The organism is Calditrichota bacterium (assembly GCA_020637445.1).
GTDB lineage: Bacteria > Electryoneota > RPQS01 > RPQS01 > RPQS01 > JABWCQ01.
Genome location: JACJVZ010000001.1, coordinates 173,015 through 230,685 on the forward strand (window position 1 = coordinate 173,015; position 57,671 = coordinate 230,685).

Here is a 57,671-nt window from a genome sequence, read left to right on the forward strand (position 1 = left end):
CGAATCCGTCATCGCCCACGAGAAAGAACATAGTTAGGATTTTAGCCGGGGTCGTAGTTCAGTTGGTTAGAACGCTGGCCTGTCACGCCGGAGGTCGCGGGTTCGAGTCCCGTCGGCCCCGCTAAAGATGAAGGGTTTACCAGAGATGGTAAACCCTTTTGATTTTCTGTGAAGGCAGTGTTCTGTTGGCAAAGTGTGGATCAGCGCATCAAATGACCTGTCAAAGATTCCTTAATGAAAAGCTGCGACATTGGCAGCCCGGAGATTGGGCTGCGCATGAGAAATGAAGTAGGGTTCTCTCCCGAAGTTTGTAAGTTCTGCGAAAACATAAAGACGAAGTAGTTGGAACCCGTTCAAGGTGCTTGCGCGTTTCATGGTCATAGTACCATTCTAAGTTGACACTTCCGGCTATGGACAACCAATACTTGGTGGACGGTGATTTTTTGTTCGAAGATGCAATCACTCGATATGTTCAAAGCAAGAAAGCTCAGTAGGCTGCGTCGCAATTGCAAATAGAAGGGAAGTCGGCAAACCATGCGTCCTTCAAAACAAGATGAATATCGGGGTCGTGAGCTCACGGACCAACAGGTCGTGCGGATCTACGATTCATGGAGCAAGTGGTTTTTCATAATCGAGTTGTTGCAGGGAAGGCGGCGCAAGGAAGGCGTAGCACTGGCTCGCGTGCAGCCAGATGAAAAGCTGCTCGAAATCGGCGTCGGTGTGGGTTCATCTTTTCTCCAATTCATGCGACTGATCGGTACAAAAACGATTGTACACGGCATCGACGTCTCGCCGGAAATGCTGAAAAAGACAAGTAATCTTCTGGTCAAGAACGGCCTCACGAATTTCGATCTAAGAAATGCCGACGCGCGGTCCCTGCCTTACGAAAGCGACTATTTCGATGTTGCGTTCAGCAGTTATGTGATCGACCTCATGCCTTCCGCGGGCCGCGCCAAAGTCGCCGCCGAGTTGTTTCGAGTATTGAATGTCGGCGGCAGGGTAGTACTAGTAAATCTTAGCAAGCGCAAGCAACGGCAAAGCATCTACGACTACCTTTATCGAATCAGTCCCACGCTTGCCGGTGGATGCAGACCGATCCATCTTAAGGAAACTCTGGAACAAGTGGGATTCGTTGACGTTGTACGCGAGTACCGGGCAGATCTTCTACCTGTAGAAATTATCACCGCTTCAAAGCCCGCTGCACGGCCCTTAGCTTAGCAGTCACCGCGGCACGCGTAAGTTCGCACGAAGTTTGACCCGTGCAAATAGAATCCGTATATTGCACTCAATCATGTCACTTGAATGGAGAAAATCTCTTATGGCTCGATGGAAAGCTATTAGATCGTTCATCTCGATAACTTGTTTGGCGACAGGCTCGTTTTTGTATCTGCTTTTTCGTTCCAAATCGTTGCTCATGTTTCGTTGGGCTGATTCGATTGGACTGAACTCGCAGATTGAGGCGGCGCGCATGTGGATTCACGACGTTAATGTGCAATTGCCGATATGGGCGATCTACTCAATGCCCTATGCTCTTTGGGTACTGGCATACATGATTGCAATCGACGTTATCTGGGATGGCGCGCGGATCTTTGCCCGGCATGTGTGGTTTTGGAGCGTTCCGGTGGCTGCCGTTTTGTCGGAGCTTGCTCAAGGTCTTCATATGATCCCCGGCCGTTTTGATTTGACGGACCTTGCCTCAATAGCTCTTGCATCACTGCTCGGATTTGGAGTGTCAAACGTGACCAGACAGCGCGAAGGAATAGCTGCGTTATGAACAACAGCAATCATGTTCGCAAGCACGTCGGATCATTGCTTATATTGATAGTATTCGTCATCCTCGCAACAGGGAGCATCCTCGCGAATGGAAATGTCCCGCAAGTCACTTCAACCTCCTCAAGTCAAACCAATCCGCATAGCACGACCGCACCCGCGCGGAACTGAATCGCGGTTGCCGCGAAGGCATTGAGTGGAGTGGGGAAGAGTTCTATTAGTCGCTTGATGTGAACGTTTCATTGGACTAATTTTGCAAGATCCATTTACAAAAAGAGGGTTTACCATATTGGTAAACCCTCTTGAATTTTTATTTGCAGGACGGCTTAGCTTGCCTGATGCATATGCACGTCTCGCTGCGGGTAGGGGATGGAAATGCCGTTCTTGTCAAACTCGGGCTTAATGTTGCGGTGGAAGTGCCAGTAAATGTCCCAGTAGTCTTCTTTTTTGCACCAAAGACGCAGTGTAAAATTCACGGAGCTGTCCGCGAGTTCGGAAAGCAAAACCGCCGGAACCGGTTCCTTCAAGATACGCGAGTCGGCATCGACCATCGACTGCAAAAGTGATTCAACTTTTTGCAGGTCGTCGTCATATCCGCAGCCAAAAATCATGTCCACGCGCCGCAAATCCTCAGTCGAGTAATTGACGATGCTGCCGCCTGCCATCGGGCCGTTGGGAATGATGATTGTCTTGTTGTCCGGCGATTTGAGCACCGTATTGAAAATTTGAATCGAGTGCACGGTTCCGGCATGACCCTGCGCGTCGATCCAGTCGCCAACCTTGTAAGGTTTGAAAATCAGAATCAGCACGCCGCCGGCGAAATTCGCGAGACTGCCCTGAAGTGCCAACCCCACAGCAAGCCCCGCGGCACCGATCAACGCGACGAACGAAGTCGTTTGAATTCCAACCATGCCGGCGACTGAAATCAGTACAAGAGTTTTCAGCGTGATTGAAATCAATCCTTTCAAGAATCCTTGAAGACTCTCGTCAACCCCACGTTTCTTCATGATCTTGTTAACCGATCTCGAAACAAGTCCGACAACCCAGAATCCGATGACAAGAACTACAATTGCAGTCAGAAATTTCGGCGACCAATACAACACTTGGTTGCTAAGCCATTCCATAAAGCCCTGTGCGTTGTCCATAGGTATTACCTCCTTCATGGCGTGTAGTCTGTGAATATAGAGTTAGTACAGATATTTGACATCATTCGGGAATGTTGCAAGTTAGCGATCTTGAAACATAATAGTCAAGTTTGCACGCTTGTGAACAGCAGTGAAGCCTTTGCGAAAAAATGCACAAGCAGATTCTTTGCAGTCAAGATTCATAGCATGGCAAAACTTGGAGACTGCAGGCAGAATGGTCGCGGTGCTGAAATCATGCAGAGCGCACTTGCCATACACGAGGAGTCTGGAGGCAACATGGAACTCAAGAGGATATGCTTTGACATTACAGAGAGGCGCGTACCACAGACTTCTGGCGAGTTGGAGCGCAGTCTTGCCGAGAACCGTACCTAAAGTTCAGATGCAGTGACTCACTTTATTCAACTCATCAGTTTTAAGAAAGCACCGTGTTTCGGGCGCAACCTAAAGTGACCCCAAGCATTGAGCGAGGAAGCAAGCACTGCTGTAAAATTCAAACATGAATTTTTAATTATAAAATAAACAACATATTACAAGTGATTCTGAGATTGACTGAGCCGAGACTGACGGACACCGAATGGTATAGGTTTCAATTGCCAGCACTCGCCATTTGCTATTGGCAAGTCGGGAGTGTGCGAAATCACTGTCCTGATCTCAGCTAAATGTCGAACTCTAATCCCACTAATTCACGCTGTCCTTTTAAAACATGACTTCAATTGGGTTAAAACTACATTTGCAAAATCCCATTTCGAATCTATGTCGTTGCGGTTTGAACCGCGCGGAACCGTCGGCTGTTTACTCTTCGCAACAGAGAATCTTGACTTTATAAGTTGATAAAAACAATCTGATTTTCCAATGCAATATACTCAATTTCGCGGCATTATTTTTGTTTTTGTTGATTCGCACGCTTGCATGTATTCTAAAGGATTCGCTAACTTTCTATATCAATTGCTTTATCGTATTTGAATGAGCTTCCACCGCTTCTCCCTCATTTTGCTCTACACCGCGACTGTACTGGTCACGGTTTATTTGTCTTTTTCAGGTTGGGGCTACTACGCGCAGGACAAGCAAGAACGACCGCATCACGAACTGCATCAAGACTGGAAGCCAAGCGGATTCATCGGACACGGAGCCGGCATAGTAGGCAGTGCCTTGATGATGATTCTTTTGCTTTATTCGCTGCGCAAACGCTGGACGCGGATGCACAATTGGGGGAATATCAGATACTGGCTGAACTATCACATCTGGATGGGAATTACGGGTCCCGTGCTGGTGATTTTTCACACGACGTTCAAACTCGGCGGAATCGTCGCAGTTTCATTCTGGTCGATGATTGCCGTTGCCGTCAGCGGGGTGCTCGGCCGCTATCTCTACGTGCAAATTCCGCGCAGCCTTTCAGGCGACGAGCTGTCCGCGGCGCAGATTCGCGAACTTGAAGAAGATCTTCAGGAGCAAATCAAAGAAGAGGTGATGGGGGACAGCAAACTGTATCAGATCGTCGAGGAGTTCTTTGAGTCGGAAGAGACTTCCGCTGAAAAGGCCGGCTTATGGAGTTGGTTCAAGCGGGATTTAGGTGAGCCGTTTCGTTACCACAACTTGCGGTCCAGACTAAGCGGGCTCGGAGCCTCCGGTCACACGATGAGAACACTAATGAAACTTGCGCGCAAGCGGGCCAAACTTGGCCGCCGAGTGCGTTTCCTGAACACCGCTCAGAAACTATTGCACCATTGGCACGTGTTTCACAAGCCGTTCGCCGTGATCATGATCATCATCATGATCGTCCACGTCGGAGTGGCGGTTGCACTCGGATATACTTGGATATTTTAAGACATGAGTCTTGAAACCCTGATCTACGTGGTTACGGGCATTCTCGTTGTCGGATTTCCGGTGTACTATGTTTGGAATGCGAAACGGAGCAGCGCTCGTGCGGCGACGACACTGGCCAAGTCACTCGAGGCAGGGCTGGATCAACCGGTTTCATTGCATCCCGTGATTGATCCGAATCTTTGTATCGGTTCCGGTTCATGCACGAAGGCATGCCCGGAAAAGGGCATATTGCAGATCATCGACAGTAAGGCGGCGCTCGTGAATCCGGCGCGCTGCATCGGTCATGGCCAATGTCAGGCTGCTTGCCCGGTCGATGCTATTACTCTCGTATTTGGAACCGAAAAACGCGGCGTCGATATCCCGCATGTAAAAGGAAACTTCGAGACCAATGTACCGGGCATCTTCATCGCCGGTGAATTGGGGGGCATGGGGTTGATACGTAACGCGGTTGAGCAAGGAAAGCAAGCCGTTGAATCCTTGACTAAGCAAGTTGCGTCCGACAAAGCGGGTGAAATGTACGACCTCCTAATCGTCGGCGCGGGACCAGCGGGCATTTCGGCCTCACTTCAGGCGAAAAAAGAAGGGCTTCGATTTGTTACGGTTGATCAGGAAGACTTGGGCGGAACGATATACACGTATCCTCGTCAGAAGCTGGTCATGACTCAGCCAATGGAGTTGCCGCTTCACGGAAAAGTCAAAGCTCGCGAAATCGAGAAGGAACCACTGCTCGAACTGCTCACGTCAGTTGTCAAGCAGCACGAACTCGACATCAGGAGTGGCGAGAAGGTAAGCGCGATCGAGCAGCTTGACAAGCACTACAAAGTCACGACCAGCAAAGCACAATACGAGGCTCGCAAAGTACTCTTGGCCATCGGTCGCCGGGGAACACCGAGGAAGATAGGCTGTCCCGGCGAAAAGAGCGAGAAGGTCGCTTATCGACTTCTCGAACCCGAAAAATACCACCACAAGAAGATTTTGGTCGTCGGCGGCGGAGACAGCGCTGTCGAAGCGGCCGTCGCCTTGAGCGGTCAACCGGAAAACAAGGTCTATCTTTCATACCGCGGAGACAAGATTTTCAGAATTAAGGAAGGTAATCGCACCCGGTTGGACTCCGCTGTTGAAGCGGGGCGAGTGAACTTGATTTTGAACTCCAATGTGACGGAGATCACTCCCAAGGACGTCAAGTTGAATCAATCAGGCACGGAAATAACCTTGGAAAACGATCAAGTGTTTGTCTTGATCGGCGGCGAATTGCCGACAGAGTTTTTGAAGTCCATCGGAATCGCATTTGAAAGAAAACACGGAGAAGCATAGCCAGTGAGTGGTTCGCCCAAGACGCCCGCCAAACGTAAACCTGCGCTCATCGTGTTCATGATCGCCTTGCTCGCCGTTCCCGCGCTTTTACTCTGGACGTACTTCGCTCCGCAGGAAGAAGGCAAACCGACTTTCGAAAAATTACAATCGCAGACTGAAAGCAGCGACAAGACTCCGCTTGAAGCGATGGAAGATATGTGGGAACACCACACCGGCCACGGTCCCATCGCCCTTGAACTCGCAAATCTCTATTTTGAAGACGGCCAATATAAAAAAGCGATCGAGTTTTACAACAACTTTCTCGAAAGCGACACGTCGCAAACCGGCTGGCACGTCAGATTGGACATGAGCCGCGCGTATTCAGCGTTGATGATGAAAGACAGCGCAGTCTCACAGCTTAGGTTAATGCTGGAAAAAGACCCCACACATCCCGGCGCGCTCTACAACTTGGGCGCGATTGAGGCAAACTCCGGAGACTTTACGTCGGCGCGCGAGGCTTGGCAGAAGTTGATTGAATCGCACCCGCAAGACACGCTCGCGGTTTTTGCCAAAGCATCACTTCCCAAACTGAATAAGCCGGACGGGCATCCGTGAGTCACGTGCAAGTTAGCGTATTGTGGTTTTGTCTCTTGCTCTTGAGCTCTCAGGCCGTCGCGCAGCTTTCGCCCGGCGACTTGTCCAAGTACCATGCGAATCTCGAAGGGCTAAACAATTGTACGCAATGCCATGAACTGCGCAAGGACGTCAGCGAAGCACTATGCTTAACCTGTCATACTGCAATTGAGAACCGAGTTAAGGCGGGAACGGGTTTTCATAGCTCGACGGAAGTTAAGACCAGCACCTGTGCGAAATGCCATCCCGAGCATATTGGCCGCGACTTCGAATTGGTTCATTGGAAAGACGGCAAGGACAATTTTCAGCACTCGAGTACCGGCTGGGAATTGGTAGGTGCACATTCGCGCGCCGGGTGCCGCCAGTGCCACGCGCAGGAGCTGATCGTCGCGCAAGACGTGCTCGAAAGCAAAAACCTGTCGCTCAAGACTACGTACTTGGGCCTGGGCAAGGAGTGTCTCGACTGTCACGTCGACGAGCACCGCGGACAGTTGGGGACAAATTGCGCGCAATGTCACTCGCAGGACGCGTGGAAGCCCGCTCAAGGTTTCTCGCACGACAGCACAAAGTACCCCCTGACAGGCAAGCATGTTGACTTGGAGTGTGCAAAATGCCACGCGGGCGAGATGGTTCCTGAGACCTACCCTGCAGGCAAGATCGTCAAACGTGACAACACGGGGATCTTCACCAAGTTCAATGGGTTAGAGTATTCCAATTGCACGCCTTGCCATCGTGACGTCCACGAAAACCGCTTTGGCTCGGATTGTGCCAGTTGTCATAACACTTCAGGATTTAGTCAGGTTGCGGATCTCAACTTCGATCACAGCAAGACCGACTACCCGCTGCTCGGAAAACACGTCAACGTCGCATGCGCAAAATGCCACAAGTCCGGCAAGACAACTGATCCGGTTGCGCACGCTGCGTGCACGAACTGTCATCAAGATACGCACCGCGGACAATTCGCCGACCGCAAGGGCGGTAATGCCTGCGAGAATTGTCATTCTGTTGAAGGGTTCCTTCCCGCGAACTTTTCAATCGCCGACCACGAACAAAGCAAATATCCCCTTACGGGAAGTCATCTGGCTGTACCATGTTTTGCCTGTCACGCGCAAACGGTCGACGACAAAGGCAACAAGTACGCGCAGTTTGACTTCGCGGATCAAACTTGCAAGAGTTGCCACGAGGACGTGCATCGCGGTCAGCTTAGCAAGTTCGTTGATGAAAGCGGCTGCGAGTTTTGTCACAACACCGAAACGTGGCACAAAGTGTCCTTCGATCACAGCAAGACCAGATTTCCGCTGATTGGCAAACACGAATCCACTGAGTGCATGGGTTGCCATATCATAGAGAATCCCGGAACGGATTTGGAGTTGATGCGCATGTCTCCGCTTGCACAAGAGTGCGGCCTGTGTCACGCCGACCCACACGAAGGGCAGTTTACGCGCGAAAAGCAGGACTCGACGTCGTGCAAGAAATGTCACTCGCCGGTCGATTGGAAGCAGCTTCTCTTTGATCACAACCGCGACGCAAGCTGGGCGCTCGACGGCGCGCATGCCAATGTCGCCTGTACTCTTTGCCATCTTTCTGAGACGGGAGCAGATGGCGCAGCCTTTATTCGATATAAGCCTGTTAGTTCGGCGTGTGCGAATTGCCATGCCGGGGATACGCGTATTAATAGATGATACCCGCAACTCATAGCATCATCCGGAAACCCCGCAGATACATCATGCTCTGCGGGCTTTTGGCACTCCTGATAGCTCAGTGGGCATTTGCCCAACAAAGCCCTCACGGGCAATTGTCTATTGATTGTCAAGTTTGTCATACGACTACGGGTTGGAAAGAGCTGCGCCAAGAGAGTTCGTTCGACCACGATGCTCAGACGAAATACCCGCTTGTCGGCCAGCACAAAAGCGTCGGCTGTATTGAATGTCATTCGTCTTTAGAATTCGCCAATGCCGGAGTGCAGTGTCTTGATTGTCACACAGACGTGCATCGCGGACAGTTTGACAATGACTGTTCAAAGTGTCACACACCTAAAGAGTGGATTGACCGCGGTGCTTTCGAACAGATGCACGAAGCGACGCGCTTTCCGTTGGTCGGCTTGCACCGTGATTTGGACTGCCAGGCCTGCCACGCCAACGGCCAATATGTCAATTTGCCGATAAACTGCAGCGGATGCCATTTTGAGCAATATGAAGCGACGACCGATCCGAACCACCAGCAAGCCGGATTCCCTCTCAACTGTCAGCAGTGTCACGCCGTAACTAAGGCGGAGTGGAAAGAGCCGGTTTTTGAACATACACAGACCTTTCCTCTGACGGGAGGACATGCGGTCAACGATTGCCGCGCTTGCCACTCGAGCGGATTCACGTCAACGTCGTCCGAATGCGTCGAGTGCCACCGCGCAGACTATAACGCGACTGAAAATCCGCGGCATGAAGGCGAAGCATTCCCGACGACCTGCCAGGAATGCCATACTACAGACTCTTGGGCGCCTGCGACATTCGCGCGGCACGATGAAACGGCCTTCCCGTTGACCGGCGCGCACGTCGCACTGGATTGCCAACAATGTCACGTTGGCGGGCAATACACCGGAACGCCAACCGCGTGTGTGGAATGCCACGAAGAGGATTATCAAAACGCGTCCGACCCCGTGCACTCGCCCGATCTCTTCCCTTCGACTTGCGAAGTGTGTCACACTACGTCAGAGTGGGCAAATGCAACTTTTGATGTTCACGACCAAACAGCATTTCCATTGACGGGCAGACACGTTGAAGTCAACTGCCTCGAATGTCACTCCGCAGGTTTTACGGGCACTCCGGTTGATTGCTGGTCTTGCCACGAACAGCAGTACAACGAAACAGAAAATCACCTTGAGCAAGGCTATCCGCAAGACTGCGCGCAGTGCCACAACACGACGGATTGGCAGCAAGCGAGTTTCGATCATGACGCCACTGCGTTTCCGCTCACCGGAGCGCACGTTCAGACAAATTGCATAGACTGTCACGCTGGCGGAGTTTTTCAAGGGACCCCGACGGATTGCTGGTCCTGTCACGAACAGGATTACGTGGCAGTCGCAGACCCGAATCATGTCGAGCAGCAATATCCGCAAAACTGCACCGTTTGCCATTCGACCGCTAATTGGACAGAGACGTCGTTTGATCACGATGCAACCAACTTCCCGCTAACCGGTGCACACGTTCAAACGAACTGTCTCGAGTGTCACGCAAATGGTTACACTGGCACGCCCACCGATTGCTGGTCTTGCCACGAAGCGGATTACAATGGCGCGGACAACCACGCCGAGCAGCAGTATCCGCACAATTGCGAAATGTGTCACAATACATCTGCGTGGGACGATGCGAATTTTAATCACGACGAAACGCAATTCCCGCTGACGGGTGCACATATTCAGACAAACTGCTTAGAGTGCCACGTAGGCGGAGTCTTTGAAGGAACGTCCACGGAGTGCTTCACGTGTCACCAAGCAGACTTCGAAGGTGCTGAGGATCCGAATCACGTGGAGCAGAGTTTCCCGCATGATTGCGCACTCTGTCACAGTACTTCCGAATGGGGCGAGGCGACGTTTGACCACAACAACACGGATTTCCCGCTGACGGGTGCGCACGTTCAAACAAATTGTCTCGAATGTCACGCCAACGGTTACACCGGCACGCCGACGGATTGCTGGTCATGTCACGAAGCAGACTACAACGATGCCGACAATCACGTCGAGCAGCAGTATCCGCATAATTGCGAGATGTGCCACAACACGTCAGCTTGGGACGATGCGACTTTCAATCACAATGACACGCAGTTCCCCTTGACTGGCGCGCACGTTCAAACGAACTGTTTGGAGTGTCACGTCGGCGGAGTGTTTGAAGGCACACCGACGGATTGTTGGTCATGCCATCAAGCGGACTACAACGATGCCGACAACCACGTCGAGCAGCAGTATCCGCAAAATTGTGAGATGTGCCATAGCACGTCGAATTGGGATGAAACTACTTTCAATCACAGCGACACACAATTCCCGCTGACCGGTGCGCATATCCAAACGAACTGCCTGGAGTGTCACGTCGGTGGAGTCTTTGAAGGCACACCGACGGATTGCTGGTCTTGTCACGAAGCGGATTACAATGACGCAGAGGACCATCTCCAAGACAGTTACCCGCATAACTGCGAGATGTGTCACAATACGTCGAATTGGGGTGACAGTGAATTCAATCACAACAATACTGCGTTCCCGTTGACCGGCAGGCACGTTCAGCAAGGTTGCGCCGAATGCCACGTCAACGGTCAATTTGAAGGTACACCGACAGATTGCTGGTCATGCCATCAGGAAGATTATAACGACGCAGAGCGGCACGTTTCACAAAACTATCCGCACGACTGCACGGAATGTCACAACACCAATGGCTGGGAAGACGACCGCTTCACTCACGATCACACACACTTCCCGCTGCTCGGAGCACACGCGACGTTAGAGTGCCTTGCCTGCCATGTCAACGGTGACTATGAGCCGCTTCCGATGGAATGCAGTTCCTGTCATCAAGAAGACTTCGACAATTCAGAAGATCCCGATCATGAAGCGGCCGGATTTGCGGCTTCATGTACCGACTGCCATGGCTTCAATTCGTGGGATGACGGAGTGTTTGATCATTCGCAAACGGCATTTCCGCTGATTGGCGCACACGTTGGCCCGGCGTGTATTTCTTGCCACACGACTTCTCCATATAGTGAAACGTCAACTTTCTGCGCCGACTGCCACCAAGAGGATCTGGCTGCGGCTGAGGATCCTGATCACACCTCAACGACCTTCCAACAGGATTGTGCCGAATGCCACACGGCGACACAGTGGGAAGACGCCACGTTTGATCACACACTCGCAACGTTCCAATTGACCGGTGCGCATGTCAGCATCGAGTGCGCCCAATGTCACACGCAAGGATTTACGGGTACGCCGGACAATTGCGTGGACTGCCATTTGGCCGATTTTAACAGCGTTGAAAATCCGGATCACGTCGGCAGCAACTTCTCGCAAGCCTGCGGACAATGCCACAATACGACGGTTTGGAGTGAAGCGACTTTTGATCACGACCTCAGCGAGTTCCCGCTCACTGGTGCGCATCTCGCGGTAGCTTGTCTCGAGTGTCACGTTGACGGAGCTTACACCGGAACTCCGCAAGAGTGTATCGCTTGTCACGAAGAAGATTTCACCTCGACGACAAACCCGAACCACAGTGATGCAGGGTTCTCGCAGAATTGCGCAGAGTGTCACGGTACGTCGGAGTGGAGTGGCGCGGTATTTGACCACAGTCAAACCGGATTTGTCTTGGTTGGCGCCCACCTCGAACCGTCTTGTATTCAGTGCCACACGTCAGGTCCATATGAGAATGCGACGTCTGAATGTGTCAGTTGCCACTCGGCAGACTACGACAATGCAAGCAATCCTAATCACGCATCGTCCGGTTATCCGACCAACTGCGAGATGTGTCACATTGCGACCGAATGGACGGATGCCGTTTTCGACCACAGTTTGAGTGATTTCCCCCTGACGGGTGCGCACATCGGAGCAAATTGCGTGAGCTGCCACTCCGGCGGTGTGTTTGACGGACTGGCAATCGCTTGCGCGTCGTGCCACTTGTCTGACTACCAACAAACGGTCAATCCGAATCACAGTGCGGCGTACTTCGGAACGAATTGCGTTGACTGCCACAATACCGTCGATTGGCAGACGGAGTTTGACCATTCAACCACAGGTTTCCCGTTGACGGGTGCGCACATCGGGCCATCTTGCTCGCAATGCCATACGCAGGCAACCTACGAAGAAACCTCGAATGAGTGTTTGGCATGCCACGAAGAAGACTATGACAACGCCGATGACCCGCCGCACGCCGGACAATATCCGACGACTTGTGCCGAGTGCCACAACACGAATTCGTGGGCTGGCGCGAGCTTCGATCACAACTTGACCGAATTCCCGTTAACCGGTGCGCACATAAACGCGAATTGCGCGCAGTGCCACTCCGGAGGAGTTTTCGCAGGTACCGAATCGGCGTGTCTCGCTTGTCATGAATCCGACTACAACGGCACCGACAGTCCCGCGCACGCGCAAGCGGGATTCGGCACGAATTGCGAAGTCTGTCACAATACGGTCAATTGGCATGACGCAGAGTTTGATCACAATCTTACTGGATTCCCCTTGACGGGTTCACATATTGGAACTCCGTGTCTGCAGTGCCACGTTGGCGGACAGTACGAAGGCTTGGCGTCGCAGTGTGTTGCTTGTCACCTTTCAGACTACCAACACGTTGATGATCCTGACCATGTAGGCAGTGGATTTTCGCAAAGCTGCGAACAATGTCATACAACGGCGGACTGGGCACCTGCAGCTTACGACCATACACTATCGCAATTCCAGTTGACCGGCGCGCATTTGTCTGCAAATTGTCAGCAATGCCATTCTTCGGGCTATACCGGAACTCCGGACGAATGTGTTGCCTGTCACATTGAAGACTACAACAATGCAGACAATCCGGTTCACTCGTTGCCGACATTCAGTCAAGAGTGCAACAGTTGCCACTCGACGAGTTCTTGGTCCGGAGCCTCGTTCGATCACAATCTGACAAGCTTCCCGCTGACGGGCGCGCACGTCGCAACCGCATGCCTCGAGTGCCATGTTGGCGGGCAATACTCCGGCTTGTCGACACAGTGCGCTTCGTGCCACCTCGGAGATTTCCAGGCGACAAACGACCCGGATCACGAAATGGCGGGTTTCGAGCAGTCCTGTCAACAATGTCACACGACAAACAATTGGAATGCGAGTTTCGATCACAACTCAACTGGCTTCCCGCTGACGGGCGCGCATGTTCAAACGACTTGTGCTCAGTGTCACGTGAGCGGACCGTACAATCAGACTTCCGACGAATGTATTGCATGTCACCAAAGTGACTACAATGGGACGGCCAATCCGAATCACGTAACGGGCGGTTATCCGACGGCCTGTTTAGAATGCCACAGCACTGTGTCGTGGGACGGTGCTACTTTCGACCACAATCTCTCTGATTTCCCATTAACCGGAGCACATGTTTCTCTGGCTTGTTTGCAATGTCATTCGAGCGGCGTCTATAACGGATTGTCGACGGCATGCGAAGACTGCCACCTTGCCGATTTCAACGGCACGTCGAACCCCGATCACGGCGACGCAGGTTTTGCGACTGATTGCATTAGCTGCCACTCGACGAACAACTGGAACGCTTCATTTGATCACAGTACGACAGGCTTCCCGCTGACGGGAGCGCACATCGGCCGCGAGTGCATCGAGTGCCACACCGGCGGTCCGTTCAGCAATCAATCGTCCGAGTGCATCATCTGCCATCAAGCCGACCGTGACGGTGCCGAGCCGGATCACAGTGGCTTCCCGACCAACTGCTTAGAGTGTCACAGCACATCCAACTGGGATGCGACGTTCGATCACTCGACGACCGATTTCCCATTAACCGGAGCACATGTTTCTCTCGCTTGTTTGCAATGTCATTCGAGCGGCATCTATAACGGATTGTCGACGGCATGCGAAGACTGCCATCTCGCGGACTACAATGGCACGTCGAACCCCGATCACGGCGACGCAGGATTTACAACCGACTGCAATAGCTGCCACTCGACGAACAACTGGAACGCTTCATTTGATCACAGTACGACAGGCTTCCCGCTGACGGGAGCGCATATCGGTCGGGAGTGCATCGAGTGCCACACCGGCGGTCCGTTCAGCAATCAATCGTCCGAGTGTATCATCTGCCATCAAGCCGACCGCGACAACGCTGAACCCGATCACTCCGGCTTCCCGACCAACTGCTTAGAGTGTCACAGCACATCCAACTGGGATGCGACGTTCGACCACTCGACGACGAACTTCCCGTTGACCGGAGCACACGTCTCGCTCGCATGTCTGCAATGCCATTCAAGCGGCGTTTACAACGGATTGTCGACTGCATGCGAAGACTGCCACCTTGCGAACTTCAACGGAACAAGTAACCCCGATCACGGCGACGCAGGATTTACAACCGACTGCAATAGCTGCCACTCGACGAACAACTGGAACGCTTCATTTGATCACAGCACGACAGGCTTCCCGCTGACGGGAGCGCACATCGGCCGCGAGTGCATCGAGTGCCACACCGGCGGTCCGTTCAGCAATCAATCGTCCGAGTGTATCACCTGCCATCAAGCCGACCGCGACAACGCCGAGCCGGATCACAGTGGCTTCCCGACCAACTGCTTAGAGTGTCACAGCACATCCAATTGGGATGCGACGTTCGATCACTCGACGACCGACTTCCCGTTGACCGGAGCACACGTCTCGCTCGCATGTCTGCAATGCCATTCGAGCGGCGTCTACAATGGCTTGCCGTCGCAATGCGAAGACTGCCACCTTGCGAACTTCAACGGAACAAGTAACCCCGATCACGGCGACGCAGGATTTACAACCGACTGCAATAGCTGCCACTCGACGAACAACTGGAACGCATCGTTCGATCACAGTACGACAGGCTTCCCGCTGACGGGAGCGCATATCGGCCGCGAGTGCATAGAGTGCCACACCGGCGGTCCGTTCAGCAATCAATCGTCCGAGTGCATCATCTGCCATCAAGCCGACCGTGACGGTGCCGAGCCGGATCACAGTGGCTTCCCGACCAACTGCTTAGAGTGTCACAGCACATCCAATTGGGATGCGACGTTCGATCACTCGACGACCGATTTCCCATTAACCGGAGCACATGTTTCTCTGGCTTGTTTGCAGTGTCATTCAAGCGGCATCTACAATGGATTGCCGTCGCAATGCGAAGACTGCCACCTTGCGAACTTCAACGGAACAAGTAACCCCGATCACGGCGACGCAGGATTTACAACCGACTGCAATAGCTGCCACTCGACGAACAACTGGAACGCTTCATTTGATCACAGTACGACAGGCTTCCCGCTGACGGGAGCGCACATCGGCCGCGAGTGCATCGAGTGCCACACCGGCGGTCCGTTCAGCAATCAATCGTCCGAGTGTATCACCTGCCATCAAGCCGACCGTGACGGTGCCGAGCCGGATCACAGTGGCTTCCCGACCAACTGCTTAGAGTGTCACAGCACATCCAACTGGGATGCGACGTTCGATCACTCGACGACCGATTTCCCATTAACCGGAGCGCATGTTTCTCTCGCTTGTTTGCAATGCCATTCGAGCGGCGTCTACAATGGCTTGCCGTCGCAATGCGAAGACTGCCATCTCGCGGACTACAATGGCACAACAAATCCGGATCACGCCGATGTTGGAATTCCGCAAACCTGCGAAGTGTGCCACAGTACAACCGCATGGGAAGACGCCGACTACAACCACGATGCAACCGGATTTCCGTTGACCGGAGCGCACGTTAACACAGCCTGCACGGAGTGCCACGTTGGCGGCCAATATTCGGGCACGCCGACAGACTGCTTCTTCTGTCACGAATCCGACTACAACGGTGCCTCACCGGATCACAACGACGGCTACCCGCAGAATTGCGAAAACTGTCATACAACGTCCAATTGGAATTCGTCTTTCAACCACGATACGCAGCACTTCCCGATTTACACGGGACGGCACAGAAACGAATGGAATCTTTGCAACGAGTGCCACGTATACCAAAGTGTCTATGATGGCTTTAGCTGCATCGAATGTCATGAACACTCAAGTCAAACCGAAGTTAACGGTCATCACCACGGTGTAAACGGATACGTATATTCTCCGACTTCGTGCTATGTATGCCATCCAAACGGGCGGGCGGACATTATCACCCCCGGCGGTGACACACCCCTGAACAGCATCATCCGAGATGGCGGCGACAAACCGTGAAAAATTTCGTCGTCATAGTCTTTTGTTTGATGTTCGCCGCGGTGTCATACGCGATGGATGTCCGCACGTCCGTGAAATACGTTTCTGCGAATGCCGTCTATCTCGATGCCGGACGAACGGCCGGAATCGCCGTGGGCGACAGCGTCGAAATTTCCAGCGGCGACCGGATCATCGCCCAGTTGACGGTGACCTTCGTTGCAGACAATTCAGCCTCCTGTGAGTTGCCGGAAGGAACGTCCGGATTGTCCGTAGGTGACAACGTGCTTGTTCGTGGGACAGGCGAAATCACAAAAACGGCTTCCGAAGAGCCGGAAGAATCAATCGAGACGGTAGAAGAGCAGCCGACTGCGCGCACTCGCAGGACGGCCGAACGCAATACAAATCGTTTGACGGGCAGAATAGGTGTAGACTATCTCGTGCAAGACGATCGCGAGGCATTTAATTACGACTATTCGCAGCCGTCGCTTAGCGTCCGCGCGCGAATGCTGGATATTCAAAGTTCGCACATCTCCGCCGCGCTCAAAATGCGTTTGCGCAAGACGATTCGCGATCGCGCGACTTCTTCAGCCTCGTCTCAAACAAGTCACCGAGTGTATGAAGCGGCGCTGCGCTACGAGAATCCTGCGTCCCCGTTTGAACTTGGAGTGGGCCGGATGATCGCACGCGACCTCCGTGGAATCGGGTATATCGACGGCGGCTATGCTAAGTACAAACTTGGTTCACGCGTGTCCGCCGGAGCGTTTGCGGGAACCGAACCCGATCTTGAAAACACCGATTTCCAGACAGATGTCACCAAAGGCGGAGTCTTTACGTCTTATGAAAGCCCGCGCGGCGCAGGCGACAGAATCGCCGCCACGCTGTCTTTCGCGGGAACCTATGAACAAGGTGATATCGACCGCGAGTTCATTTATCAACAAATCAGTTATAGCCACGACTCGCGTTTCCGAATCTTTGAAAGCACGGAAATTAATCTCTATCGAGATTGGCTGAAGGAAAAAGAAAACAAGACTCTCGACTTGGCCAGCGTGCTTCTGAACAGCCGCTACGCGCCGAACCGGGCGCTTGCCTTTTCAATCAGCTACGACAACCGGAGGAGTTTTTACACCTACACGTCGCGCTCGATACCCGATAGTTTGTTCGATGACGCACTTAGGCAAGGTTGGCGGGGCAGCATGGAAGTGCGGGCAACTCGCGCAATTTCAACAGAAATCGGTGCGGGATTGCGCACGGTTTCCGGCGACACGAAAGACACCCAAACTGGGTGGTTGAATGTTCGCCTTGCCGACATCTTGAACAGTGGCGTGCATGCGCGCGCGCAAGTGAGAACGTATTCGAGCGCCTATAGTGACGGCATCCAACCTTCCTTGTCACTCTCGAGAAACATCGTTCCCGAACTCAATGCCTCCATTCAAGTCGGAGCAAACAGCTATACTTTGTCGTCTTCGAATGAAGATATCAACCAAAACTGGCTTCGTCTGTTGGTCAGCCTTAACTTAGGCCGGCACATTTACAGTTCCGTAGATGCCGAAGCTGCGCGCGGCTCAAACCGAAATACCAATATATTCTCATTCGGTTTTGGGTATCGCCTATAGGTCCTCGATCCAGTAGTCGAATCTTAAGCCCAGTTTATCGGCCTGAGTCGTTAACTTCCAAGAATCAGGGTCTACCTCACACGGCAGACCCTTTTTGTATGCTATTGAACGATCTACTAAATATCAGCAATTTGGGTCACGAAAAAACACTAAGAATCTAATTATAAATAACGTGAAAAGGCATGAGCTTTGTATGCAAGTCTGTAAGGTTTTTTCCATAAGCGGAAATATTCACGAAACTCCGCGAAAATTTATCTCGCTAAGCCACTTTTAGCGTTTGCAACAACTTAAGGGGGGTAGCTCTTGCCTGCTGGCTAGAACGCAAATTATCAAGAATTATTGAAAAGCAAATAAATCAAAATGCTTAGGTAAGTCCGAGTATGAAACGAAGACTTCTTGGGATGAAAAATCTTGCATCCCCAATCTCCGCGGTCTCGAGAGACTTGAAAATCAGTTGGGCCCGCCCGTCAATCGCCGGAACGGCGATTATCCTCTCGCTTATCTTGTTCGCTCTGGCTTCTCCCGCATACTGTGAGCAAGCCGGCACAATCGATCTTGCCAATCTATCCCTCGAAGAGCTCATGGACATTGAGGTCACATCCGTGTCCAAAAAATCCGAGAAACTCTCGTCAGCGGCGGCTGCCGTTTTCGTCTTGACTTCCGAGGACATACAACGATCTGGCTTCACATCCATTCCGGAGGTACTGAGGCTCGTTCCCGGTCTGCAAGTGGCGCGAATTGACATCAGCGACTGGGCGATTTCGGCGCGCGGATTCAATGGGCAGTATGCGAGCAAGCTCCTTGTTATGGTCGATGGACGAAGCGTATACTCTCCCTCATTCTCGGGAGTCTATTGGGATCAACTCTGCATTCCGCTGCAAGACATCGCGAGAATCGAGGTCATTCGCGGACCGGGTGCAACCCTTTGGGGCGCCAATGCCGTCAACGGTGTCATTAACATCATCACCAAAGATTCCCGTGACACGCAGGGTGCTTATGTTCAAGCGGGTGCCGGAATAGGCGAGAAATACTCAACGACGGCTCGATACGGCGGAAAATTGGGATCGCGCACATCTTACCGTGCTTACGGCAGTGGTTTCGACAGAACGCAGGAAGCCGAAGCGACTTACAACGCGAAAGACGACTATTGGAAAGACGTCCGTTTCGGGTTGCGTGTCGATCACGAAATCAGCACCAAGGATCAACTGCAATTCGACGCCGACTGGTTCGACTCAAAAAACCGTCAGGCCGTGTACCACGCTCTCATTACTCCGCCATACCTTGAATACGGCGAATCCGAAGGCCAATTCAGAACGGGCTACGCCGTCGCAAAGTACTCGCACGATTTTGGACCGCGTTCCGATTTCAGTGTCCAATCCTACTATGACTATGTTGACGGCGAAGCGTTCTTCTATACGGAACACCGAAACACGTTCGACGTAGAACTCAAGCATCGCTGGCAGCCAGTGTCGAGAAATGAGATCATCTGGGGCCTTGGCTATCGAAACAGCAGAGATGAAATGCCTGTATTCATGTCGCCCGAGAAGTACAGCTACGATCTCTTCAACGCTTTCGCCCAAGATGAAGTCACCGTTGTTCCGAATCATCTGAGACTGATCGTAGGTTCGAAATTCGAGCACAATACATATACTCACTGGGAAATCCAGCCGAATGTCCGCGGAATTTGGACGCCGAGTGACAACCATTCTCTGTGGGCTGCAGTTTCAAGAGCGGCTCGGACACCGTCGCGCGGTGAAAGGGCCGGGCGTGTTGATCTTCTGTCTATGCCTCCGATGAGCGAGCAAAATCCTTCGCCATTACCTCTGCTTGCCGGATTTAGCGGCAGCTCGTCGTTTGAGTCTGAGCATCTTACGGCCTATGAGTTGGGCTGGAAGTCACACCTTGCTTCAAACCTAAACCTAACAACTGATTTCTTCTACAACGAGTACACCGACTTGAGAACCGCAACCTATGGAACGCCGGAGATGAGGCTAATGGAGCCAATTCCTTATGTGTATGTTCCCGTGGTTGTGGGCAATGGTCTAAAGAACGAAAGCTACGGATGTGAGATACTGTCGGAAGTGCGTCTCCACAGCGCGTGGAGAATTGTTGGTGGGTATTCGTATCTCCTTGAAAAGTCATCTGACGACGCTACATTGGGACCAATCGGAACCGAACACATCTACCCAAAACATCAAGCGGTGCTGAGAAACTCAGTCGACCTGCGGCATGATGTTACGATTGACGGTGACATTCGCTATGTAGGCAAGCTGGCGAATTCAGCAATCGGCGAATATGTTACCGCCGACGCGAGGATTGCGTATTCTCCTGTGCGCGGTCTCAACGTATTCGTTGTTGGTCAAAACCTGTTCGAAAGGTACCACAAAGAATTTGATATGTCCATCGCATTTCAGTCGTTGCCGTCGGAAGTCGAACGGACAGTTTATGTCGGAACAAGCTGGAGCTTCTAATCAAGAACTGAACCGCCTCTCGGGTTAGCCAAAATGATAGAAGTCTCAGATACAAGGCCACATCATGGCCGAACTTCGGGTGTTGCCGGATGCGTCGCATACTTGCTGGCGTTTCTGGCTCTTGTCGTTTCTGCAGGCGCCGCTGAAAAGCCGTCCGAATACCAGATCAAGGCCGCCTTCCTCTACAACTTTGCGAATTTCACGACGTGGCCAGACAGCGCCTTCAAGTCAGAAGATTCTCCTCTCGTCATAGCTGTATTGGGAGAAGATCCATTTCACGGCGCGCTGGATTTCGTAGAGTCGAAACCAACGGCAGACGGGCGAATGGTCGAAATTGTGCACGCAAAGTCACTTGCTACATTGCCTCAGTGTCATCTGCTGTTCATCAGCGAGTCGCGTTCAGATTATATCGCCTCTATCGTCAATCATGTCAAAGGCAACGCAATTCTGACAATTGCTGACGAGTCCGGCGCATGCGAAAACGGTGTGATGATCTGCTTCTTCAATGAAGACAACAGAATCAGATTTCATACTAATCTTGACGCTATCGAGTCCTCGAACCTCAGAATCGATCCAAGAGTGTTAAAACTTGGACGTGAGATTGGGGGCAAAGAGCAGTGAAAGTTACTCGGGTGATGAAGTCGTTCATGGCAAATCTGCATGCGCGGTTCACCGATCTTTCCATTCGGCACAAGATTACGCTGCTGATCGTGTCCGTTACGCTGGTCGCCGTGACAATCACTTACGCGACGTTCATGGTCTATGACAACCGCGTAGCCAAAGATCAACTGGCCGTTCGGCTAACGATTCTCGCGGATGTCGTAGGGGACAATTGCGTCGCCTCTTTGTCATTCATGGATTCGGAAGACGCGGAAAGAACTTTGACGTCCCTCGCGGCCGAATCTCAAATCGAACAAGCGGCATTGTGGAACGCGGACGGCGATTTGTTCGCGGTCTATCAAAAGAATCCAAAAGTAGAAGCGCCGCTGCTGAGAAGGTCCGGGTCCTATTTTTCCGACAAGTACCTGACAGTAGTCCGCACCGTTCGCATGAACGGTCAAGAAATTGGATGGATACTGCTGCAGTCGAATCTAACATTGTTGTTTGAGCGGCAAAGGCAGTACAATGCCATCGCGGTTATTCTATCGTTTCTCGCGCTTGCTACCGCGACGTTGTTGGCAGCGAAATTTCAAGAGTTTATTTCAAAGCCGATCCTGTCTCTCGCCGAAACGGCGCGAAATGTTACGGAAGACCGCGACTACTCAGTGCGCGCGGAAAAGGCCGGGGAAGACGAAGTTGGCGCTTTGATTTTGTCTTTCAACAACATGCTCTCGGAAATCCAGCGCAGAGATCAGGACCTCCGTGGCGCACAAACCGCGTTGCGGGAACGCGCAATCGAGTTGCAGCTTGAATTGACTGAGAGGCAGAAGGCGGAATTGGAAGCAGCACAAATGCGGAGGTTCCTCCAAAATGTGATCGACTCCATGCCTTCGATATTGATTGCAGTGGACGAGGATTTGCGGGTGACCCAATGGAATCTCGAGGCCGAGCAACTGACAAAGGTCAGCCGGCACGATGCTCTGCATTGTTCTGCGGAAGATGTGTTTCCGTTCCATTCGGATACCATTAGTGCTATTCGCGCCGCCATGAAAACGAATGAAGTTCAGAAGCGCGAACGAGTCAATGAGTTTGACGAAGAACAGGACCGCATGCGGGATATCATCATCTACCCGCTCAGGACGGATACGGTCGTCGGCGCGGTAATTCGAGTGGATGACGTTACGGAACGAGCCCGCATGGAAGAGTTGATGACTCAGACGGAGAAAATGATGTCCGTCGGCGGATTGGCGGCCGGCATGGCTCACGAGATCAATAATCCGCTCGGCATTATTCTGCAAGGCGCACAGAATATCAAGCGGCGTCTTTCTGGAGATCTGAAAAAGAACCATGAGGCGGCGGCCCGCATCAACGTCAGTTTGGAAACGGTAGCGGACTATATGCAGGAGCGTGGTATATTTGATTTTCTGGACGACATAAACGACGCCGGAAAACGGGCATCGTCGATTGTCACGAATATGTTGAACTTCAGCCGCAAATCCGAGGTGGACCGGTCAACATTTCGATTGGAAGACTTGCTTGATACGGCTGTGCAGCTTGCGACAAACGACTATGATCTGAAGAAGAAATACGACTTCCGCGGAATACGCATAGTCAGGGAATACTCCAACGATGTGCCGCCCGTGCCTTGTATTGCGACGAAGTTGGAACAAGTGTTCTTGAATCTTTTGAAGAACGCGGCTCATGCGTTGGCAGATTTCCATCAAGGAACGTTTCCGCAAATCACGCTTCGCACTCGCATGGCGAAGGATGCTGTCCGCGTTGAGATCGAAGACAATGGTCCGGGAATGGATGAAACGGTGAGAAGACGGATATTCGAGCCGTTCTTCACGACGAAAGAGGTCGGGACGGGAACGGGGTTGGGATTGTCGGTATCCTATTTTATCATTGTCGACAACCATCACGGTACAATTGAAGTTGAATCAAGTCCCGGCCAGGGCGCGAAGTTTGTTATCTCCTTGCCGTTTGCAGACGCGTAGGAGTCGCACGACGGAAACAAATACAGTGAAACCGATTCAGAAAATGAGCGACTTACAAAAGAAAATCCTGACTATAGACGACGAACGCGCGGTTCGCAATTCGCTGAGAGCCTACCTCGAGGACAGTGACTTCGATGTGATTGAAGCCTGCGACGGCCAAAAGGGGATAGAGCTGATCAAGTCGGAAAATCCCGATCTTGTGCTATGCGACTTGCGTATGCCGAACGTCGACGGTCTCGAGGTCGTTCGGTTTGTATCTCAAAACAAACCGGAAATGCCGATCATCATAGTTTCCGGAACCGGAGTCATTGGCGACGCCGTTGAAGCCGTGCGCCTCGGCGCTTGGGATTACGTGCTTAAGCCGATCGAGGACATGGGTGCTCTTGAGCATATTATTCTCAAGGCACTCGATCGCGCACGACTCGTTCGCGAAAACAGGCAGTACAAAGAGCACCTCGTCGATGAGGTAAGAAGACAAACCTCGGAAATCAGAGAACAAGCGGAACAACTTGAACGAGCAAATGCCGCACTTCGGCTGGAAATCGTGGAGCGTGAAAAGGCGGAACAGATTGTCGCGGACAGCGAACAACGCTATCGCGAACTCGTCGACAATCTACAAGAAGGATTGGGAAGCGTAAATTCCAATGAAGTATTTACGTTTTGCAACATGGCCATGGCAAGAATATTCGAGACCACTCCGTCGGACCTAATAGGGCGGTCGCTATTGGACTTCCTGCCCGATACTTCTCAAAGAATGGTGCTCAAGCAGACGCGCGAAAGGTCTCAGGGTCGGGTTGGGATGTACGAGATTGAAATTAGGACTGCAAACGGAAACACACGACACATCCTCGTTCATTCGCGTCCGATGTTCGACGTTGATAACAACTTCGTCGGCGCTTCGTCGCTGATTCAGGATGTTACAGAGCAAAGGAAGCTCGAACAGCATTTGCGTCACGCGCAAAAAATGGAGACAATCGGCACGCTGGCTGGAGGAATCGCACATGACTTCAACAACATCTTAACTCCGATTCTTGGCTATGCAGAAATGGCCATTGCGGATTGGGGCGTGCGAGAGGGTTCCAAGGAAAACATCGAGCAGATTGTCACGGCCGCTCTTCGAGCGAGAGACCTTGTCAAGCAGATTCTCCTTTTTAGCAGGCAGAACGAGAGTTCCAAAGAACCGACGGAAATCCAACTCGTCGTCCGCGAGGCCGTCAAATTATTGCGATCGACCCTTCCTGCGGAGATCGAGATTACGGATCAAATTGATCGCCAGTCCGCTCTCGTCCTGGCCGACGCGACCCAAATTCACCAGTTGGTGATGAATCTCTGCACGAATGCGTTCCATGCCATGGAAGAGAAGGGTGGAGAGTTATCTATTGGCTTATCACAGGTGCTTGTTGACAGCAGCATGGCCGAACTGTATCCCAGCTTGAAAGCGGGACCGTATCTCCGGTTGACGGTAAGTGATACAGGCTGCGGAATGAGCAAAGAGCTTCAAGAAAAAGTGTTTGAACCGTTCTTCACGACCAAAGAAGCGGGAAAGGGCACCGGGCTGGGGCTTTCCATTGCTCATGGAATCGTAGCGGAACACTCCGGTCACATCGCTCTGTACAGTGAATTGGGTCAAGGCACTACGTTTCAGGTGTATCTGCCGCAACTCTTCAAAGGCGAGAAGCACTCCAATTCAAATGAGCCTGTCCAACTTTCGGGAACGGAGAGAATACTCCTCGTTGATGATGAAAAACAGATTGCCGAGATGACGACAAGGATCTTAGACAGGCTTGGCTACCGGGTAACGACATTCACCAACAGTCAGGAAGCGCTCGACAGGTTTTTGGCCGGTCCCGACGATTTTGATTTGTTGATTACGGACCTCAACATGCCCAAAATCTCTGGCACAAAATTGATTCTGTCCATTCACGCAGAGCGTCCCAGTCTTCCGGTAATCGCATTCAGTGGGTTTAGCGAAAAGATAACGGAAACAAACTGCGCGTCCTATGGAATCAAGCACTTCGTCATGAAGCCTGTGGTGACTATGGAGCTTGCCGGAGTGATTCGCGACGCAATAGGACCCCGCAGCGAGACAGTCAATCCGGGCAAACTTGAGCAAGTCAAGCAGCCAAAATAGAGCGATACTGTCCGATGAAACTATTTAGCCTCGCTTTTCTGGCTGGGTACAGTTTAAACAACAGTTTACCTTAAAGATAATACCCTCCTTGCTCCCCTGACGGGGTAAGGGGTGGAATAACATGGCCTTGTTGCATGGAATGCCCCCGGAACACACCGGGGGCTTTGTTGCTTTTCAGCCCATCTGACGACTCACACTCGACAGTCGCCATCTTGGTTTTGCTCGGCAACCAAATAGGACACATAGCGGCATATTCACTCGTTATTTCTGACTGAAACTTGCAATTGTATGATTGCCGAGTTATCTTGACTTTCGTGTTGCCACAAGACTCTGAATTTAGGCAGCAGCTTCAGCCGACTCTCACCGAATTCTCTCCTTCACAGGCATTCCACTATGCAAACATCATCTGCTCCGACCGCGCGGAAACCGCGTTCAAAGCTGCCGCAGAGCTTCTGGGTAGCCAACACCATGGAGATTTTCGAGCGTTTGGCATGGTACGGCTTTTTTGCCGTATCGACGCTCTACATAACCGGATCGCGGGCGGAGGGCGCGCTCGGATTCACTTCCGAACAGCGCGGCATGCTGCAGGGAATTGTGCCCTTCATACTCTACCTTCTGCCGGTGGTGTTTGGCGCATTGGGAGACCGATTCGGCTACAAGAAGACTTTCTTTGTCGCTTATACGTTGATGGTGCCGGCCTACTACCTGCTCGGGCAATTTACCGCGTTCGGGACGTTTTTCATGGCGTTCTTATTTGTAGCAGTGGGTGCGGCAATCTTCAAACCCGTGGTCGTCGGAACGGTCGCGAGGACGACGGACGAAACGAATTCCTCGATGGGATTCGGGATCTTCTACATGATGGTCAACATCGGAGGATTTGTCGGCCCGATTGTGGCCGGTATCGTTCGTGTAAGGTATGGTTGGGATTGGGTCTTCATCGCGTCCGCATTTTGGATTGCCTGCAATTTCATCTGGCTCCTGCTTTTCTACAAGGAGCCGACGACCGAAGCGGGCAGCGCGGACAAGCGCTCGCTAAAGCAGGTCTTCTCCGGAATCGTCGAGGTCCTCGGCAACGGGCGGTTTTTCCTGCTGGTGTTTTTCATTCTCGCACTGCTGGCAATTTCGGGTCGCGACATTTCTTGGACCCAAATGCTATTGATAGCCGGGACATGGATAGTCCTGAATCTCCTGCTCGATATCCCGCTGCGCGCGCGTGCTAAGACGAACAGCGGGGGCGCGTGGTTCATGCAGCCGCTCAAGCTCGGGAATTGGAAGTTCGCGCTTTATCTTTTGATTCTCTCCGGTTTCTGGACGTCGTTCAACCAAATCTTCTTGACGATGCCCGAGTTTATTCGCGACTATGTCGATACGAGCGATATGGTTGAAACAGCTCGCAACTGGGTTGGGGACGATTTCGCCCGTGAATTCGCGGCCGTGAACGAAGACCTGCTCTCAAACGAAATCATAACGTTCGCAGCGGAGCATAAGACCGAAGCGGCGGGCGCCGTTGCCTTGTCACAAGAAACCGTGACGAAATTCAAACGGACACTGCTTGATTTCAAAGTTCGTGTTCCGGAGACGGATATTCGTTCCTCAATTTCATCACTTAGTACTGACACTGCGTCAGCCAAGGCGCTGGCGCACACCTGGGCAGAAAAATACCGGCAAGTGAATCCTGAGTACATCATAAACATCGATGCCGGAGCGATTGTCGTGTTTCAGGTTCTTGTATCTTTCTTGATAGGCTTCTTCCCGCCACTCTCCGTGATGGTCATAGGTATTCTCGTGTCCGCTGTGGGCATAGGAATGAGTGCGTGGCTCTCGACAGGATGGCTGGTTACGCTTGCAATCACGATTTTCGCATTCGGTGAGATGATCGCGTCTCCCAAAAGTCAAGAGTATGTCGGCCGCATCGCACCGCAGCAAAAGGTTGCGATGTACATGGGATTTTATTTTTGGACAATTGCACTGGGCAACATATTTGGAGGTCGTCTGTCCGGTGAACTTTATGGTTCGCTTGCCCGTGACGCCGGAAGACCGGACTTAATGTGGATGATCTTCGGCGGCCTTGCCCTCTTGACCGCGCTGTTGCTTGTTTTGTATGACAAGCTCATCCTCAAAAAGGGCAACCCCGAGTGATACTATCAAACTAAGCCCATGGTCAGTTGAATAATGTGAAGGGTTTGCGAATGATCGCAAACCCTTCGTCATTTTAGGTGGATTGCTTATGCTAAGAAGAAAATACAAGAGAGAGGCACATCGAAATACGAATTCTATGTCTAAATATAAAAAGCGTACGATCACTGCGGAAGTGGGGTATGAAGATTCATTCGAAGCAGTTGGAACTCCACCAGACAAGGGATTTCAAGAGCGAACTATTCGAAAATCATTGACAAACCTCGAAGTTCTGCTTAATTTCATTAGCAAGCAAATGGCCGGGATCCACTCCGGCGCAACGAATCCAGAGCGAGTTCTCGGTCGCATATCGCGGCGAGGGCTCGCTCGTTGCTTTTCGGAGCTGCACAGAAAATGCAGTTTGCATTGGGCTACTCGCCTCTTACTCGGTTTCAATGGCATATGGAATATGCAAGTGCTCAATCCGTTGCCCTATTCATGACATAGTAGAAAGGATTAGTAATGCGGCATAAGAGTTGGTTGTTCACAGCGCTTATGATTCTCGTTTCAATAGCATATGCACCAAATTTGAGCGCACAATGTCAGTCTCGCGTACTTGTTTCTGCCGTCAGTGACGACGGCGAATCGAGTTTCGCCGTTTCCATCGCGACACTTGACTATCATTGCCTCACAGGAGGCAGTTTCAACGTGCAAACTTCACCACCCGGCGCGGTGATGTTCGAAAACGGAATCGATTCATTCTTCGATGTGTTTACCGAGATCAGCACGGACGACTATGTGCGCAAGATCGGCCTGACGCCGACTCTTCCGCCGGGAGTGTTGTTCGACGTGGTCACGGACGTAGTCTATGACGATCCGTGGTATCCTCCGCAAGTCGTGGTCGAAACCTGCTGGATAAATCCGGGAACGATGATTTTTGAAGCCTTCGTACCGGCGCCTATCCCGGACTCCGTTCCTCCCTTAATGGTCATGGGACAATCGGCGTGCTTTAAGGTTGTCCACAAAGTTTACAAAATTCCGCTGGCAAATCCCGGATCCGGTATGTTCCCCGCAATCATAGTAACACCCGGTTGCGGGCCGGGCGACATTTGTATCGACGATCCTGCCTGCACACCCGGAGGAGAATTTGATTACCGTTGGGACGTCTATCAAGATGACAACCAATGGTATCTCGAATTTGAGTATTCAAATGCTTCCATTCAACCCGTGTGCTACTGCGTGACCTACGTTGGAGGATGGCCAATTCAATGGAAGTATGGGTGGCTTGTTGGCCTTGACGCACGCGAACAAACCGTCACAGTTTCAACCAGCCCTCTAAATGGAGCAATCTCCTGCGGCACAGTCGATCTATTCTCCTATCCACCCGGCGCGGAGATTGGTCCGTTGCCCAATGGTGGAGCATTTGAAGGAAATGTGGAAAGGGAGGTTATCGGTGAAGTTCAGGTTTCACGCGGAACGTTCCAAGCGGGGGACGAGTTTTCGATTGTAGCGTACGTGGATTACGCTGAACCATGTGCAGACCTGCCGAGCGAATGGATCATCGAGCGCGTGCACGTGACCCCAGATGGAACACTTGAGGTCGTGGACGAAGGCGGCGAATGTCCGCAGGCACTCGTGAGTGTCCCGTCTTTCATGGATTTTGGACAAGCAGAGTGTATCACCGTATGTCATGACGTTTACTACATTCAGTTGAACACTCCACCCGAAATGATGCCGGTAATCTCCGTGCAGCCCGGCTGCGACTTGCCCTGCGAAAATCCCGGATGTACACCCGGCGAACTCGAGAACTGTTGCTACTGGCTCGAACGAATCGGAACACATTGGTATCTCCGTTTCGAGTACTCTAATCCTGATCTCGAACCCGTCTGCTATTGTATTTCGTATTACGATTTGACTCCGTCCGGCACCGAAGGTTACGTGTTGGCGGCATTCGACGAAACGGCTCAGGCACTCCGTGTTTCACTCTGGGGCTCGAGCCCTGAAACGCCGCTTGCAGGCACGCTCGAAGTAGGTGCGGAGCCGCAATGCACGCCTGACAATTGGTATTGGGTTGAAAGTTTCTTCGATGTTTTTACCGATACAAGAACGTGGGAGCTTCCGTTTTGGCAAAGCTGCCGCCAAGAAGGAGAGGCCTTCCAACTCGTGGCCACAGTAACATTCGATGACCCGGGAGTTGATCCTATCTCGTATCGCGAGTGGATTATAGAGAATTCTGACGGAACATATTCTCCTTATACTGGTCCAACTGATCCGCCGTGCATATCCAATGTGCCGTCACAATTGCTTGAAGGGCAGGGTGCATGTTTCACGGTCTGTCACGATATATTTGAGATTCCGCTCGTGGGAACCTCCGGAAGGCCGATTATCGAAGTTGTTCCGGGCTGCGGACCGGATTGTCCTGAAATTCAAGACTGTATGCCGGGTGCGCCGACGGACTACCAATGGTGGCTAACCGAAAGCGCCACGGGATGGACACTACATTTTGAATACTCGAATTCCTTCGTTCAGCCCGTGTGTTATTGTGTCACGTTTGTTGGCAGCGAACCTGAATGCGATCCGCATGTACTTGCCTGTTGGGATGAGTGGACTCAAGATTTGGATGTTTCTATCGCAATCACAAGCGCGATGGGTGAAGTATGTGAAGCCAACGGAACGATTAACATTTATGTAATGCCGCCGGAAGCCGCGGTTATTGGACCCTATCCCACCGAGTTCGCTGGTGTCGGTTCAGAGTGGTTCCACTTCCCTGTTGCAATAGATCCGCAACCGACAGTGCCCGAGAGTTTCTTTGACATCTTTATCGAAGTCGATTTCTCATCTCCTTCGCTTCCTCCGATTGTCTACCGAGAGCCCGTTCATACATTTGGTCTGCCTCCTGATATTTGGACGGAGAACGTCGATGAGGGCGGAGAATGTATGTACACGAGTATTCCGCCGTACGGAATGTCGCCCTCGATGTCATGGTGCTTCATCGTTTGCCACGATGTCTATCATATTCCGGTCTACTCGCAGACCGAACCCCGAATTCTCGTGACTCCTGGCTGTTACGGAGCGCCGCTGGACAATTGCGAGCCGACGGAATGCACGCCCGGCGGACTGTGGGACTATCGCTATGACGTGTACTGGGACATTTTCTCAGAAACGTGGGTTCTGGAATTTGAGTACTCAAACCAAAATATCGAGCCGGTCTGCTATTGCGTAAGCGTGCTGGCTCCGCTGTGCCTCCCCGTCGATGATCTCACAATTCTTTACTTCGACGACCCCACCGCACAGCCATACATTCAGTTGACTTGGACAGCTCCGCAATCAGGAATTTACGACATCTACAGCACGGAGTTGACGAACTATTCGACAATGCCTCCAAGCTCCGAATGGACTCTCGAAGAGTCTCTCTGGATTCCTGACGACGGATTACAGTCTTGGACTCAAGCTCTCGGAGAATCAGAGTTCAAGTTCTATGCAATTGTGGTGAATTGCTCGCCTCCCTCGAGATAATGCCTGACTTCAGGCGGTTTTGGGACCATCCAAAGTAACGAAAGAGGCCCTTAGGTATCTACCTAAGGGCCTTTATTTTGAACTAACTTCCGTTTTGCAAGTCGCAAGCTAATTAAGAGTACCGAGAATTTCCTTGGCCTTGCCATAAAATTCGCCTTGTTGCGGGTCAATACTCTCGAGGACGCCTTTGGCTTCCGCGGCCCGGCCAAGTTTGATCAAAGCAGAGGCGTAATAAAGTCTCAGCTCAGCACTGCCGCCATTGGAAATTCGTGCGGCGTCAGAGAAGTTCTCAACTGCGCGTTCAAGACTCCCTGACATATAGTTGGCTGATCCCAAATAGACCTGCAGATCGTAGGAATTCGCTCTGGAAACGGCGAGCTTCTCCAATAAGGTGATCGCAGTTTGATAATCGCCTGCCGAATAACTCTTCATCGCCTCCGCGAAATCCGATAATGTAGACAGGCTCTTTTCATGCAGCAATGTCTCGTCGTAGCGAATCGGTGTACTCGGCAGCAGAGCATCCACGCCTTTCGTGATCGAACCTTTGCCGATGCCTTCCGATTTACCGCCACGCATATGGAGTTTCGCGTCATCGCCGTTAATTCCGATCTTTCCGTTCGGCGACTGCAATAGTATTAAAAAAGCCACCGCTGCGACGGCGATGGACGGAACAACCGCCCAGTGAAACGTATAGCGGTCGAGAAAACCCTTTACCTTTTCGACAATGCCCGGCGACGGGTGCGCGGCCGGACGAACAACCTGAATCTTCGAAACCTCGGCCGCATAGTCCGAATCCGTCTTCCTTAAGATTTCCGCGATTCTTTCACGATCTTCACGCAAAGATCTGCTAAGAGCGTGCCCCGCTTTGAACTCTGCAAGACAGAATTCGCATGTGAACAGGTGTTCTTCGAACATTGCTTGCTTGCGTTCATCCAGCAAGTCAAGCTCGTAATAGGTCAAGAGTTGACCGATTTCACTATTCGTACACTTAATATGTTCTTGAATCACGATTTTTTCTCCAGCTCCAGCCGCAGTTTCTTGCGGCAGTCGAATACACGTTTGTCAAAGGCGCTTCTGCTAAGATTGGGCTCTCTGCGCACGGCCGTTTCGAAAAGTTCTCCGACGGAGTAGTTGGCAATTACTCCTTTGAAGAACAAACGGCAGAAGTCAGACAGCTTTTCGAACGCGGCAACGACAGACTGCAATTCTAATCGAGCGTGGTACGATGATTCGGGATCGCTTTCTCCGCTCAAGATGACTCCGGATTCCAAATCCGCGGGATCAGTTGAGTCGGTTCGGGTAACATCGTCCTTAATAGAGACATTCTTGCGGCGGTTGCGCGCCTGAATCAAGTTTCCGGTCAAATTCCGGAACACCTGAAGAGCGAAAGCCGCCGGGTTCGTGTCTATCGTCGCCAGTTTTTCAAGGATCGTTATGATGGCCGACTGCACGAGGTCCTCGCGGTCCTCCTGAGGCAGCCACCATACCTTGTGTTTTGCGATCTCGGCCAATCTTACCTGAATGACGCGGCAGAAGTCCTCGGTTGCCTCGCGGTTTCCACTTTTTGCCTTATTGAGGAGGTCTGTGAGCTGGATAGCGTCCATTAAGGAGTTTTGTAAGTTCCTGTAAAAACTTGAGATGAATAATTAGACTTTCATCGATAATGTACTCATTTCATAGTTCTACATGCAAGGCCGACTCGTAAACTATCTAAAAGACTTGCAGTTGGGTCAAAATGCGCCGAATTGACGGAGGACTTGGTAAGAAGTGGACGGAACATAAAACTGTATCAATGTGAGCGGCATGCAGCGATGCACAAGAATCACCCCGGCCGGTAAGAAGCCAGGATTTCAGAAAACAGAGATAATAGAAGCCGTGATTTAGTCTGACTACTTACCTCCTTAATACGTTCGCTTAATTTTGATTTCAGTCTGATTGTTTCTCAGTGTTAATAGCGGCAAAGAGCATCCGACGCCGCACAAGTTTCCAAAATTTCTCGGAGGTTGAGATGAAGAAAGTTTTCCTTGCAAAAGCCCTTTGCGCACTCTGTTTGGCTGTTTTGGTTCCCATGACCGTTCTTGCCGCGGACGAAGCGCACGACAAGCCGGGGATGAAGGATCCGGTACCTGCACTGCAGTTGGTGGCACCGAACGGTGGCGAAGTTTTGTTGGTCGGCAAGATGGTGAATGTGAAGTGGGAATGTGTGACGATGCCGACGACGGGCGGTTACGATCTGTATTTGTCGCAGGACGGCGGCAAGAGCTTTGTGCAGATTGCTTCTGATTTGTCTGACGGCGGCTGCGTTTATGAATGGAAAGTGGACGGTCTAAATTCTTCGCAGTGTGTGATGCGAGTGATGGTTCCGCTGGGCGGCGACAAGTACATTTATGACGACAGCGACGCGATGTTCTCGATATCGACGGGTCAGGAAGAGACGGCGACGTTGGACAAGCGGAAATTGAACGGCGACAAGCCGACGCAGTCGATGCCTGCGGATACGAAGCCCGCAATCGAGCCGACGATCAATCCGCAGTTGCGAGTGAACGCACCGAACGGCGGCGAAGCCTACGAAGCGGGATCGACGGTGAAGGTGAGTTGGAAGTGTGAACCGACGGCGGCCTTCTACAATGTGTCGGTATCCTATGACGGCGGCAAGTCGTACACGTTGGTGGGAACGGAATTGAAGACGGGCGAGTGTTCGTACGACTGGAAGTCGGGCATGAAGGCTTCGGACAACTGCTTGGTCCGCGTGGAAGCGAAGACGACGATGGGCGTCATGATCGACGACATCAGCGACAGCGCTTTCAAAATCACCCCGAGCAAAAAACTCAACTCCGGCAAAGCCTCCGCTGAAGAATAAGAAAGTAGGCTGGGAAGCAGGGGGAGACGGCACTGGGGAGGTCGTCTCCTCTTGTTTCCTTCGGAAAAATCTGTAGATTCTTATAACGAAAGTAAAGTTTAGTCACTACAAATACGAGGATATCACCATGTACACCGTCGCACAAAAGCAAAACAACAGAACAGTACTTCTGATCGCAAGCATGCTTGCCGCGGTATTGGTGTTCGCAGCGGCGTGCGGTTCAACCGGTGGAACCAGCAGTAAATTCGCGCAGCTCATCAAGATCAAGCCCATGGACGTCATCAAGCCCATCGTATTGCGTGGAACGGCAACGCCGAAGGGACAAGATGATTATCTGAAGGGGCTGGACGCCTACATGGCTGCGGATTACAAAAAAGGTGAAAAGTACTTCGCCACAGCCGTCAAGGCGTCTCCCGAGCAGGGCGACTGGTGGTTGATCCTCGGAGTATGCCAAGTTTTGCAGCACGACGACAAGAATGCAGTTCGCTCTTTGCAGAAGGCCAATACGCTCGTAAGCGAACCTTCTCTAAGCAAGGCCCATTGGTTCTTGGCTCAGGCCTACCTGATGGGAGATGATGCAAGCAGCGCGGCGCCGCTGCTGGAGTGGTTGTCGGTCAATGGAGTCGAGCACTCTGCTGATGCGAAACAACTTCTTCAAGACCTGCGCGACAAAGGCGCAATTGGCTAAGTCTTTGGCTATTTTGGACGTACCGCTCCAAAACAAATTGAGCTTACAAGTTTGAATGTAATAGACCCACTCCTCTCGACAGCAACGAACACTTTTGAGAGGAGTGTCTGTTTTGGATCCATGAGCTGACCGTTTCAGGCGCAGCCCAAATCTTCCATAATAGGCATCTTGCAACGAAATTAGACAAAATAGCATATTCCAAGTCTAATTTTAGAAGCAGATTAGTCGGAAAGTTAAACAAGTACCTTAACTATATGTTGGACCGTTCATACATTTCCACAAAATTCGAAGTCATGCGAAATTTCCTTGCCTTTCGGGGGTTCGTGCCGTATATTGATTGACACTCTTTGATTTGTCTATACTTAGCGGGTCGATAGCATAGCCCAAGGACAACATCGAGCCTCGGGCTTTTCTCTTTATGTTTTGATTCTCCAACAGCCATGCAAATAGGCGATAGGATTTCCGATGAAAATGAGTAGACATTTTTTGTTAATGCTTACCACCGCTTTGGTCTTCGCAAGTTCCGCGATGGCCGTGCAGAAGAACTGGAACAATCCCGCAGGCGGAGATTGGTTTGAGCCCACAAACTGGACGCCACCGGGATTCCCGTCCTATTTTGACGACGTATACATTACGCTTCAAGGTAACTATGTTGTTTACGTTGAAGGCGGCGATGCAAATGTAGGTAGTCTCCACCTTGGCGGTGAAAGCGTGACAACGCAGGAGCTTCTGGTGACGGACGGATCGCTGACGGTTACGTGGTCAAGTACAATTGACGTAAGCGGCCAGCTTCATCTCACCGACAATGGCTACTTCTACATGAGTAGTGGAACGGCGATCGCTTCGCTCTACAGTGTCGATAACTATGGAACGGTGTTGGTGGATTCAACTTCCGCGATCTATCTGAGTGAATTGTTTGCGGACGTTGTTTTCACGAATCAAGGTATGGGCAATGTGGTTTTCCACGGCCCGTCCCTGATCGACTCAGACATCCAATACACCGAAGGTGCGGACCCCGGCAGCTATTTCGAAAACTACGGTACGGTCACCAAGATTGGCGGCGGCGTCCTCCAAATAAACACTGCGTTCTACAACCGCCATGGTGCTACGTTTAACGTTAATGGCGGCAGCGTACTCGCGTGGTTCTTGGAGAATGACGGTTACATGTCGATTCATCCCGGAGCAACTTATAACATTGACGAGTATTCGCCCGACTTCCGTTCTTTGCATGTTGACACGATGGGCACCGTGGAGATGTTTGGCAGCGCCACAATTCTATCCATTTCACCTAATTCAAGAACGGTCAACAACGGGGACATCATCCACACGGGAACGGGTACCGGGATCATCGACTGCGAGTTTGAGCAAGAGTATCTGGGTCAATTTGGGCCCGAACAAGGTGACATGGGAGATATTTGGGTAAACGAAGGTGTTTTGTGGTTTCGCAACAGCCATAACTTGACGTTCAAGGATACCGTGGCGGTCGGCCCGCAAGCGGAATTGCGAGTAGACGGCAACGGCGAGTTTATCACTGGGTGCGAGCTTATCAACTTGGTGCCGGATTCCGGCGTTGTGACGTTGCGGCAGCCAGCCTTCCACTTCCTGTATTTCCTGACCATCGATTTTACGGGTGAACTGAATCTCTTCGGTCCCGGCGAAGTCAATTTCTATCAAGCGACTCTTCTTGATACGATTGGAGTATTGCGTGCTGATTCCGGGATCACGGTCAATTCGGATCCCGGCACGATTCTCTATGCTCGGGAATTTGATCTGAACAATGCAATCGTCAATGCGACGGTGATCGTCGTCGAGCAGCAAAACTGGACATCCGGGAGTCTTGGCGACGGCTCGGGAGACAGTGTGACCATTGACGAAGGCGGAACTTTGGATGTATCCGGACCCGATCCCAAAGACATTGACGGCACAACGCTCGTTGTTCAAGGCACCGCCAACGTCGGAGGCTCAGGGGAGATCACCGTGAACAACGGCAATATCGTGGTCGAACCGGGTGGTACGCTGACAGTGGGCGACTCGGTGACGATTACGAGTCCATCTGACACGTTGATTAACACGGGCGAAATGTACATTAACTCACCGCTCGATACCAGTGTCTTCAACATCTTCGTCTACAACTACAATCCGAATGCCCGCACGCCGGGAACGATTGATATCTTAGGCAAGGCGAAGACTACAGGCGGCGTGAAGAACGACGGTGCCATGCTGGTTGAACCGTCTTCGGATCTCTACGTCTCGAACTACTTCGAAAATGGCGGACAGCTCGTAATCGAAGGCGGATCGGCACTAAATCTCGATGGTACGCTCATAAACAACGGCTCCGGCACAATCGACATGAACGGCGATGCTGATATCACAGGCGGCGGTGACATCGAAAACGGCGGCCAAGTCAACGTCAATGGTGTGGCGGTCAGTAGTTTGACGAACCGGATGATCGCGCCCACGATCACGAATTTTGCGGACAGCGGGTTCATTGATGTCTTTATGGACACCTTGACCCTTGCAGGCGGCGGCATAAACTATGGCGATATCGAACTGCACAACGGCGCGGTGCTCGTTATTCTTGGTAATTTCGAGAACGCTTCCACCGGACTGATTCACGGCAACGGTACGTTGGACATCAGCGGCGCAACGTTCGTCAACAACGGAACGATTAGTCCCGGAGCGTCGCCCGGCAATCTCATTGTCGAAGGTGACTTGACTCTCGGCGGCACGTCGCAACTCATGATGGAAATTGGCGGCCGCGTGCCTGGACAGGAGTTCGACCGTATTCAGGTGAATGGAATCCTGACGGTCGGTGGAAAACTCGTGCTGTCTATTTTGAACGGTTTTGTCCCGTCCGAAGACGACACACTTGAGCTGTTGACCTATGACCAAGCAGCGGGTGACTTCGAAGAAATCGAAGGCGCGCGTTTGCCTGATGGACGTTTTCTGGATATCAGCTTCGGCCCCAACGGCTTAAAGAACTTCATATGCACGCAGGAACCGGAATTCGATGCTGATTTGTCCGCAATTGAAGTGACGGTTCCGTATGGCGCGACTGCCGAGCACAGCGTCGATATTTGCAACACCGGATTATGCTGGCTTTCATGGTCGCCCGCATGGATTCAGGACAGCCCTGTTTCGCCGGTATGGATGGGCTTTGCCGGAGCGGCAGAAGCTCACACGGGTGGCTGTGCCAGTCTTCTGCTCGAGTTTGATGCCGCGGGCTTGTCACCCGGAACGTATCAAGGTCAGGTCGAGCTGATGACCAATGACGCGGACGAAGGATTGGTCAGAATTCCCGTGACGTTGATAGTGGATGACGATCCATTGCCCGTGGAGTTGATTTCTTTCACGGCGACGCCTGACTATAATCGTGTGGTTCTGAGCTGGAGCACTGGTGCCGAAGCGGATCTCAGTCATTTCGAGATTGAGCGGGGCGGCGAACAACGGGCTTCGATTGAAGCCGTCAATAGCGCTTCCGGTCACAACTATTCTTGGATCGACGGTGAAGTGTCGACGGAAGAAACTTACAGCTATTCGTTGATATCCGTGGACATGGATGGCACCCGCAGGAGTCTCGGAACCGTTGAAGCTCGACCGCTCAGACAGGTTCTGCCGACCGAACTATATCTGTCCCAGAACTATCCGAATCCTTTCAATGCAACAACCACGATTCAGTACTACTTGCCTGAAGCGTCCAAAATGACTCTGACGCTTTACAATATCGCAGGGCAGGAGATCGTTACACTTGCCGACGGGCTGCAGTCTGCTGGAATGCACACGGTTAGCTATGACGCGGTTGATCTTCCGTCTGGAGTGTATTTCTATCAACTCAGGTCGCCGGCTCAGTCATTGATGAAGAAGATGGTTCTTCTGAAATAGCCGACTCGTTATTTAGCAGTGTAAAAGGGGTCGCGCAGGGCGCGGCCCCTTTTGTTTGCCTCTCATTTGCCCTTAGACGACAAAAACCGTTGAAGGTCGTCAGTATATTGGGAGGCCTTTCAGGCGCAGTCCCTTCCAATGATTATGTTGTTTTTTATAGAGATCAAAACATATCGCGACAAAAAACACGACGCTGTAGTCCAAAAAGAGACCAAGTTATCTTTAGGATAAACAAATATCTAAAGAGAGACTTTGGTGAGTTTTCATGGGTTTTACACAATCGTTGCAACAATGACCAAGAAGTTCTAATTTATTAGTTGATTCGACAAACGCCTAATAGACCAGTAAATGCTGGATTGCTTGACGCCTTTGCAGACTCTAAATATTTTCAGTCAATCACGGAGGAAATCGTGAAAAAGAATTGGTTCCGCACAGTACTGGGTTTCACAGCCCTTGTCCTTACCTTCCAAGTTTCCACAATGTTTGCCGCGGACGAAGCGCACGACAAGCCGGGCGCTAAGGATCCGGTACCTGCTCTGCAGTTGGTGGCACCGAACGGTGGCGAGGTTTTGTTGGTCGGCAAGATGGAGAACGTGAAGTGGGAATGTGTGACGATGCCGACGACGGGCGGTTACGATCTGTATTTGTCGCAGGACGGCGGCAAGAGCTTTGTGCAGATAGCTTCTGATTTGTCTGACGGCGGCTGCGTGTATGAATGGAAAGTAGACGGTCTAAATTCTTCGCAGTGTGTGATGCGAGTGATGGTTCCGCTGGGCGGCGACAAGTACATTTATGACGACAGCGACGCGATGTTCTCGATATCGACGGGTCAGGAAGAGACGGCGACGTTGGACAAGCGGAAATTGAACGGCGACAAGCCGACGCAGTCGATGCCTGCGGATACGAAGCCCGCAATCGAGCCGACGATCAATCCGCAGTTGCGTGTGAACGCACCGAACGGCGGCGAAGCCTACGAAGCGGGATCGACGGTCAAGGTGAGTTGGAAGTGTGAGCCGACGGCGGCCTTCTACAATGTGTCGGTTTCTTATGACGGCGGCAAGTCGTACACGTTGGTGGGAACGGAATTGAAGACGGGCGAGTGTTCGTACGACTGGAAGTCGGGCATGAAGGCTTCGGACAACTGCTTGGTCCGCGTGGAAGCGAAGACGACGATGGGCGTCATGATCGACGACATCAGCGACAGCGCTTTCAAAATCACCCCGAGCAAAAAACTCAACTCCGGCAAAGCCTCCGCTGAAGAATAATCGTTATCGATTTATGTAAGTAAACAAAAGAGACGACATTATGTCGTCTCTTTTGCTATCTTGCAGTTTGTTCGAATTGCTTCTTGCAAATCAGTTTCGCTTCCAATCCCCTGTCGCAATAAATCCGGCCCAGAAGAACGGATGGTCGCTTTGTCCGGCGTCACGCCGCGACTGAATGACTTTCAATGCCGATTTGCGCATCGCGTCGTACAGGTTGTTGTCATTTGCGGCGAACAGCGTGCCCATCAACTCCGCGGTGGACTGGTCGTCCACGGGCCACAAGGCACTGATGACGGTACGAGCGCCGGCCATTTGAAATGCGCGGCGCAAACCGAACACGCCTTCACCTGATCGCACTTCGCCAAGGCCTGTCTCGCATGCAGACAGCACAACGAGGTCTACGCTCGCGAGATTCATTCCGGCAACTTCTTCGGCAGTCAAGATACCGTCTGCGATTCCGGCTTCAGCGGCTCCCGTTCCTTTCAAATTCGCTCCCGCGAAAAACAATCCTGATTGCAGCAACGGACTCTCGCCGACAAAACCTCTGCTCGAGTTCTCAGGATTGCATTCTCCGGAAATATAATAGCCATGTGTTGCCAAGTGCAGTACTCGCGCACCCCGGCTGTCTTGAATGAAAGCATCTTCGGTGGCTTTCACACCGAGCAGTTCCGTGGCGGGTTCAGACGTCGTCGTTTCCCAGCGGGACACAACTCCTTCCACTTCCGTACGAGTTCCCGGCAACGGACTGAGTGTCATGTCGCGCAGTGTCATACACCCTGACGTGCCGCCACGGGATAGACTCGGCAGCAGAGAAGAGATCGCGGACGACAATGTCGCCGCGAGCGTTTTGCCGGACCTCTCTTCCGCCGTTGCATTGTAATCGGGATCGCCAATTGCCAAGAGTCCCTTGCCGACCGTGCGGGTAGGCGGTTCGCGTACTAAATCGCGACCGGACGAGATATATTGAATCGGATACTTTTCGATCAAGTATTGACCGTCCGGAGCGCGGAGACCCGCGAAAGAAATCAAACACAGAGCGTCGTCAGGCGAAAGCAAAACGGCATCCACTCCGCTGAGTTTTGCTTCCAACGGCTCCCAAATCAAGCGGTAGAGCGCCCCCGCCACTTCCGCATATTTCTCGGGATTGAGATTCGAGACATTAGCCATGTGATCCCTGTATGCGACGATCGCACTGTCAATCGCGGTCTCGCTGCCGAGATCAAATGCAGCCGCGGAGCTTCCGTTTTTTACGACGACGGCCAGATATCTTGACTGTTTCTCGGTTAGCTTGGTGCTGTGGTCATAGCGCATGAACTCAATCAAGGCCGTTCCGCGCGGAAGCTGCACTCCGACTTGCGTCGCACCGACTTGCGTGATAATTTTCTCGTCACGGAATTCCGTACCGCTGCGAGCCAAGGCGGATTCGAACTTTTCTTTGCGTTCGGTCGCTTTTGAAAGGTCCGTTTGATAAGCCCAAGAGCGAGCGGGATCAGGACCTTCAACATATAGCTTGGAGAGTTCGGCGCGTGCCAAACTAAGAGAATCCACCAAAGCGGCAATAGCGCTGACTGACTTCTGCCGCACAAAAATACCGTCGGTCACAAGTCCCTTGGTCGAGAACACGACTTTCGCGATCTCATCGCGATAGGCGGATTGTCCGTCCGGCGCTGAAAGCAGAATGGAAAGGTAATTCGAGGCTTCATTTTGCAGGAACTGCGAATACTCGAGAGCACTGCGCTCCGCCAGAACCTCAAATCCTTCACTGAAATTCTTGCGGCGAATGACGTACGATTGCTTCTGAAGGTCAATCGCCTTGTCGATATTGTTTTTCGCAAGTGCGAGCACAGCCTGACCGTGCAGGATGTCCGCGGCTACGCGATGCTCCGTACCTGTCGCTTTCTCAATCGTCTGATAGGCCTGCCCGTAGGCGGTGCCGGCTTCGTCAAGCCGTCCCTGAAGCTGAAGAACGTCGCCTAAAGTTTTCTTGTATTCCGCAACCTCTACATTGTCGGAAGACGAAGAGTGTTCGCCCACTTCAATGGCTTTGCGGACCAGAGGTTCCGCTTCGGCATACCGTCCTTGATCGGCATACAGCCTCGCCAATGAGCTGAGCGTCGCGGCAACGCGCGGATGGTCTTCTCCCAACACCCTTTTGCCGATGTCCAATGCTTCGGAATAGAGCGGTTCCGCTTTGGCGTAGTTCCCTTGATCGTGATACAGTTCGGCGAGATTCTTCAGCGACTGCGCGACGTCCGGATGATCTTCGCCATATGCCTTGCGGTTGACCTCGAGCGCCCTTTGATAGAGCGGCTCGGCATCTTGATATCTCCCCTGCACATGGTACAGCGCGGCGAGGTTGTTCAGAGCGGACGCGACCATCGGGTCATCTTCGCCTTGCGCGGTTTCCAAGATATGCAAAGTCCGCTGGTAGAGCGGTTCCGCTTCACTGTAGCGGGCGGCGAGCAGCAGCAGATTTGCAAGGTTGTTTAGGGACGCGGCGAGATCCGGGTTTTCCGGTCCCAGCAGCCGCTCTTTGATCTCAATTGCCCTGCGAAACAGTGCTTCGGCTTCGACGTAGCGTCCGGTGTTCTTATAAACGACCGCCAAGTTTCCCAAACAAACGCTGATTTCGAGCTCTTTTGAGCTGTACTTTCGTTCGCGAATATCCAGCGCACGTTTCCAAGCGGCTTCCGTTTCGGCGTAGTTTCCGCGATAATAACAGCAACGACCCAGATCGATGAGGATTGAGGCCACACTTTCGTCGTCCTCCCCGAATTCCGTCTCGGCAGATTTCAGCGCCTGCCGAATCAGCGCTTCAGCCTCTTCGAACCGAACGTCCTCCATTGCGGAGTCCGCCCTGACCAAAAGTGTCTGCCATTCAGCAGCATAGCCCTGAAGCGCAAATCCAGCAATGGCCCAAAGAAATAGCGCGAAGCGCAAGGATTTCATATACTTACTTCCTAAGGTTAACTATTTGAAAATACAACGAAAGCACGTGTATTGCAAGTCCACCAGACAACTTTCGGACCAAGCCGGAAATTCACGGTTCAAGGGAAGTCCAGAATATTTGTCAATTTGGGCGAGGTGGTTTGATGTTATGAGTGAATCAGCTATCTTGACAAAGCTCGCGGAAAGTAAGAAGTCCGTCGGTGACAAAACTATTCTAAAGAGCGACTGCATCTATCGGCAAATTTGAAGCAACTATATCTCGTAAAGCCCCATGGAAAATTCAAGAAAAAGAGCAATATTTTGGAGTGTTTCGGCATCGCTTGCAGCCGTGGTAATTTTCGTCATGGTGGTCAGAGTGAATGTCTTCAAGGATGGCCGTTTTCAGGAATTCGTGCAAGTTAAAGCCATGGATGCACCCGAATTGATCGTGCTGCGCGGCAAAGCAGGTCCGGCGGGCAGTGAAGAATACCAGCAGGGTCTTGAAGCCTACGGCAAGGCAGACTACAAGAAGGCTGCTAAGTTCTTTGCCGATGCCGTTGCCAAATCTCCCGAACAAGGCGAATGGTGGTTAGTGCTGGGTGTCTGCCAAGTGCTACAGCGTGAACCGCAAGAAGCGATCGTTTCACTCAAGAAAGCCGAGAAGCTGACCGAGGAACCCTCCACAAGCCGTGCCCGTTGGTTTATGGCTCAGAGTTATCTCATGACGGAGGAACTTGGGCGAGCTGTGAAGTTGTTGGAAGGATTGGCCAATGACGGCAAGGCCTACAGAGACGATTCCCGCAATCTTCTGACTCAAATGAGCAAGAACGGTGTTCTGAGCGAGGCCTTCGCGAGTTCGCCGAGAGTAAGCTCACCCCGAGGCGGAGAGTCTTTTGTGTTCGGATCGACGATCAAGGTCGCATGGAACAAGGTTTCGCCCAATTTCGATGGCAGTTACGAAGTTTGGTTGTCTAACGACGGCGGTCTCACCTGTTTCCATCGTCTTGCGTCTTTGCCTGCCGACCAGACGTCGTGGACGTGGGAAACGCGCAGTGACGTTGGGAACAACCTTGCTCTGAGAATCGAAGCTGTGTCAGGCGACACACGGACCATGGGACCCGTTTCGCAGGTGTTCAGTGTATCGCCTCCGCTCACTTTGACCATACTCGATCCGAAACCACAATCGACTCTATATGCCGGTATTCCGCACGAATTCAGATGGGCACTTCCCGGTCTTGCTCCCAAGCGCTACAAAATCGACTTGTGGAGAGTCGTCGACAACAAGCAGCAATTCTACAAGACGCTGTATGTCGGTGCCGAAGGAAGCAGCAACAGTTGGAAGTGGGAGTACCCTGATCCCGTCGGCAAGGATTATGTTTTGCGGCTGGAAGCGGTCTACACGGACAGCAGCATGGTCAGTTTTAGCGAGGGGACTTTCCAGGTTCTTGCTCAGCCCGAAGCCGCTGTCACGAGCGCGTACTATGATCCGTCAACTTCAAATCTCGGTGTCAGTTGGTCACACTCAATTGCCAATCCAACACGAACTTCCATTTATTTGCAGTCGGTTTCGACGTCGGAAGTTTATCCGCTTTCGGGTGACGCGTCGCGTCGCCGCGGAAGCTGGGAAGGCGGTATGGCAGACGTACCGAGCGGAAAATACGAAGTACACCTGTCCATTGTTTTTCCGGACGGAGAAGTCTCCGCGGTGTGCGACAACGTCATCGAGTACATAAATCGCTCGGAATCCCAGTCTGTGGCGTCGGCGGCCAGAGCCGAAAGTGCCGTCGTAGACAAAGAGTTCCTGAAGCAAAATTATCCGAATCCGTTCAACAATTCAACGACGATAGAATTCGATCTGGAATCTCCCGGAGACGTGGAGCTGAAAGTCTTCAACGTGATGGGACAAGAAGTAAAGACACTGATGGACGGCTACGCTCGCGCCGGCAGTCAACGTGTCGTCTTCGATGCGACGGGTTTGGCCTCGGGGGTCTATATATACCGTCTCGTTGCTGGCGACCATACGGAACAAAAGCGGATGATTCTCGCGAAATAGTCTCGAGCGGAATCCCTTTCGCGTCCTTAGTCAATACAGTGTCAAAGCCCTTGGGAGCACACCCAAGGGCTTTTTGCATGCGTCAAGGGCAAATCGGAAGTCACTGGCCAAAAGAGCAGCCTATTGAAAAAACATGATCTATACCAGTCGCAGCAAGAAAACATAGCGAAGCCGGGCCGGCCTTGTGGCAAAAGTGAGTCTCGAGTGCTATCTTATTTCAGACACTTGTCATTTCTTTGATATTAATATCCGTAATTCAAGGGGAAAGTCATGCGGTTTCTGCCAATTTTGCTCTACCTATTAGTCGCGCTTGCTATCGGCTGCAACCCTGAAGGGGACAAGATTTACAACACCTACAATTACTACTATCCCGAAGACACGACCACGGTTCCGGATCCGGACACGACCGAAGACCACTCGATTCAAGTCACCTATCCTGCTAACGACGAGATTATTGAGCTTTGGTACGATTGGATCGAAGACCTAACCCCAAGCCCCTACTATTGCCCGTGGGGCTACAGCGCCGACACGACAGTCTATGCGGAGCTCAGCGTGGATATTCCGGGGACGATTGTAGAGGCCCGTGTGTTCGTTAGGTCCTCACCAAACGGCAGCTTCAATCAAACCGCCGTGATACCATATCCGGGTGTAAACCAGATTTTCGCGCGAGTGTTTCAGTACAGCAGCTCGTTCACATCAAGTACCCTTTACGACCAAAACCTCGCTTTTTGGGTTAGCCTGACCTCGGACGACAGCACAAACTATATTAGTCCCACGGTTTCCTTTAAAATCAAGTCGCGAGTGAACTACGATTTTGAGACTATTCCGGAAACTCCAGCTATGGACTCCGTGTATGAGCACTCGTCTCAGCAGCGGCTGTACATAGAGTGGTGCCCGCGGTCTCCAAATGTCGACAGTTTCCGTGTGGCGATCCGCGATGACGCGACTGGCGATGTTGTTCGGTTTGCTTGGACGGGATTACAGAACGGACTAACCTACATCGACTATGTGCCCTTGACCGATTATTCCGTTTGGGTGACCGCCGAAAACGAGTACGGATCGTCCGCGGCATCGGACATGAAACACATCACGACTCAAGCGCCTGTCCTTCCGGACAACTTTGAAGCATCAATCAGACCCGGCGCCGAAGTGCGTCTCTCGTGGTCAAACCACGCCTATCCGGATTCTGTTCTGGTTTCCCGCCGGGATACTCTGAATGACTGGACCGCGATTAAGTCGCTCGGATGCTCTGGAACAAGTTGTCCATCCTCTTGGAGCGACACCACGGGAACGACAAGTACCGTCTACTACTATCGTCTTGGTATACAATACTCCAACGGCATTTGGTGGTCGTCGGACTCAATCGGCGTCTGGATTCCCTGAAAGAACAGATTTCTCATGTTGCAGAAGCCCGGCGAGGAGCCGGGCTTTTTCTTTGGGCGAATGAAGATTGACAAAGAGGCATCGTGTATTCAAGAATGCAGCTTCGACCATAATTCCGGACGGTGCTAGCACGCGGAGTGACCTTAATCTGACATAAATAGCCCAAATGGCTCAACAAGTAAGTACAGTGCAAATCTGACTGCTAAAGCGGCTAATATCTCAGGCTGCCTGATCGGAAGTTGGATGCCGGAACACTAATGGTGGCGGAGTCATTTTTGACTTCTTCATTTGAAACGCTATATTTGCTGTATCTTGTGGGCAGGCTTCCGCTTTAGACTCGACTCAAGGCTGATGGCTGCGAGACCTGGAAGCTGTTGGTGCCCATCGCTGTAGAGTTTAGTCTCTCTGTTTAGGCGCGCGGAAGATATCCCTATTGTGGGATGATTTTGATCCGTCAAGTCTGTGGGAGGATTTTTATGCTGCAGTCCGTAGATCACCAAGGCAACCGGCTCAACAAGATTTTCGATTGGGCCGAAACTATTTTTCACTATGTCGCGGGAATCGTATTAATGATTGCCGCGGCATTTTCGCTCTTTTTCGTCGCACAGTCGGTTTTTCACTTCTTTTCATCGACGGATCAAATGAGCACGCTGGTGGAAATCATCGACCGCGTGATGCTGTTCTTGATGGTGATAGAAATTCTTTACACGATTCACACGTCGATTCAGCAGCACAGACTGTGCGCCGAACCCTTTCTGGTCGTCGGGTTGATTGCCGCGATCCGGCGGATCCTGATTATCAGTGTCGAATCCGGCCACATCGTCGCCAGCGAACCGGAAGTCTTCCGGAATCTATTGACGGAGATAGCAATTCTGGGTTTGCTGGTGCCGTTATTTGTCTTGTCGATTTGGCTGCTTCGGAAGTAGTCCGTTTCCGAGGGTGCCGATTGCCCGTCCGTTAGCTCATAGTGCCTTGACAACCGAAAATATTGGAGTATCCAAGCATGCAACCATCCTACATTCCTCAACCGGATACGATTCCGGCGCCGTGGTGGTTATTTGAAGTTCTGGGAGTACTCACCTTTGCACTGCATATCTTGCTGATCAACATTGTCGTCGGAGGGCTGCTGCTCTTGTTTGTGCAGCGTCTGACGGGAAAGGCAAATGTGCCTGATACCGCAATGTCGGCTTTGAAGAACAAGCTTCCCACGCTGCTGGCATTGGCAATCACAATCGGTATTGCGCCTCTCCTGTTCGTGCAAGTGACTTACGGGCATCTGTTTTATGCATCCTCAATCGTGATGGCGAGTTGGTGGATGCTGATCATTCCGGTTTTGATTGTAAGTTACTACATGCTGTATATCCACACGAACACAAAAAACGGAGGGCTTGCGACATTGGCCGCGCTGCTTGGCCTTGCCGGGTTCTTTTATATTGGTTTGATGTGGACCAACAACATGACTCTCATGCTGGAACCGCAAAAGTGGACGGCCTATTTTGCGCAGCGCGACGGCTGGCTGCTGAACATGTCTGATCCGACGATCTGGCCCCGCTATTTGCATTTTGTATTCGCATCTATAGCGATTGCCGGATTGGCGGCGAGCGTCGTTTGGAGTTTTCGCAAGAAAACACATCCAGACGTCGCGGCCAAGAACATCGCGGTCGGTCTAAGCATCTTCGCTTATGCCACGATTGCACAAATACTCGACGGGTTTTGGTGGCTGATGGCTCTGCCGCGCGAAACCATGCTGCTGTTCATGGGGGGGAATATGGCCATGACTGTCCTGCTGATGGCGGGAATTCTATTGGCAATTGGAGCATTGGTGGTGGCGCTCTTGAAAAAACTCGCAGTCACGGTCGCGCATCTAATCGCCGTGATGGCCGTGATGAGCACGATGCGCGCGTTATTAAGATCGGCCTACCTGCGCGACATTTTTTCGCAATCTTCGCTGCAGCTTAAACCGCAGCTCGACGTGCTGATTCTCTTTCTGCTTGTGCTTGTGCTTGGATTGGCGAGCGTTTGGTGGATGATTAAAGCGGTTCGTCGTTCGGAACCGAAAGGAGTTGCGGCATGAACTATCCGATTTGGCATCTATTCGAATTGGGCGGCGGCTCTCTAATCGCGCTTGTCGCCATTACGCACGTCTACGTGTCGCATCTTGCCGTCGGCGGTGGCATGCTGCTGTGGTGGCTTGACCGTCGTGCCGCCAAAGAAAATAACCCGGTTCTTGAGAACTTCCTGCGCCGGTACAACTGGGTCTTTTTACTGGTCACACTTGTGTTTGGCGGCATCTCGGGAGTGGGGATTTGGTGGACGATTGCGCTCGTGAATCCGTCCGCGACGTCGACATTGATTCACAACTTCGTGTTCGGCTGGGCGATTGAGTGGGTATTCTTCTTGGGTGAAATCGTTTCGCTGATCATCTACCACTACTATTTTGACAGGCTGAAGCGCAAAGACCGCACGACTATGGCGTTCTTTTACGCGCTGTTCGCATGGCTGAGTTTGGTGATCATCGACGGAATCCTGTCCTTCATGCTGACTCCCGGACAATGGCTTCAAACGGGAAACTTCTGGCACGGCTTCCTGAATCCCGGTTACTTTCCGTCCATGCTGTTCCGCTCGTTTGCCTGCATGATGATGGCCGGGTTATTTACTTTTCTGGTCGGATCATTTTCGCGGGACTCCGAAACGAGGGCCGTCATTGGCCGCATCGGCGTGAAGTGGCTTCTGATTGCTTTCGTAGGAATGCTGCCGACCGGATATTGGTATTACTATTCGACACCGGCCGACGTACGCTTCATCAATTTCGGATTGAACGCGCAAATGCAGCCGGTGTTTGAATCGCTTCTGGTACTTTCGCCGATTATTTTGTTGCTGGCTCTCTTGTTCATTCCGCGCACGCCTGCAGCCATGCAGCGTCTGCTCGCGATTGTATTAGTAGTTATCGGGCAATTTTGGATGGCATCGTTCGAGTACAGCCGCGAAATCGCGCGCAAACCATACGTGATCCAAGAGTTCATGTATTCCAACAGCATCTTGCCGAATCAGGTTGAAGAACTCAATAAAGCGGGAGTGTTGTCCGCGGCGAAATGGAGCGAAGTCCACGAGGTTGCGGGAACAAACGCGCAGAAAGCCGGCGAAGAGCTGCTCGCGCTTGAGTGTATGTCGTGCCACACGATGGGCGGCCGCAACGACATCCTCAGCCAAACGGAAAAATTCCCTTATCTTGGTATGCTGGCACAATTAACGGGGCAGGGGAAGGTGCTCGGCTACATGCCGCCGTTTGTTGGCACGGATGAAGAGCGCAGCGCGTTGGCGCAATACATCGTCGGAGTCCTTCACAATAAGGACGTTGAAACAAGTCTTCCCGACGTTCCAATCAAGGTTGACAAAAATGCCGTAGTCGAGATTCCTCCCAAAAGCGACGACTATGTTCTGCTCGTTTGGAATGATCTTGGCATGCACTGTGTGTCGGATAACGACGAGTGGTTCAATTTCTTGCCGCCCGCCAATACTCTTGAAGCGCAGTTGATCAAACGCGGCGATCCGCCGGAAATTGTCACTGACGACGTTCTTTTGACGTACGAGATGCAGGAAGATTTCCGCAAGCCGTCAACTCATCTGAATTTCTGGAAATATGCCAAGACGATTTACGGTGCGGATCTTCAACCGGATATCGGACTTGGCGGAAATGGAACTTCCGGCGAATTCAAAGTAGACGAAGGGCTCTCGTCGTTTGTGGCCGCGATGATTCCTGTTTCGCCCTATCGCGACAGTGACGGCTCCTACTTCCCATATCCGCAGGCGACCGTGACTGCATTGCAGAAAAGCACGCGCGACACATTGGCCGTGACCAAAGCGGTCGTGCCGGTTTCCACGGAGATCGGGTGTCGGAATTGTCACGGCGGCGACTGGGGAGTTCCCGGAGGCCCGGGCCTCTCGTCAGAAACGGCTCAGAACATACTGGAAGCTCACGACCGCCGCAACGGCACGACGCTGCTCGCCGAGGCAAAAGCAGGCAAGCCGCGTCTTTGTCAATCCTGTCATGCTGATCCTGCCTTAGGCGCGAGCGGTGACTCGACGGTGTTGAACTTCTCTGCGGCGATGCACGGCTGGCACGCCAACTACATGCCCATTGAAGGCTCATCCGCCTGCCAACTTTGTCATCCCGGAAATCCGCAAGGTTACACTCGCTGCTTACGGGATGTGCATTCCACGCAGGGCGTGGGTTGTGCGGATTGCCATGGCTCGCTTCAAGAACACGCGATGGCGTTGCTGAAGCATGAAGAAAAGAAACCCGCCGCGCAGCAATTGATGGCGGCATTGGCGCCCAAAGTCTCTTTGTCTGCGGACAAGGTGAATCCGCGCATGCCGTGGGTACAGGAAGTTGATTGCCTGTCCTGCCACGACGGTTACGAACAGCCTGCGCACGGCGTGAAGGGCTTCAACAAGTGGAATTCCGAGTTCGCGACTCTGTTCCGCAAACGTCGTGATGAAGGGGATGCCGTCCGTTGCATTGCCTGTCACAGTTCAACCCACGCCAACTATCCCGGCGCGAATGCCTACATACATGATTGGGACAATGTTCAGCCTTTGCAGTACCAGAACTCGCCCTTCCCAATTGGCTCGAACGGTGATTGCATGGTTTGCCACACGGTTCAAATGGAGGATGCCATCCACCATGAGAACATGAACCGTCCACCTCGGCTCGTGCTGACAGCCAAATAAGATCATAAATATAGATTAAAAAAGCCCTTAGGAATAATCCTAAGGGCTTTTTCTTGTGTTCAGGCAGAGCCTGAAGCGGATGCAGTTGGACGGATGAGGAGTGGAAGAGAGAGGTGTGAATTCCTCTCGAAATTCCTTGAATTATGTTTTAGGCAAGAAAAATCAAGCATTTGCTAAATTGACCGACCAGTCGGTTTGCTATTGACTCTCGCAACCCATTGCAGTATATTGCCATCCAATTGACTGACCAGTCGGTTTGGAGACAAAATGACAGAGCATGCACTAAAAGATCAACGGCACGACCAAATCCTCGAAGCGGCAGGAAAACTCTTCGCATCCAAAGGCTTTGACAAAACTTCCGTGGACGAAATTGCCAAAGAGGCGGGATTGTCCAAGGGAGCGGTCTACTGGTATTTCCCGTCAAAAGAAAGAATCCTCATAGCCTTAGCCGATCAATTCGAACATCAAAGCCAAGACGTCGTAGTTGATTTGGCACAAATCGATATGCTTGGTCCTGAAGCATTATTCCTCGCCCATCGTCATCTATATGAGCAGAAGGCCAACAATCCGCTGCCTGACTTGTTGTTCCAACAATTCGTCAGCATGAGCGCAAAATTTCCCGAGGTTGCGGAGGCGCTCGATCGCAATCAAAAAAGTTGGGTGGGGGTCATCAAACAACTTTTGGACAACGCGGTGGAAAACGGCTATTTCAAACCCTTTGACACTCGTCTGATTTCCGAATCCATTAGTGCGCTTTATCGCGGCACATGCACGACAAGATATGATTCACCTGACCGCGCGTACGAAATTGTCGAATACACCTGTAAGTTGGTCTACGACGCGGTAGTCACCGACAAACGAAAAGCGGAACTCGCCAAAGGAGCGGGAGCTTGAAACACACCATTCTAATTATAGCTGTGCTGTTTGTCTTCAGCGCCGGGCAAGCGATGACACTCGAAGAAGCCGTCGCACTCGGAAAAACCCGCTCACTGGCCCAGCAAAAACCGCGCATCGAGAAACTCAAGGCGCGCGGCCAATTGGACGAAGCGTGGTCTAACGCCTTGCCGCAGATTGACGGCAGCGTAGGCTACCAACGCGCTATTAAGAAGGGCAAAATATTTTTCCCCAATCCTGAAACTGGCGAATTCACGGCGCTCGAACTCGATCAGGACAATGCCTTGCAAGCCAACGTCACGTTGAATCAGCCTCTGTTTACATTTGGCAGAATCGCGGCCGGCGTGCGCGGGGCAAAGGCCTACTCCCAAGCCGCGGATCACGGCGTTGCGCAGCAAAATTTGCAGACTGAGTTGGACGTTATGCAGCGCTTTTGGGCCGTGCTGACGATGCGCGAAGTCGTCAAAGCACGTGAGCTGAGCCTGGCAGTCAGTGACAGCTCGCTTTCGCGCGCGGAACGCATGCGCGGCGTGGGATTGCTGAGCGATTATGACGTCCTGCGTGTCCGCGTGCAAGCACAAAACCAGCGGCCAGCGCTTGACAAAGCCCGCAGCGACTTGCAACTCGCGGAACTCTCGATAAAAGAATACCTCGGTGTGCCGCTGGACACGAGCATCGTGTTCGAAGGGAACCTTACGGATTTCGCGATGTACGTTGATACGACGTCCGTCGAGGATAAACTGCGCGAGCGCGACGACGTTTCCGCACTCAGAAATGCCGCCGTGGCACAGCAGAATCTCTACATCATCTTCAAGAACGCGCGCTATCCGACTCTTGGCGGACAAGTCAAATACCAGTGGCAGTGGTCAAACAATGAGTGGGATGTGAATCCACGCAACAACTATTCCGCACTTTATGCCGGCGTCTCTCTGTCGATACCGATTTGGAGCAGCGGCGCCACGCACGGAAAGGCGCTGCAATACAAAGCGGATTGGCGGCGCGCTGAACTGAATCTGGTGCAAGCGGAACGTGGCGCGAAATTGCAATACGAATCTGCGACGCGCGATCTGAATACTGCGATTAGCAATGAATCCGCAGCGTCGCTCGCCGTAGATCTTGCCGAAGAAGCGCGCCGAATCGCTCAAACGAAATTCGCGCAAGGTCAAATCACACCGCTCGAAATGGACTCTGCGCAGCTTGACGAACTGACCGCACGCGTTTCGCTGGCGGATGCCAACTACCGCCGCTTGCTCGCATCGGCACAGGTGCGGCTCGCGCTTGGACAATCTCCCTACGCCAACTGAAAAAGGAAATAGACATGAGCAGAACTCGCATCATCATGATTGCCGCTGCGGCGGTGCTCGTGATCGCCATCACAATAGCCAAGGCGTCGAGAGACCAGCGCGACGGCGCGCAATCCGCGTACACGGCCGTCATTCCCGTCAGCGGCTTCGTTCTTGAAACGGAACCGTTCTACAAGTATATCGACGAGAGCGGCACGTTGACGGGCAATCGTGAATCCGTCCTTTCCGCAGAAGTCGGTGGACAGGTTGAACAAATCTATGTTGAGATCGGCGACGTCGTAAAGGCGGGCCAAGCCTTACTCCGGCTCGACGACGAACTGCTTTCCCTTGAAGCTGAACGCTCGAAGATAGCGTTCGACAAGGCCAAGCTCGATTTTCAGCGTGTTGAAGCAGTGTATCAAGACAAAGGTCTCTCCGAATCCGATCTCGAGAGCGCACGCCTCGGCATGAAATCCGCGGAAGTTCAATACCGTGCCGCGAAAAAGATGTTCGAGGACGCGACAGTTCGTGCGCCCTATGCGGGTACCGTCTCGTCGAAGATGACGGAAGTCGGCCAAATGATCGACAAGGGCCAGCCCGTGTTTGAGATCGTGGACATCAGCAAAATGAAACTCCCGATCCACGTTTCCGAAAATGAAATTCAGGACATTCACCTTGGCGCGACCGCGAAAATCTTTGTCGAATCGCTGCGGGACACGTTAGTTGCGGAAGTGACGGCAATCGGGGCTCGTTCGATGCAAGGCTCGCGCACGTTTCCAGTTGAAATGACGATGGATGGCGCCGACAATGTCCGCTCCGGAATGTTCGCGCGAGTCAGTATTTTTGCCGGCGTTGATTCATCGAGCTTGGTGATTCCGCGCGCGGCCACGCTGCCGGACGTCGGGCGTACAGTCGTATTTGTCGCCAAAGGCTCAAAGGCGGAGAAAAAAACCGTGCGGATCTTGGGTACGGACGAAGATCAAATGTCCGTCAACGGATTGATGCCGGGAGATACTGTGATTCTCATAGGCAATCAACTGTTGACGCAAGGATCGCAAATCAACCTCACGCTGGAGTAAAAAGCAATGACCGTTACAGAACTTGCGATAAAGCGGCCCAGTGCGGTGGCGATGTTCTTTCTCGCCATCGCGGTCATGGGATTGATGCTCTACCAGCGTTTGCCGGTCGATCTTTTGCCGACGATGAATTGGCCGATGGTGACGATCGTAACCGTTTGGCCCGGCGCGGGACCGCAGGAGGTTGAAACGATGGTGTCCCGGCCCATCGAAGACGCCGTCGTGTCCCTGAACAAACTTAAACATATTCGCTCGGTAAATCGCGAAAATGCTTCCGTCGTCATGCTGGAGTTCGACATGTCCGCCAACTCCGACATAGTCTTGCAGGAAACTCAGCGCGTCATCACGACCATTCGTGCGCAGCTTCCCGACGACGCGGAGGAGCCGCAGATTTACAAAGCCGATCTCGGATCTCTTCCGATTCTCCGCTTGGCCGTATCAAGCGAAATGTCACAGCCGGATCTGTTCACATTCGTGGATGAGTTGATTCGTCCAAAACTTGAGCAGGTTGACGGCGTCGGGCAAGTCGTGATTACAGGCGCCGCAGAGCGAGAAATCCAGATTGCAGTCGATCCTGACAGACTCGCGACGCACGGCTTGTCGCTGGCGGAGTTCAATCAATATCTTGCGGCGGATAATCTCGATGTACCTGCGGGCAAGGTGTTCTCGCCTTCCCAGGATTACACGATCCGTGTCGCCGGCAAATATGAGAATCTCTCCGACATAGAACTGACTCGCTTGCCGTTGTCCGACGGATCGGCGATCTATTTGCGCGACGTGGCGCAGGTCACGGACACGATCAAGTCCGAGCGGTCCTTGACTCGCCTAAATGAATCCTCGGCTCTTGGAATCCAAATCGTTAAGCAGTCGCAGGCCAACAGCGTGCGGACGGCCGACCGTGTCCGCGAAGTCTTGAAACAAATCGAAGGCGAACAAGGTAACCGCGTCAAGATTGAAATTGGTCAAGACGTAACAGTTTTCAACCGAAATTCGATTGCCGAAGTTCAGCGCAACATTGCCGAAGCCTTGATCACCGTCGCACTCGTGCTGCTGGTCTTCCTGCACTCGATGCGCAACTCTTTGATCGTACTCGTGGCAATTCCGTTATCGGTCGTCTCCACGTTCATCTCGATGAAGCTCTTCAACTTCTCGATCAACCTGATGACGATGATGGCGTTGGGTACGGTGATCGGTGTGCTCGTGGACGACTCGATTGTGGTCTTGGAGAACATTCATCAATGGTTAAAGCGCGGTGCAGATCCGAAGACGGCGGCGATCAAAGGCCGGAACGAGATCGGGTTGGCCGCCGTGTCCATCACGATGGTTGACGTGGTGACATTCTTGCCCATCGCATTCGTAGAAGGTCTCGTCGGAAACATCTTTCGCGAGTTTTCGATCGTCTTTGTCACCGCGCTCTTGATGTCGCTTGTAGTGTCATTCACCGTCACACCGCTGCTATCGAGCCGTTTGAACCGCGCGGAAAATGTCCATGGCGAAAAATGGATGCAAGGGTTCGCGAATTGGTTCGAGAAGTTTTTCGGCCGAATCGAAGAACGATATCGCGGGCTCTTGAACTGGTCGCTTTCGCATCGAGGTGCGGTGATCGGATTTGCGACGGCGGCGATGGTCTTCGCGGTCGCCTTGATTCCGCTGGGTTTCATCGGCAGCGATTTTGTTCCGCCGATGGATCGCGGAGAATTTGCAGTCACGACGAAAATGCCGCTTGGCACGACCCTCGAAGAAAACAGCGCCGTCATGGGACGTATTGAAGACTATCTCGACTCGCGCTCGGACGTTCAGCAGATCATGAGCACGATTGGTTTGGTCGAGTCGGAGTGGGGAATAGAGGAGAATCCCCGCCTCGGAAACATTCAGGTACACTTGACCGACCGCGATGCCCGCAAACTTTCTACCGCGGAAGTGCAAAACGAGATTATCGCCTATTGCAAGGATATCCCCGGTCTTGACATTCGCATCAGTGACATTGGACTATTCGGCACGGCCAACGCCGCTCCAATTCAGTATGAAGTCCGTGGACAGGATCTCGACAGCGTGCAAGTTGCGGCGGACTACGCCAAGAGCATTTTGCAGAGAATTCCCGGCGCACGCGACGTGCAATCGAGCTACGAGTTAGGCTCACCCGAGTTGCAAATCGTCGTCGACCGCGATCGTGCCGCCGCCAGCATGCTGACGCCGGGACAGGTTGCGTCCGCCTTGCGTAGTTCGGTGAACGGCAATGTCGTCACCAAATTCCGCACGGGTGAAATTGAAGTCGACATGCGTTCTCTCTTGATTCCCGAATATCGCACGGACCCGACTAAAATCTCGGACGTCGAAATCAAGAATGCGGCCGGCCAAATGATTCGCTTGGGAGACGTCGCAAAGATCGAACGCACGAGTGGACCATCATCCATTACCCGCAAGGATCGCCAACGGCTCGTCACAGTTTCCGCGAACGTCGTGGGCAGATCGCTTGGTGAAGTGCAGGGCGAATTCGACAAGCAGATGGAAAGCTACACACCGCCGCAGGGTGTTCAGTTCTTCGCCTACGGTGACGTCGACAATATGCGGACGATGATCTCCGATATGATCCAGGCGATCTTCTTGTCGATTTTGTTTGTGTACATGGTGCTCGTCGTTCTGTACGAGAGCTACATTCATCCTTTTGTCGTCATGTTCTCGGTTCCCGTCGCGATCGTCGGAGCGTTCGTCGGACTGGCCGTGACCGGCTATACTTTGTCAATGTTCTCGATGATCGGACTCCTGATCCTAATGGGTCTCGTCACGAAGAACGGAATATTGATAGTCGATTTCACAAACCAGCTCCGTGCACAGGGCTACACTATGAAAGACGCGCTGCTCGAGGCGGGCCCCCGCCGCTTGCGACCAATCGTCATGACTACCCTGACGATGGTCGTTGGCATGACCCCGCTCGCGCTCGCGCTTGGTGACGGGTCTGAGATGCGTGCAGGCATGGGCGTCGTGATCATTGGAGGCTTGCTGTCTTCGCTATTGTTGTCTCTTGTGCTTGTCCCCGTGATGTACACGATTCTCGACCGCTTCAGCAAAAAGGACTGGAGCGAAGAGGCAGTACCCGAAGTCAAGGGAAACGTGGCACCGGCAGCCAGCTAAGAAAACTCGAACGCCGGTACCTGAGCCCTGATTCGGGCTATCGGCCTTAACATAAGCCCTCGGTAACCCCGGGGGCTTTAATTTTGCATACAATCGTCAAATGTTCAGCGTGCAAGGATACTGCACGGATGTTCAAGTTGTTTGTGCCCGTGTGGAAGTTACATATAGCCCGCCTCCTCATGGAACTTTAGCGATTCCCTTTGTATATTAATGATTCTTAAGGAGGAGCGATTGTCCACACCTTTTCCGTTTCCACAGCCGGACATTACTTCGGACCGTCTCTCGCTCAGAAGATTTCGAGCAAGTGACGCCGCGGACATGTTTGCCTATACGTCCGACGATGAAGTTACGCGTTTTCTGTCATGGAACTCACATTTGTCGGTTGATGACGCCGTTCAATACATTGATTCCATGACACAAGCGTACATAAACGGCGACTGGCCCGCATGGGGAATCGAACTTGTGGCCGAGTCGAAGTTGGTTGGCTCGATTTCCCTTCGGAACTACTCGTCTCTTCACAAAC

The 57,671-nt window shown here is 52.3% G+C and carries 33 protein-coding genes and 2 tRNA genes (2 of these 35 running past the window's edge); 30 read left to right on the forward strand and 5 right to left on the reverse strand.

What is annotated here, in order from left to right; genetic code table 11:
* The 4 genes from H6507_00675 to H6507_00690 all read left to right on the forward strand — a co-directional run.
* Positions 1-18: transfer RNA gene (locus H6507_00675), tRNA-Val, on the forward strand; it begins 57 nt to the left of the window's first position.
* Between the two features lie 29 nt (positions 19-47).
* Positions 48-121 (forward strand) — tRNA-Asp (locus tag H6507_00680).
* A gap of 413 nt (positions 122-534) precedes the next feature.
* Complete coding sequence (locus H6507_00685) at positions 535-1,218, forward strand: class I SAM-dependent methyltransferase (GenBank protein MCB9367615.1); 684 nt, start codon at positions 535-537, stop codon at positions 1,216-1,218.
* 100 nt (positions 1,219-1,318) lie between these two features.
* The gene (locus H6507_00690; protein MCB9367616.1) at positions 1,319-1,774 is read left to right on the forward strand and encodes a hypothetical protein; all 456 of its coding nucleotides are present in this window, start codon (positions 1,319-1,321) and stop codon (positions 1,772-1,774) included.
* A gap of 322 nt (positions 1,775-2,096) precedes the next feature.
* Here H6507_00690 and H6507_00695 read toward each other — a convergent pair whose 3' ends face one another.
* Complete coding sequence (locus tag H6507_00695) at positions 2,097-2,915, reverse strand: mechanosensitive ion channel (protein ID MCB9367617.1); 819 nt, start codon at positions 2,913-2,915, stop codon at positions 2,097-2,099.
* A gap of 963 nt (positions 2,916-3,878) precedes the next feature.
* Here H6507_00695 and H6507_00700 point away from each other — a divergent pair.
* The 11 genes from H6507_00700 (at position 3,879) to H6507_00750 (ending at position 27,481) form a co-directional block, all read left to right on the forward strand.
* Positions 3,879-4,739 carry a hypothetical protein gene (locus H6507_00700; protein MCB9367618.1) on the forward strand — a complete coding sequence of 287 codons (861 nt, stop codon included), beginning with the start codon at positions 3,879-3,881 and terminating at the stop codon, positions 4,737-4,739.
* 3 nt (positions 4,740-4,742) lie between these two features.
* On the forward strand, positions 4,743-6,053 hold the full coding sequence (locus H6507_00705; GenBank protein ID MCB9367619.1) for an NAD(P)-binding domain-containing protein: 1,311 nt from the start codon (positions 4,743-4,745) through the stop codon (positions 6,051-6,053).
* A 3-nt stretch (positions 6,054-6,056) separates the two neighbouring features.
* On the forward strand, positions 6,057-6,647 hold the full coding sequence (locus H6507_00710; protein ID MCB9367620.1) for a tetratricopeptide repeat protein: 591 nt from the start codon (positions 6,057-6,059) through the stop codon (positions 6,645-6,647).
* Positions 6,644-8,347 (forward strand): cytochrome C, encoded by a 1,704-nt coding sequence (locus H6507_00715; GenBank protein MCB9367621.1) that lies wholly within the window; start codon positions 6,644-6,646, stop codon positions 8,345-8,347. The genes H6507_00710 and H6507_00715 overlap by 4 nt, the downstream gene beginning before the upstream one ends.
* A 113-nt stretch (positions 8,348-8,460) precedes the next feature.
* A complete protein-coding gene (locus H6507_00720; protein MCB9367622.1) occupies positions 8,461-16,551 on the forward strand; it encodes a hypothetical protein in 8,091 nt (2,696 codons plus the stop codon).
* On the forward strand, positions 16,548-18,143 hold the full coding sequence (locus tag H6507_00725; protein ID MCB9367623.1) for a hypothetical protein: 1,596 nt from the start codon (positions 16,548-16,550) through the stop codon (positions 18,141-18,143). The genes H6507_00720 and H6507_00725 overlap by 4 nt, the downstream gene beginning before the upstream one ends.
* Before the next feature lie 443 nt (positions 18,144-18,586).
* Complete coding sequence (locus tag H6507_00730) at positions 18,587-20,614, forward strand: TonB-dependent receptor (GenBank protein ID MCB9367624.1); 2,028 nt, start codon at positions 18,587-18,589, stop codon at positions 20,612-20,614.
* A gap of 33 nt (positions 20,615-20,647) precedes the next feature.
* On the forward strand, positions 20,648-21,235 hold the full coding sequence (locus H6507_00735) for a YfiR family protein (protein ID MCB9367625.1): 588 nt from the start codon (positions 20,648-20,650) through the stop codon (positions 21,233-21,235).
* A complete protein-coding gene (locus H6507_00740) occupies positions 21,232-23,211 on the forward strand; it encodes a HAMP domain-containing protein (GenBank protein ID MCB9367626.1) in 1,980 nt (659 codons plus the stop codon). Before H6507_00735 ends, H6507_00740 begins: the two co-directional genes overlap by 4 nt.
* A gap of 43 nt (positions 23,212-23,254) precedes the next feature.
* Positions 23,255-25,342, forward strand: a complete 2,088-nt coding sequence (locus tag H6507_00745) for a response regulator (GenBank protein ID MCB9367627.1) — start codon at positions 23,255-23,257, stop codon at positions 25,340-25,342.
* A gap of 393 nt (positions 25,343-25,735) precedes the next feature.
* Positions 25,736-27,481 carry an MFS transporter gene (locus H6507_00750; protein ID MCB9367628.1) on the forward strand — a complete coding sequence of 582 codons (1,746 nt, stop codon included), beginning with the start codon at positions 25,736-25,738 and terminating at the stop codon, positions 27,479-27,481.
* A gap of 247 nt (positions 27,482-27,728) precedes the next feature.
* Here the strand turns inward: H6507_00750 and H6507_00755 are convergent, their stop codons facing one another.
* Complete coding sequence (locus H6507_00755; GenBank protein MCB9367629.1) at positions 27,729-27,884, reverse strand: hypothetical protein; 156 nt, start codon at positions 27,882-27,884, stop codon at positions 27,729-27,731.
* 95 nt (positions 27,885-27,979) lie between these two features.
* Here H6507_00755 and H6507_00760 point away from each other — a divergent pair, with 95 nt between their 5' ends.
* Positions 27,980-30,973, forward strand: a complete 2,994-nt coding sequence (locus H6507_00760) for a hypothetical protein (GenBank protein ID MCB9367630.1) — start codon at positions 27,980-27,982, stop codon at positions 30,971-30,973.
* Positions 30,974-31,081: 108 nt separating this feature from the next.
* On the opposite strand, the gene H6507_00765 is transcribed toward H6507_00760, so the two are convergent.
* On the reverse strand, positions 31,082-31,981 hold the full coding sequence (locus H6507_00765) for a tetratricopeptide repeat protein (protein ID MCB9367631.1): 900 nt from the start codon (positions 31,979-31,981) through the stop codon (positions 31,082-31,084).
* Positions 31,978-32,577 carry a sigma-70 family RNA polymerase sigma factor gene (locus H6507_00770; protein MCB9367632.1) on the reverse strand — a complete coding sequence of 200 codons (600 nt, stop codon included), beginning with the start codon at positions 32,575-32,577 and terminating at the stop codon, positions 31,978-31,980. Before H6507_00770 ends, H6507_00765 begins: the two co-directional genes overlap by 4 nt.
* Positions 32,578-32,981: 404 nt before the next feature.
* Here H6507_00770 and H6507_00775 point away from each other — a divergent pair, with 404 nt between their 5' ends.
* The 4 genes from H6507_00775 (at position 32,982) to H6507_00790 (ending at position 39,668) form a co-directional block, all read left to right on the forward strand.
* Positions 32,982-33,833 carry a hypothetical protein gene (locus H6507_00775; GenBank protein MCB9367633.1) on the forward strand — a complete coding sequence of 284 codons (852 nt, stop codon included), beginning with the start codon at positions 32,982-32,984 and terminating at the stop codon, positions 33,831-33,833.
* A gap of 127 nt (positions 33,834-33,960) precedes the next feature.
* Positions 33,961-34,521: a hypothetical protein gene (locus H6507_00780; GenBank protein ID MCB9367634.1), complete on the forward strand. Its 561-nt coding sequence runs from the start codon at positions 33,961-33,963 to the stop codon at positions 34,519-34,521.
* Between the two features lie 471 nt (positions 34,522-34,992).
* Entirely contained in the window at positions 34,993-38,403 is a 3,411-nt protein-coding gene (locus tag H6507_00785; protein MCB9367635.1) for a T9SS type A sorting domain-containing protein, read from the forward strand.
* A gap of 410 nt (positions 38,404-38,813) precedes the next feature.
* Positions 38,814-39,668 carry a hypothetical protein gene (locus H6507_00790; protein ID MCB9367636.1) on the forward strand — a complete coding sequence of 285 codons (855 nt, stop codon included), beginning with the start codon at positions 38,814-38,816 and terminating at the stop codon, positions 39,666-39,668.
* Positions 39,669-39,758: 90 nt separating this feature from the next.
* Here the strand turns inward: H6507_00790 and H6507_00795 are convergent, their stop codons facing one another.
* The gene (locus H6507_00795) at positions 39,759-42,617 is read right to left on the reverse strand and encodes a CHAT domain-containing protein (protein MCB9367637.1); all 2,859 of its coding nucleotides are present in this window, start codon (positions 42,615-42,617) and stop codon (positions 39,759-39,761) included.
* A 328-nt stretch (positions 42,618-42,945) separates the two neighbouring features.
* Here H6507_00795 and H6507_00800 point away from each other — a divergent pair, with 328 nt between their 5' ends.
* The 10 genes from H6507_00800 to H6507_00845 all read left to right on the forward strand — a co-directional run.
* Entirely contained in the window at positions 42,946-44,649 is a 1,704-nt protein-coding gene (locus H6507_00800; GenBank protein MCB9367638.1) for a T9SS type A sorting domain-containing protein, read from the forward strand.
* A 270-nt stretch (positions 44,650-44,919) separates the two neighbouring features.
* Positions 44,920-46,032: a hypothetical protein gene (locus H6507_00805; protein ID MCB9367639.1), complete on the forward strand. Its 1,113-nt coding sequence runs from the start codon at positions 44,920-44,922 to the stop codon at positions 46,030-46,032.
* Positions 46,033-46,508: 476 nt separating this feature from the next.
* Positions 46,509-46,958 (forward strand): phosphate-starvation-inducible PsiE family protein, encoded by a 450-nt coding sequence (locus H6507_00810; protein ID MCB9367640.1) that lies wholly within the window; start codon positions 46,509-46,511, stop codon positions 46,956-46,958.
* Between the two features lie 77 nt (positions 46,959-47,035).
* A complete protein-coding gene (locus tag H6507_00815) occupies positions 47,036-48,106 on the forward strand; it encodes a hypothetical protein (protein MCB9367641.1) in 1,071 nt (356 codons plus the stop codon).
* Positions 48,103-50,763, forward strand: coding sequence for a c-type cytochrome (locus tag H6507_00820; GenBank protein ID MCB9367642.1), 2,661 nt, complete (start codon positions 48,103-48,105; stop codon positions 50,761-50,763). Before H6507_00815 ends, H6507_00820 begins: the two co-directional genes overlap by 4 nt.
* A gap of 267 nt (positions 50,764-51,030) precedes the next feature.
* Positions 51,031-51,657 (forward strand): TetR/AcrR family transcriptional regulator, encoded by a 627-nt coding sequence (locus H6507_00825; protein MCB9367643.1) that lies wholly within the window; start codon positions 51,031-51,033, stop codon positions 51,655-51,657.
* Complete coding sequence (locus H6507_00830; GenBank protein MCB9367644.1) at positions 51,654-52,961, forward strand: TolC family protein; 1,308 nt, start codon at positions 51,654-51,656, stop codon at positions 52,959-52,961. Before H6507_00825 ends, H6507_00830 begins: the two co-directional genes overlap by 4 nt.
* 14 nt (positions 52,962-52,975) lie before the next feature.
* Complete coding sequence (locus H6507_00835; protein MCB9367645.1) at positions 52,976-54,019, forward strand: efflux RND transporter periplasmic adaptor subunit; 1,044 nt, start codon at positions 52,976-52,978, stop codon at positions 54,017-54,019.
* A 6-nt stretch (positions 54,020-54,025) separates the two neighbouring features.
* Positions 54,026-57,148 carry an efflux RND transporter permease subunit gene (locus tag H6507_00840; GenBank protein MCB9367646.1) on the forward strand — a complete coding sequence of 1,041 codons (3,123 nt, stop codon included), beginning with the start codon at positions 54,026-54,028 and terminating at the stop codon, positions 57,146-57,148.
* Between the two features lie 231 nt (positions 57,149-57,379).
* Positions 57,380-57,671: the 5' portion of a GNAT family N-acetyltransferase gene (locus tag H6507_00845; protein MCB9367647.1), read on the forward strand. It continues 278 nt past the right edge of the window; only the first 292 of its 570 coding nucleotides appear in the window; the start codon lies at positions 57,380-57,382; its stop codon lies off the right edge, out of view.

Excerpts from the sequence above, each read along its gene's own strand:
- H6507_00760 (MCB9367630.1), top strand. The coding sequence starts at position 27,980 with ATGCGGCATAAGAGTTGGTTGTTCACAGCGCTTATGATTCTCGTTTCA.
- H6507_00700 (MCB9367618.1), top strand. The coding sequence starts at position 3,879 with ATGAGCTTCCACCGCTTCTCCCTCATTTTGCTCTACACCGCGACTGTA.
- H6507_00815 (MCB9367641.1), top strand. The coding sequence starts at position 47,036 with ATGCAACCATCCTACATTCCTCAACCGGATACGATTCCGGCGCCGTGG.
- H6507_00735 (MCB9367625.1), top strand. The coding sequence starts at position 20,648 with ATGATAGAAGTCTCAGATACAAGGCCACATCATGGCCGAACTTCGGGT.
- H6507_00805 (MCB9367639.1), top strand. The coding sequence starts at position 44,920 with ATGCGGTTTCTGCCAATTTTGCTCTACCTATTAGTCGCGCTTGCTATC.
- H6507_00745 (MCB9367627.1), top strand. The coding sequence starts at position 23,255 with ATGAGCGACTTACAAAAGAAAATCCTGACTATAGACGACGAACGCGCG.
- H6507_00705 (MCB9367619.1), top strand. The coding sequence starts at position 4,743 with ATGAGTCTTGAAACCCTGATCTACGTGGTTACGGGCATTCTCGTTGTC.
- H6507_00795 (MCB9367637.1), bottom strand. The coding sequence starts at position 42,617 with ATGAAATCCTTGCGCTTCGCGCTATTTCTTTGGGCCATTGCTGGATTT.
- H6507_00820 (MCB9367642.1), top strand. The coding sequence starts at position 48,103 with ATGAACTATCCGATTTGGCATCTATTCGAATTGGGCGGCGGCTCTCTA.
- H6507_00685 (MCB9367615.1), top strand. The coding sequence starts at position 535 with ATGCGTCCTTCAAAACAAGATGAATATCGGGGTCGTGAGCTCACGGAC.
- H6507_00755 (MCB9367629.1), bottom strand. The coding sequence starts at position 27,884 with ATGCAAACTGCATTTTCTGTGCAGCTCCGAAAAGCAACGAGCGAGCCC.
- H6507_00825 (MCB9367643.1), top strand. The coding sequence starts at position 51,031 with ATGACAGAGCATGCACTAAAAGATCAACGGCACGACCAAATCCTCGAA.
- H6507_00810 (MCB9367640.1), top strand. The coding sequence starts at position 46,509 with ATGCTGCAGTCCGTAGATCACCAAGGCAACCGGCTCAACAAGATTTTC.
- H6507_00690 (MCB9367616.1), top strand. The coding sequence starts at position 1,319 with ATGGCTCGATGGAAAGCTATTAGATCGTTCATCTCGATAACTTGTTTG.
- H6507_00780 (MCB9367634.1), top strand. The coding sequence starts at position 33,961 with ATGTACACCGTCGCACAAAAGCAAAACAACAGAACAGTACTTCTGATC.
- H6507_00750 (MCB9367628.1), top strand. The coding sequence starts at position 25,736 with ATGCAAACATCATCTGCTCCGACCGCGCGGAAACCGCGTTCAAAGCTG.
- H6507_00835 (MCB9367645.1), top strand. The coding sequence starts at position 52,976 with ATGAGCAGAACTCGCATCATCATGATTGCCGCTGCGGCGGTGCTCGTG.
- H6507_00695 (MCB9367617.1), bottom strand. The coding sequence starts at position 2,915 with ATGGACAACGCACAGGGCTTTATGGAATGGCTTAGCAACCAAGTGTTG.
- H6507_00770 (MCB9367632.1), bottom strand. The coding sequence starts at position 32,577 with ATGGACGCTATCCAGCTCACAGACCTCCTCAATAAGGCAAAAAGTGGA.
- H6507_00775 (MCB9367633.1), top strand. The coding sequence starts at position 32,982 with ATGAAGAAAGTTTTCCTTGCAAAAGCCCTTTGCGCACTCTGTTTGGCT.
- H6507_00840 (MCB9367646.1), top strand. The coding sequence starts at position 54,026 with ATGACCGTTACAGAACTTGCGATAAAGCGGCCCAGTGCGGTGGCGATG.
- H6507_00785 (MCB9367635.1), top strand. The coding sequence starts at position 34,993 with ATGAGTAGACATTTTTTGTTAATGCTTACCACCGCTTTGGTCTTCGCA.